The sequence below is a fragment of the Massilia mucilaginosa genome (assembly GCF_011682145.1).
Lineage (GTDB): Bacteria > Pseudomonadota > Gammaproteobacteria > Burkholderiales > Burkholderiaceae_D > Telluria_A > Telluria_A mucilaginosa.
The window spans coordinates 1-56,821 of sequence record NZ_WHJH01000023.1 but is presented as its reverse complement, the minus strand read 5'-3'; the positions used below and the strand labels follow the sequence as shown (position 1 = coordinate 56,821).

General features: G+C 63.8%; 56 protein-coding genes (1 of these 56 cut by a window edge). 28 read left to right on the top strand and 28 right to left on the bottom strand.

Going from position 1 to position 56,821, the window contains the following annotated elements; all coding sequences use genetic code 11:
• The 10 genes from F2P45_RS18690 to F2P45_RS18645 all read left to right on the top strand — a co-directional run.
• Positions 1-791 carry the 3' portion of a serine hydrolase domain-containing protein gene (locus tag F2P45_RS18690; protein ID WP_166878373.1) on the top strand. Its footprint begins 394 nt before the window's first position, so only the last 791 of its 1,185 coding nucleotides appear in the window; the start codon falls outside the window, past its left edge; it ends in the stop codon at positions 789-791.
• 149 nt (positions 792-940) lie between these two features.
• Positions 941-3,805: a DUF4132 domain-containing protein gene (locus F2P45_RS18685; RefSeq protein ID WP_166878370.1), complete on the top strand. Its 2,865-nt coding sequence runs from the start codon at positions 941-943 to the stop codon at positions 3,803-3,805.
• A 9-nt stretch (positions 3,806-3,814) separates the two neighbouring features.
• The gene (locus F2P45_RS18680) at positions 3,815-6,700 is read left to right on the top strand and encodes a DUF4132 domain-containing protein (protein WP_166878367.1); all 2,886 of its coding nucleotides are present in this window, start codon (positions 3,815-3,817) and stop codon (positions 6,698-6,700) included.
• Positions 6,701-6,703: 3 nt separating this feature from the next.
• Entirely contained in the window at positions 6,704-8,611 is a 1,908-nt protein-coding gene (locus F2P45_RS18675; RefSeq protein WP_166878365.1) for a DUF4132 domain-containing protein, read from the top strand.
• A gap of 42 nt (positions 8,612-8,653) precedes the next feature.
• Positions 8,654-9,754 (top strand): ATP-binding protein, encoded by a 1,101-nt coding sequence (locus F2P45_RS18670; protein WP_166878362.1) that lies wholly within the window; start codon positions 8,654-8,656, stop codon positions 9,752-9,754.
• Positions 9,744-12,047, top strand: coding sequence for a DUF5682 family protein (locus F2P45_RS18665; protein ID WP_166878359.1), 2,304 nt, complete (start codon positions 9,744-9,746; stop codon positions 12,045-12,047). Before F2P45_RS18670 ends, F2P45_RS18665 begins: the two co-directional genes overlap by 11 nt.
• The gene (locus tag F2P45_RS18660; RefSeq protein WP_166878356.1) at positions 12,044-13,174 is read left to right on the top strand and encodes a VWA domain-containing protein; all 1,131 of its coding nucleotides are present in this window, start codon (positions 12,044-12,046) and stop codon (positions 13,172-13,174) included. Before F2P45_RS18665 ends, F2P45_RS18660 begins: the two co-directional genes overlap by 4 nt.
• A complete protein-coding gene (locus F2P45_RS18655) occupies positions 13,171-14,790 on the top strand; it encodes a hypothetical protein (RefSeq protein ID WP_166878353.1) in 1,620 nt (539 codons plus the stop codon). The genes F2P45_RS18660 and F2P45_RS18655 overlap by 4 nt, the downstream gene beginning before the upstream one ends.
• A complete protein-coding gene (locus F2P45_RS18650; protein ID WP_187367191.1) occupies positions 14,787-15,113 on the top strand; it encodes a hypothetical protein in 327 nt (108 codons plus the stop codon). Before F2P45_RS18655 ends, F2P45_RS18650 begins: the two co-directional genes overlap by 4 nt.
• Positions 15,114-15,179: 66 nt before the next feature.
• Positions 15,180-17,963, top strand: coding sequence for a DUF4214 domain-containing protein (locus F2P45_RS18645; RefSeq protein ID WP_166878350.1), 2,784 nt, complete (start codon positions 15,180-15,182; stop codon positions 17,961-17,963).
• Positions 17,964-18,191: 228 nt separating this feature from the next.
• Here F2P45_RS18645 and F2P45_RS18640 read toward each other — a convergent pair whose 3' ends face one another.
• Complete coding sequence (locus F2P45_RS18640; protein ID WP_166878348.1) at positions 18,192-18,419, bottom strand: DUF6139 family protein; 228 nt, start codon at positions 18,417-18,419, stop codon at positions 18,192-18,194.
• A gap of 256 nt (positions 18,420-18,675) precedes the next feature.
• Between F2P45_RS18640 and F2P45_RS37015 the strand changes: the two genes are divergently transcribed.
• On the top strand, positions 18,676-20,709 hold the full coding sequence (locus F2P45_RS37015; protein ID WP_166878345.1) for a methyl-accepting chemotaxis protein: 2,034 nt from the start codon (positions 18,676-18,678) through the stop codon (positions 20,707-20,709).
• Positions 20,710-20,739: 30 nt separating this feature from the next.
• Here the strand turns inward: F2P45_RS37015 and F2P45_RS18630 are convergent, their stop codons facing one another.
• The 10 genes from F2P45_RS18630 to mltG form a co-directional block, all read right to left on the bottom strand.
• Positions 20,740-20,940: a hypothetical protein gene (locus tag F2P45_RS18630; protein WP_166878342.1), complete on the bottom strand. Its 201-nt coding sequence runs from the start codon at positions 20,938-20,940 to the stop codon at positions 20,740-20,742.
• A gap of 125 nt (positions 20,941-21,065) precedes the next feature.
• Positions 21,066-21,314 (bottom strand): hypothetical protein, encoded by a 249-nt coding sequence (locus F2P45_RS18625; RefSeq protein ID WP_166878339.1) that lies wholly within the window; start codon positions 21,312-21,314, stop codon positions 21,066-21,068.
• Positions 21,315-21,430: 116 nt separating this feature from the next.
• Positions 21,431-22,354 (bottom strand): class I SAM-dependent methyltransferase, encoded by a 924-nt coding sequence (locus F2P45_RS18620; RefSeq protein WP_166878338.1) that lies wholly within the window; start codon positions 22,352-22,354, stop codon positions 21,431-21,433.
• A gap of 169 nt (positions 22,355-22,523) precedes the next feature.
• Positions 22,524-23,183, bottom strand: coding sequence for an ankyrin repeat domain-containing protein (locus F2P45_RS18615; RefSeq protein ID WP_166878335.1), 660 nt, complete (start codon positions 23,181-23,183; stop codon positions 22,524-22,526).
• Between the two features lie 76 nt (positions 23,184-23,259).
• Positions 23,260-24,060 (bottom strand): TatD family hydrolase, encoded by an 801-nt coding sequence (locus tag F2P45_RS18610; RefSeq protein ID WP_166878333.1) that lies wholly within the window; start codon positions 24,058-24,060, stop codon positions 23,260-23,262.
• 16 nt (positions 24,061-24,076) lie between these two features.
• A complete protein-coding gene (locus tag F2P45_RS18605) occupies positions 24,077-24,595 on the bottom strand; it encodes a GNAT family N-acetyltransferase (protein ID WP_166878330.1) in 519 nt (172 codons plus the stop codon).
• 49 nt (positions 24,596-24,644) lie between these two features.
• Positions 24,645-25,022 carry a PilZ domain-containing protein gene (locus tag F2P45_RS18600; RefSeq protein ID WP_054262511.1) on the bottom strand — a complete coding sequence of 126 codons (378 nt, stop codon included), beginning with the start codon at positions 25,020-25,022 and terminating at the stop codon, positions 24,645-24,647.
• Between the two features lie 10 nt (positions 25,023-25,032).
• Positions 25,033-26,067, bottom strand: a complete 1,035-nt coding sequence (locus F2P45_RS18595; RefSeq protein WP_166878325.1) for a DNA polymerase III subunit delta' — start codon at positions 26,065-26,067, stop codon at positions 25,033-25,035.
• A gap of 15 nt (positions 26,068-26,082) precedes the next feature.
• Positions 26,083-26,733, bottom strand: a complete 651-nt coding sequence (gene tmk, locus F2P45_RS18590) for a dTMP kinase (RefSeq protein ID WP_166878322.1) — start codon at positions 26,731-26,733, stop codon at positions 26,083-26,085.
• A gap of 14 nt (positions 26,734-26,747) precedes the next feature.
• Complete coding sequence (gene mltG / locus F2P45_RS18585) at positions 26,748-27,782, bottom strand: endolytic transglycosylase MltG (protein WP_166878319.1); 1,035 nt, start codon at positions 27,780-27,782, stop codon at positions 26,748-26,750.
• A gap of 53 nt (positions 27,783-27,835) precedes the next feature.
• Here mltG and ygfZ point away from each other — a divergent pair, with 53 nt between their 5' ends.
• The 6 genes from ygfZ to F2P45_RS18555 all read left to right on the top strand — a co-directional run bounded on the left by ygfZ (position 27,836) and on the right by F2P45_RS18555 (position 31,365).
• Positions 27,836-28,885 (top strand): CAF17-like 4Fe-4S cluster assembly/insertion protein YgfZ, encoded by a 1,050-nt coding sequence (gene ygfZ / locus F2P45_RS18580; RefSeq protein WP_166878316.1) that lies wholly within the window; start codon positions 27,836-27,838, stop codon positions 28,883-28,885.
• A 6-nt stretch (positions 28,886-28,891) separates the two neighbouring features.
• Entirely contained in the window at positions 28,892-29,182 is a 291-nt protein-coding gene (locus tag F2P45_RS18575) for a DUF4936 family protein (RefSeq protein ID WP_166878313.1), read from the top strand.
• Positions 29,173-29,910, top strand: coding sequence for an NRDE family protein (locus tag F2P45_RS18570; protein WP_166878310.1), 738 nt, complete (start codon positions 29,173-29,175; stop codon positions 29,908-29,910). The genes F2P45_RS18575 and F2P45_RS18570 overlap by 10 nt, the downstream gene beginning before the upstream one ends.
• An 89-nt stretch (positions 29,911-29,999) precedes the next feature.
• The gene (locus F2P45_RS18565; protein ID WP_166878307.1) at positions 30,000-30,527 is read left to right on the top strand and encodes an Xre family toxin-antitoxin system antitoxin; all 528 of its coding nucleotides are present in this window, start codon (positions 30,000-30,002) and stop codon (positions 30,525-30,527) included.
• Complete coding sequence (locus F2P45_RS18560) at positions 30,524-30,979, top strand: RES family NAD+ phosphorylase (protein WP_166878304.1); 456 nt, start codon at positions 30,524-30,526, stop codon at positions 30,977-30,979. Before F2P45_RS18565 ends, F2P45_RS18560 begins: the two co-directional genes overlap by 4 nt.
• Positions 30,980-31,014: 35 nt before the next feature.
• Positions 31,015-31,365: a hypothetical protein gene (locus tag F2P45_RS18555; RefSeq protein WP_166878301.1), complete on the top strand. Its 351-nt coding sequence runs from the start codon at positions 31,015-31,017 to the stop codon at positions 31,363-31,365.
• Between the two features lie 341 nt (positions 31,366-31,706).
• Here the strand turns inward: F2P45_RS18555 and F2P45_RS18550 are convergent, their stop codons facing one another.
• From F2P45_RS18550 to F2P45_RS18525, 6 genes are read right to left on the bottom strand one after another with little or no spacing between them, the layout of a single operon-like run.
• Positions 31,707-32,609: an SDR family oxidoreductase gene (locus F2P45_RS18550; RefSeq protein ID WP_166878298.1), complete on the bottom strand. Its 903-nt coding sequence runs from the start codon at positions 32,607-32,609 to the stop codon at positions 31,707-31,709.
• A 1-nt stretch (position 32,610) separates the two neighbouring features.
• On the bottom strand, positions 32,611-33,612 hold the full coding sequence (locus F2P45_RS18545; protein ID WP_166878296.1) for an NADP-dependent oxidoreductase: 1,002 nt from the start codon (positions 33,610-33,612) through the stop codon (positions 32,611-32,613).
• Complete coding sequence (locus F2P45_RS18540) at positions 33,609-34,391, bottom strand: SDR family oxidoreductase (RefSeq protein ID WP_166878293.1); 783 nt, start codon at positions 34,389-34,391, stop codon at positions 33,609-33,611. The genes F2P45_RS18545 and F2P45_RS18540 overlap by 4 nt, the downstream gene beginning before the upstream one ends.
• 16 nt (positions 34,392-34,407) lie before the next feature.
• Entirely contained in the window at positions 34,408-34,710 is a 303-nt protein-coding gene (locus F2P45_RS18535) for a Dabb family protein (RefSeq protein WP_166878290.1), read from the bottom strand.
• A gap of 14 nt (positions 34,711-34,724) precedes the next feature.
• On the bottom strand, positions 34,725-36,581 hold the full coding sequence (locus tag F2P45_RS18530; protein ID WP_166878287.1) for an acyl-CoA dehydrogenase: 1,857 nt from the start codon (positions 36,579-36,581) through the stop codon (positions 34,725-34,727).
• A 53-nt stretch (positions 36,582-36,634) separates the two neighbouring features.
• A complete protein-coding gene (locus F2P45_RS18525; protein WP_166878284.1) occupies positions 36,635-37,813 on the bottom strand; it encodes an acetyl-CoA C-acyltransferase in 1,179 nt (392 codons plus the stop codon).
• Between the two features lie 135 nt (positions 37,814-37,948).
• Between F2P45_RS18525 and F2P45_RS18520 the strand changes: the two genes are divergently transcribed.
• From F2P45_RS18520 to F2P45_RS18500, 5 genes are all read left to right on the top strand, one after another.
• Positions 37,949-38,626, top strand: coding sequence for a DNA alkylation repair protein (locus tag F2P45_RS18520; RefSeq protein ID WP_166878281.1), 678 nt, complete (start codon positions 37,949-37,951; stop codon positions 38,624-38,626).
• 43 nt (positions 38,627-38,669) lie between these two features.
• Entirely contained in the window at positions 38,670-39,836 is a 1,167-nt protein-coding gene (locus F2P45_RS18515; protein ID WP_166878278.1) for an MFS transporter, read from the top strand.
• 64 nt (positions 39,837-39,900) lie between these two features.
• Positions 39,901-40,320 (top strand): hypothetical protein, encoded by a 420-nt coding sequence (locus F2P45_RS35465; RefSeq protein ID WP_187367190.1) that lies wholly within the window; start codon positions 39,901-39,903, stop codon positions 40,318-40,320.
• Between the two features lie 72 nt (positions 40,321-40,392).
• On the top strand, positions 40,393-41,649 hold the full coding sequence (locus F2P45_RS18505; protein ID WP_166878275.1) for a glycoside hydrolase family 19 protein: 1,257 nt from the start codon (positions 40,393-40,395) through the stop codon (positions 41,647-41,649).
• Positions 41,650-42,072: 423 nt separating this feature from the next.
• Complete coding sequence (locus tag F2P45_RS18500) at positions 42,073-43,776, top strand: MFS transporter (RefSeq protein ID WP_166878272.1); 1,704 nt, start codon at positions 42,073-42,075, stop codon at positions 43,774-43,776.
• Between the two features lie 72 nt (positions 43,777-43,848).
• Here F2P45_RS18500 and F2P45_RS18495 read toward each other — a convergent pair whose 3' ends face one another.
• From F2P45_RS18495 to F2P45_RS18480, 4 genes are read right to left on the bottom strand one after another with little or no spacing between them, the layout of a single operon-like run.
• Positions 43,849-44,259: a hypothetical protein gene (locus F2P45_RS18495; protein ID WP_166878269.1), complete on the bottom strand. Its 411-nt coding sequence runs from the start codon at positions 44,257-44,259 to the stop codon at positions 43,849-43,851.
• A 16-nt stretch (positions 44,260-44,275) separates the two neighbouring features.
• Positions 44,276-44,809, bottom strand: a complete 534-nt coding sequence (locus F2P45_RS18490; protein ID WP_166878266.1) for a gamma carbonic anhydrase family protein — start codon at positions 44,807-44,809, stop codon at positions 44,276-44,278.
• Entirely contained in the window at positions 44,810-45,781 is a 972-nt protein-coding gene (locus F2P45_RS18485) for a threo-3-hydroxy-L-aspartate ammonia-lyase (protein WP_166878263.1), read from the bottom strand. It lies immediately after the preceding gene.
• The gene (locus tag F2P45_RS18480) at positions 45,778-46,422 is read right to left on the bottom strand and encodes a helix-turn-helix transcriptional regulator (RefSeq protein WP_166878259.1); all 645 of its coding nucleotides are present in this window, start codon (positions 46,420-46,422) and stop codon (positions 45,778-45,780) included. The genes F2P45_RS18485 and F2P45_RS18480 overlap by 4 nt, the downstream gene beginning before the upstream one ends.
• Positions 46,423-46,579: 157 nt before the next feature.
• Here F2P45_RS18480 and F2P45_RS18475 point away from each other — a divergent pair, with 157 nt between their 5' ends.
• Complete coding sequence (locus F2P45_RS18475; protein ID WP_166878256.1) at positions 46,580-46,954, top strand: DUF6463 family protein; 375 nt, start codon at positions 46,580-46,582, stop codon at positions 46,952-46,954.
• 34 nt (positions 46,955-46,988) lie between these two features.
• Here F2P45_RS18475 and F2P45_RS18470 read toward each other — a convergent pair whose 3' ends face one another.
• The 3 genes from F2P45_RS18470 to F2P45_RS18460 form a co-directional block, all read right to left on the bottom strand.
• Positions 46,989-47,531 carry a TetR/AcrR family transcriptional regulator gene (locus F2P45_RS18470; RefSeq protein WP_166878253.1) on the bottom strand — a complete coding sequence of 181 codons (543 nt, stop codon included), beginning with the start codon at positions 47,529-47,531 and terminating at the stop codon, positions 46,989-46,991.
• 162 nt (positions 47,532-47,693) lie between these two features.
• Positions 47,694-49,061 (bottom strand): serine hydrolase domain-containing protein, encoded by a 1,368-nt coding sequence (locus F2P45_RS18465; RefSeq protein ID WP_166878250.1) that lies wholly within the window; start codon positions 49,059-49,061, stop codon positions 47,694-47,696.
• Between the two features lie 41 nt (positions 49,062-49,102).
• Positions 49,103-49,393 (bottom strand): hypothetical protein, encoded by a 291-nt coding sequence (locus tag F2P45_RS18460; protein ID WP_166878247.1) that lies wholly within the window; start codon positions 49,391-49,393, stop codon positions 49,103-49,105.
• A gap of 86 nt (positions 49,394-49,479) precedes the next feature.
• Between F2P45_RS18460 and F2P45_RS18455 the strand changes: the two genes are divergently transcribed.
• A complete protein-coding gene (locus F2P45_RS18455) occupies positions 49,480-49,986 on the top strand; it encodes a GNAT family N-acetyltransferase (protein ID WP_166878245.1) in 507 nt (168 codons plus the stop codon).
• On the opposite strand, the gene F2P45_RS18450 is transcribed toward F2P45_RS18455, so the two are convergent.
• Positions 49,958-50,851, bottom strand: a complete 894-nt coding sequence (locus F2P45_RS18450) for a LysR family transcriptional regulator (RefSeq protein ID WP_166878243.1) — start codon at positions 50,849-50,851, stop codon at positions 49,958-49,960. The genes F2P45_RS18455 and F2P45_RS18450 overlap by 29 nt on opposite strands.
• 176 nt (positions 50,852-51,027) lie before the next feature.
• On the opposite strand from F2P45_RS18450, the gene F2P45_RS18445 reads away from it, so the two are divergent.
• Entirely contained in the window at positions 51,028-51,462 is a 435-nt protein-coding gene (locus F2P45_RS18445) for a PACE efflux transporter (RefSeq protein WP_370663275.1), read from the top strand.
• 45 nt (positions 51,463-51,507) lie between these two features.
• Here F2P45_RS18445 and F2P45_RS18440 read toward each other — a convergent pair whose 3' ends face one another.
• Positions 51,508-52,038, bottom strand: coding sequence for a GNAT family N-acetyltransferase (locus F2P45_RS18440; RefSeq protein WP_166878241.1), 531 nt, complete (start codon positions 52,036-52,038; stop codon positions 51,508-51,510).
• Positions 52,039-52,042: 4 nt separating this feature from the next.
• Entirely contained in the window at positions 52,043-52,723 is a 681-nt protein-coding gene (locus F2P45_RS18435; protein ID WP_229505155.1) for a helix-turn-helix domain-containing protein, read from the bottom strand.
• Positions 52,724-53,102: 379 nt separating this feature from the next.
• Between F2P45_RS18435 and F2P45_RS18430 the strand changes: the two genes are divergently transcribed.
• The 3 genes from F2P45_RS18430 to F2P45_RS18420 all read left to right on the top strand — a co-directional run bounded on the left by F2P45_RS18430 (position 53,103) and on the right by F2P45_RS18420 (position 55,827).
• Positions 53,103-54,692, top strand: a complete 1,590-nt coding sequence (locus tag F2P45_RS18430; protein WP_166878239.1) for a hypothetical protein — start codon at positions 53,103-53,105, stop codon at positions 54,690-54,692.
• A 29-nt stretch (positions 54,693-54,721) separates the two neighbouring features.
• Positions 54,722-55,186 (top strand): hypothetical protein, encoded by a 465-nt coding sequence (locus F2P45_RS18425; protein WP_166878237.1) that lies wholly within the window; start codon positions 54,722-54,724, stop codon positions 55,184-55,186.
• Between the two features lie 101 nt (positions 55,187-55,287).
• Positions 55,288-55,827 carry an FxDxF family PEP-CTERM protein gene (locus F2P45_RS18420; protein WP_187367189.1) on the top strand — a complete coding sequence of 180 codons (540 nt, stop codon included), beginning with the start codon at positions 55,288-55,290 and terminating at the stop codon, positions 55,825-55,827.
• A 145-nt stretch (positions 55,828-55,972) separates the two neighbouring features.
• Here F2P45_RS18420 and F2P45_RS18415 read toward each other — a convergent pair.
• Positions 55,973-56,821 (bottom strand): hypothetical protein (locus tag F2P45_RS18415; RefSeq protein ID WP_223164781.1); only part of this gene is annotated, 849 nt, incomplete at its 5' end.

The window sequence follows — 56,821 nt, the reverse complement described above, 5'->3', positions numbered from 1 at the left end:
CCTCGCTGATGATGGGGGTGGCGATTGACCAGCGCGTGGTCGGCGCCGTGAGCGATACGCTGGGCAGCTACCTTGCCCCCCTGTATCCTAACGCGCCGGCGTTCCGGCTCGGCCCCAAGCTCGACGACCTGCTCACCATGCGCAGCGGGCTCGACTGCAATGACTGGAGCGCCAGTTCGCCCGGCCACGAAGACAAGATGTACCAGCAGACCGACTGGCTGCGTTTCTACACCGGCATCCAGGCGAACGCCGCGCCCGGCAGCGTGACGCGCTACTGCACCGGCAATCCGGTCGCGCTGGGCCGCGTGATCGCCGTGGCCAGCAAGAAGCCGATTCCGGCGTTCGCCGACGAATTCCTGTTCGGCCCGCTGAACATCAAGAGCGCCAGGTGGGCCTCGTTCGACAACGGCGCCCAGACCGACACCGGCGGCCATATCCAGCTGCGCCCGCGCGACATGGCCAGGCTCGGCCAACTGGTCTTGCAAAAGGGACAGTGGAATGGCAAGCAGCTGGTATCGGCGGCGTGGATCGCCGAATCGACGCGCCAGCACACGCAGTTTGCCAGCCTGCCGCAACGCAATGGTTACGGCTACTTGTGGTGGCGCAGTGTAGAGACAGTCAAAGGTACATCCTATGACGTCATCTACGCCGACGGCAACGGCGGCCAGTTCATCATGATCGTCCCGGCACTCGAGATCGTCGCCGTGTTCACCGGCGAGAATTACAACCTGAGCAAGGCCGCATTTCCCTTCGACGTGCTCGACCGCACCATCCTGGCCGCGGTCAAATAGGCCGCCAGCCAGTCCAGGCGCAGCCCGACGCCCGCTCGGGTACGCGCCTGGCAGAACTTCAAATGTGTAATCACAGCAAGTTTCTCAACTGCTACAATTCCATTTTTCATGTCCTGGGCGGCGCCCCGCCCACTGAACCGAAAGCTTCCATGACCGATACGCCACTCTCCGCAACCCCGCTCGCCGAGATCGACGGCAGCTATGCCAACCGCGACGTCCTGGCCGGCGAAATCAGCCTGCGCCTGAAGAATGGGCGCGAACAGGAAGTCGTCGATTTCTTGAGGGAATGCGACGAATCGGTCTTGAATCAGCTGGGGTATGCAAGCGGCGATCTTGCGTGGGAAACCGATGCGGCGATTTGGCTGGCGCTGGCGCGGGTGACCGTGCCGCGCGGCGTTCTGCTGCGCGAAGCATGGGAGGCTGGCAGGCAGCGCAACGAAGCCTTTTCGCGCGAATTGTGCGAGCTGGCCGAGCAGTACCTGGCCGGCACCGGCGCCCGCAAGGATGCCCTCATTTTCGTCATGCGCAATATTATCGACCGCCTGGCGTATCCCGGCATCCCGCGCAAGCGCGTGTTCAATCTGCTGGAATGGAACCTGGCCCTGAGCCGTGCCGCGGGCTGGACCGATGGCCAGGGCTACAACAGCGTCCACCACCTGGTCCGGACCCTGGACGACACGGCGGACCTGATCGCCCTGTCCGCCACGGCTGAGCGCTACTTCGAGACGGCGCTGCAGGTCTTCAAGGACCGCGCGCCAGCGGGCGACCTGCGCACGCGCTGGTTGCCGTGGCACGATTTCTTCCAGCAATACCCGGAGTACATCGACCGCCATCACAGCGCACTCGGCGATCCGGCGCTGATCCTGCGGCGCTGGGACGCCGCCCCGCCCACACTGCGCGAAGACATGCTCGCCAGCCTGCTGCAGATGATGCGCTGGTATGACGGCGCCGACCAGGCGTGTGTCGCCGAGACCATCGATCAACTGGTGCGCACCGATGAAGCCTTCATCGGCATCGCGCTGCGCGAGCGGCCCTACAACTTCAACCTGGCCACCGCCACCCTGATCTGGCAACGCCAATACCCCGGCCTGGTGGCTATTCTCATGCCATTGATGACGGGGTCCCGCGATTCGGTGGGGCAATACCGCGAGCTGGTGCTGGAGATGCTCTCCAGCAGGCCCGATCTGATGCAAAGCGCGGTAGCGGCCAACCTGGACCAGCTGATCCCGCTGCTGGGCGCGGAGCTGCTGCGCACTGTGCTGCCGGACGTGGGCACCCTGATCGGCAAAAGTACCTCGAAATCGCTGCGCGAAGCCATCGCCGAGGCGGCCAAAACGCTGGCCATCGCCGATATCGTCCAAGCCGGCTGGCTGAACGTACGCAACAAAAACCTGCGCCTGGCCTGCAAGGACCTGCTCATTGCCCATCCGGACCAGGCCAGCGCCAGCCCCCTGCTGGCGGCCATGCTCGCCGCCGGCCAGCTCGACGCGGCAACGGCAAGTTCGGTGGAGGCGCACCTGGCCCGGGGCACGCCGTCCGCCGAGCCCCAGACGGGCGAGGCCGCACTGGCGCGCCTGGAAACGCAGGCGACCGGCATCAAGCGCTGGTCGGCCGCCATCAAGCCGCTCGACAATCCGGAACTGCTGGCGATGTTCCAGCCGCTGTCCGAACACGCGGCGCGCGCCGCGCTGCACCTGGCCGCGACCGGCGACGACGGCTTGCCGCCGCTGGCCGGGGCCCTGCTGGCGCAACTGCCGGCCGAAGCGCGCGCGCGCCTGGCGCTGCATCTGGTGCAAGTGTGGATTGGCAGCGAGGGCAATCCCAAGCTGCGCTTTGTACTGCAACTGGCCGTCGAAGGCGCGGACGACCGCATCGTCGACCTGCTCAGCGAGACGGTGTTCAGCTGGGCCAAGACGCGCAAGCAGCGCGCCGTGATCGCCGTGGAGCAACTGGCGGGCATCGATTCGCTGTATGCGCTGGCGCGGGTGCTGGAAATTTCGGAGTCGAAAAAGGTCAGGGGCATGATCCCCGAGGCGGCGCTCGATGCGCTCAAAGCGGCAGCCGCGCGGCGCAAGCTGGCCCTGGCCGAACTGCTCGACGAGCTGACCCCGGACTTCGGCCTCGGCCAGGGCATCTCGCTCACGGTCGGCGACGCCAGTTACCGCATCGTCCTCCAGGGCGACCTGTGCCTGCGCCTGGTCGACGCCAAGGGCAAGGTGTCGAAAACCCTGCCAGCGAACAAGGATGACGCCACGCGCGAGGCCTGGGACATGGCGAGCAGCCAGTTCAAGACGATCAGCGCCAGCCTGAAAGCGGTGGCTAAACTGCAAGCGCCGCGCATGCTGGCCGCCCTGGTCACCGCCAAGACCTGGAGCGCGGCGCGTTGGACCCAGCTGTTTCTCGATCACGCGGTGCTCAAGATCATGGGCCGCAGCCTGATCTGGCAAATCCAGGGCGAGCATGCGCGCAGTTTTCGCATCGCCGAGGACTTTTCGCTGCTGCAAGCCAACGACGAGGTGCTCGCCTTGCCGCCCGATGCACAGCTCAGCCTGTGGCATCCGGCCAGCGCGCGCGCTGGTGAAGCGGAGGCCTGGCGCAGCAATTTTGCCGACTACGAGATCGTGGCCCTGATCGACCAGATCGGCGCGCCGGCTGCCCTGCCGCCCGAGGCATCGATGAGCGCCGAGCACGTGCTGGCGCCGGCCGGCCTGAGCGTGGTGCAGGAACAGCTGGCGGCGACCCTGACCCGCTGCGGCTACCGCAAGGGGCCGGTGAACGACGGGCCGTCGATCGACTGGCACGAATGGCATCTGCCGGCGGCGCAGCTGGCGGTGCATCTGGAAAACGGTTACTGCTCGCCGATGATGGAACTCGGCAAGCCGATCGAGGTCCGCGGGATCCGGATATGGAACACCGGCACCGGCGCGGCCGTGCCGCCGGCCAGCCTGCCCGCGCCCCTGCTGGCCACCTTGTGGTCGCATTTACAATTACTTGACGCCAAGCGCAACCAATAGACCAGGATCATGAACGAACAAGAACAGACCGTGAACGATACCCTCCTTTCCACAAAACCATTGAACGAGATTGGCATCAAAGCCCACGGCGAAGATGCGCTGGCCAGGGAGCTCGGCGAGCGCTTCGAGAACGGCCGCGAGCAGGAAGTGATCGCCTTCATCCAGCAATGCGACCGCTACGTCCTGAAACAGCTGGTACACGTCGAGCGGGAACACGCCGTCTGGCGCCGTAGCAGCCAGTTGTGGCTGCGGTTTTTCCGCCTGACCGCGCCGCGCCATATCCAGTTTCCCGAACCGTACCCGGATGCGCGGCAGCGCGACGCCGCGTTCTCGCATGAATTGCGCGCGATTTGCACCACGCTGATCGCCGCCGCCGCGGCAGGTAGCGGGGCCGGCAGCCTCGAAGAAGCCGCAACATTCGTGCTCGATAACATCATCGAACTGCTGCCGTACGACGGCATGCCGCGCGATGAAGCGCTCAGCCTGCTCGCATGGAACCAGGAACTGCGCGCGCTGAACGGCACAGCGCAGGAGGACTTCGACCGCAATCGGACCCGCCTGATGCGATGCCTGAGCGATCCTGCGGACCTGCTCGCCTACGCATCCCAGCACGAGCGCTACTTCGATGACGCGATCGTGCTGCACAGGCATCGCAGCGACGCCCTGCCACGACGCGAACGCTGGCTCGCCTGGCACGATTTCTTTCATCTACACCCGGAGCGTTTCGACAAGCACCAGCAAGACATCGGCGATCCCGCGCTGATCGTGTGGCGCTGGCCGCAGGCCACGCCGGAACTCCGGCGGGCGATGGCGGAAACACTACTGGGTACGTTGTACCGCAGCGACAAAGGCGATCAGGCGGTTTTCCTCAAGGCGATCGATCAGCTCATGGCTGACAACCAAGCGCTGTTTGCCACCTTGATGGTCGAGAGAAGCTATCTGTTTTCGGGCAAGATCGCCACCCTGATCTGGCAAAAACAACATCCGGGCTTGCTGCCGGCGCTGCTGCCGACGATATTGGAAAGTTACCACTCGCTGGACGGCTATCGCGACACCCTGCGTCCGATGCTGTCAGGCCAGCCGGAGCTGGCGCTGACCATCCCGGGCGCCAGCATGGAAAAAATCATCCCGCTGCTGACCACGGACATCGTGCGCACCCTGCTGCCGGTGCTGGGCACGGTCATCGCCAAGAGCACCTCGAAAGCGCTCGGCGCGGCCATGGTCAAGGCAGCGAAAAAGCTCGCCATCGATGATATTGCCGGGTCCGGCTGGCTGGCGGTCCGCAACAAGAACCTGCGCAAAGTGTGCAAGGACATCCTGCAAGCGCACCCCGACAAGGCCGGCGCCGCACCGCTGCTGGCCAGCCTGGAGGCGGCCGAGGCCGGCGCGGCGGCGGTCGTTGCCGCGCGGGCGCCAGCGCCAGCCGGCCCGTTTACGAGCGAACTGGAGCGGATCGAATTCGAGGCGTCCGTCATCAAGCGCCTGTCGGTCGCCATCGCCCAGGTCGACAATCCCGAGACCCTGGCCCTGTTCCAGCCGCTGTCCAACCACGCGGCACGCACCGCCCTGCACCTGGCCGCGACCAGTAGCGACGCCCTGCCGCCGCTGGCCACGGACTTGCTGGCGCAACTGTCGCCCGAGAACCGGGCGCGCCTGTCCCAGCGCCTGGCCGAAACCTGGATCGGCAACGATGGCGAGCCGAAAATGCGCTGGATGCTGCGCCTGGCGGCAAGCGGCGCGGACGACCGCATCGTCGACCTGCTCAGCGCGACGGTATTCGCCTGGGGCAAAACCAGGAAACAGCGCGCGGTGGTGGCAGTGGAGCAACTTGAGCTGATCGATTCACCCTACGCGCTGGCCCGCGTGCTGGAGATTTCCGAATCGCGCAAAGTGAAGGGCATGGTGGTCGACGCCGCCGCCTATGCCTTGCGCGCGGCCGCCGCGCGGCGCAAGCTGAGCCTGGGCGACCTGCTCGACGAGCTGACCCCGGATTTCGGGCTCGGCCAGGGCATCACCTTGACGGTCGGTGCGCAAAGCTACCAGGTGGTGTTGCAGGGCGACCTGAGCCTGCGCCTGGTCGACGCCAAAGGCAAGGCCTCGAAATCGCTGCCTGCGAACAAGGAAGACAGCCTGAAAGAGGCATGGGAAGCGGCGGCCAGCCAGTTCAAGATCCTGTCCGCCAGCCTGAAAGCGGTCGCCAAGCTCCAGGCGCCGCGCATGCTGGCCGCGTTCGTGACCGCCAGGAGTTGGACTGCGTCGCGCTGGACCCAGCTGTTTCTCGATCATCCGTTGCTCAAAATCATGGGCCGCAGCCTGATCTGGCAAACCGACGGGGCTTCCGGCGTCAGTTTCCGTATCGCCGAAGACTTTTCCTTGCTGCAAGCGAACGACGAGGTAGTCACCTTGCCGCCCGATGCGCACGTCACCCTGTGGCATCCCGCCACCGCGCGCGCGGGAGAAATCGCGGCATGGCGCAGCAACTTTGCCGATTACGAACTCACGCCCCTGATCGACCAGACCGGCGCGCCGGCCGAACTGCCTCCCGCCGCGTCGATGACGGCCGAACGCCTGCTGGCGCCCGCCGCCCTGAAGGTGTTCCAGGAACATTACGCTGCGATTGCCAGCAAGTGCGGCTACCGCCAGGGGCCGGTGGGCGATGGGCCGTCCATCGACTGGCATGAATGGCCGCTGCCTGCGGCCCAGCTGGAAGTGCGGCTCGAAAACGGTTTCTGTTCGCCGTTCATGGATCTCGGCACCCCGATCGAGGTGCATGGCATCGCGGTGCGCGCCCTCGGCGGCGGCTACAAGCTGGTCGCACCCGCCAGCCTGCCGAAGGCGCTGCTGGCCACCTTGTGGTCGCACCTGCAACTGCTTGAGGCGAAACGGGTCGCCTGACCGATGGAAGACACTCATCGCTTCCTCGTTCCGCTGGCGGAGATGGATGTCGACCTGACGCTGGACGGCGTCTGGGTGATCGAGCGCGAGATTGCCGCCCGCCTGCGCGCGGGGCGCGGGCACGAGGTCATGGATTACATGGCCCACTGCGATATCGCGTTGCGCAAGGCCCTGGGCGCTACCGTGCTGGACGCGATCGACGCGGCAGCGTGCGACGATTTCCTTATGGCTGCGGACCAGCTGATCACGTCCGACCCAGCCCTGTTCGCCACGCTGCTGCGCGAACAAGGCGCGCTGTTCGGCCCGTCCCTTGCCAGCCTGATATGGGAAAAGCAATACCCAGCCTTGCTCCCCCTGTTGTTTCCCTTGATGACGCAGAGCCGCCGCGCGATCAGTGCCTATGAAGGCATCTTGCACGCGATCCTGTCGCGCCAGCCGACGCTCCTGCTCACAGCCGAGCCAGGCAAGCTGGACCTGCTGATTCCGCTGTTGCCAACGGACCTGCTGCGTGCGATCTTGCCGGAACTGGGAGCCATGATCGCCAAAACCAGCTCGAAAGCGGTGCGTGACGCAGTGGTCGCCGCGTCCGCCCACCTCGACCTTGACGAGATGTGCGCGGCGGGCTGGTTCACGGTGCGCAACAAGAACCTGCGCCTGGCGTGCCGCGACCTGTTGCTGGCCCACCCGAACCAGGCGGCCGCCGCGCCGCTGCTGGCCGGCATGCTGGCTGCGGGCGAGCTCGATCCGGCCTCCGCCAGTGCGCTGGCAGCCGTACTGGCTCCGATTGACGCTGGCGCCGCGCCGTCGCTGGCGCAGCTGGAAGCGCAGGCGGCCGGCATCACACGCTGGTCGGCCGCCATCAAGCCGCTCGACCATGCGGAGGTACTGGCGCTGTTCCAGCCTTTGTCCGGGCACGCGGCGCGCGCCGCGCTGCACTTGGCGGCCACCGGCGACGAAGCGCTGCCGCCGCTCGCCGCGGCCCTGCTGGCCCAGCTTTCGGCCGACCGGCGCGCTCGCCTGGCCCTGCACGCGGTGCAGACCTGGATCGCCGGCGAGGGCGAACCCAAACTGCGCTCGATGCTGCGGCTGCTGGCGAATGGCGCCGACGAGCGGATTGCCGAGCCGCTTGGTGCGGCCGTGTTTGCCTGGGGCAAAAAGAGCAAATATCCGCGCGCGGTGGTCGCCCTCGCGCAGCTGAGCGCGCTCGATACGCCGTACGCCCTGTTGCGCGTGATGGAAGCGGCCGAATCGATCAAGCTCAAAGGCCCGGTGATCCACGCGGCCGTCAAGGCGCTGGATGCGGCGGCGCAGCGGCGCAACTGCGCCATGGGCGAGCTGATCGACGACCTGACGCCGGATTTCGGCCTCGCCGAGGATTTTTCACTGATCGATGCCGATGACAAGCCGTTCCCCCTGGCGCCGGAGGCCCGGATCGCCCTCTGGCATCCGGCGGGCGCAGCGGCTGGCGAGGCCGAAGCATGGCGCTCCCATCTGGCCGACTACCTGCTCACGCCCCTGATCGACCAGACCGGCGCCCCGGCCGCCCTGCCCCCGGCGGCGCAGCTGACTGGCGACTGCCTGCTGGCGCCCCCGGGCCTGAGCATGACGCAACCCGATCTGGCCGCGATCCTGGGCAAGGCCGGCTACAGCGAGGGACAACGTTCCGGGACGCACGCCGCATGGATCGACTGGCACGCATGGCCCCTGCCGACCGCCCGCTTGGAAGTGCGCATACTACATAGTGCAGGTCCGGCGTCCCCTCACTTCGGCATGCCGGTCGGAATCGCGGCGGCCGAGCTGCGCGACGCCGCCGACGGCTACGCCCTGGTGCCGAGCGCGCATTGGCCCAAGTCGCTGCTGGCCACGGTCTGGTCGCATCTTTTGTTGCTGGATGCAAAGCGTCCGGCCTGATACGCTGTTACCTTTTTCAGAACCCAACCAGGAAGCGCACGCATGAACAACACCACCGCCGCCCAGCGCCTGCCGGCCGAAATGCGCTTTGCCGCCGAACTGGACGCGCTGGCGCAGGCCGACAGCGGTCCGCGTCCGGCCGGCTGGCGCCTGTCGCCGCGCGCGGCGCGCACCTTCATCCTCGGCAGCGCTACGGCGCAAGCCGGCGGCGTGAGCATCGCCCGCAAAATTCACGGCAACGATGCGCTGGTCGAACGCGCCATCGTCACCCTGGCCGGCCAGCGCGGGCTGATGCTGGCCGGCGAACCCGGCACCGCCAAGTCGCTGCTGTCGGAACTGCTGGCCGCCGCCATTTCGGGCGACACCACCATCTCGGTGCAGGGCGGCGCGGGCGTGGTCGAAGAACAGATCCGCTACGGCTGGAACTACGCGCTGCTGCTGCGCGACGGCCCCGGCAAGGCCTCGCTGGTGCCCGGGCCGCTGCACCGTGCGATGGCGCTCGGCCAACTGCTGCGTTTCGAAGAAATCACCCGCTGCGCCACCGAAGTGCAGGATTGCCTGGTGCCGGTGCTGTCCGAACGGCTGCTGCACATCCCGGAACTGAAAGAACAACAGCCCTACCTGCTGGCGCAGCCGGGTTTCAATGTGATCGCCACGGCCAACCTGCGCGACCGTGGCGTGAACGAGATGTCGGCCGCGCTCAAGCGCCGCTTCAACTTCGAGACCATGCAGCCGCTCGACAGCATCGCCACCCAGGTGACGCTGATCGGCGACGAAGTGCGGCGCGAACTGCTGGCGGCGAACATCGGCGTGGCGGTGCCGCCCGACGTATTGACGCTGCTGGCGACCGCCTTCCACGAACTGCGCGCCGGGGCGGTCGACGGCATCGCCATCGAACGCCCGGGCACGGTGCTCTCGACCGCGCAGGCGATCAGCGTGGTGTGCGACGCCGCCTCGCAGTGCTGGTATTTTGGCGAAACCACCCTGCGCCCGGCGCATGTGGCGCGCTACCTGCTCGGCACCGTGATCCAGGACGACCAGGAAGACCGGCGCCGTTTCAGCGAATACCTGCGCATCGTCGCCAAAAAACGCAGCCTGCGGGCCGACTGGATGGACTTCGTGGCGGGCGCGCGTGAACAGTGATGCGCAGCGCCTGTCGCCACGAGCCGGGCTGATGTTCGCCCCGGTGCGCCATCACAGCCCGCGCTGCGCCCATCACCTGCGCGAGCTGGTGGCCGGCTTTGCGCCGCAGCGCATCCTGATCGAAGGGCCGGACGAACTGAACGCCCTCATGCCGCTGCTGCAGCACAAGCAAACCCGCGCACCGGTGGCGGCGTATCTGCACGCGGTGGCCGGCGAGGAGGCGCTGCGCTGCCGCGCCTACGTGCCGCTGACGGCATTTTCGCCCGAATGGGTGGCCCTGCGCGAAGCGGCCCGCCTGCACATTGCCGCCAGCTTCATCGACCTGCCATTCGCCACCCGCGTAACTGACACCGGCAACAGCGCCTATTTTGCGCGCGCACCCGAGCCGACCCTGGCCGACGAGCCGCGCCCCGACCTGATCGCGGCCCTGGTCGCGCCGAGCGGCTGCCAGGATTTCGACGCCTGGTGGGAGCGCCATTTCGAGTCGGGCCTGGACGCACCAAGTGCGCACGCCTACTTTGCGTCGCTGCTGGTTTTCGGCGAGTTGCTGCGCGCCGGCAGCGGCATGGACCCGGACAACGCAGCGCGCGAGGCCCACATGGCCGCCAGGATCAGTGAAGCGCTGGCGCTCGGCGAGCGCTGCCTGGTCGTCTGCGGTGCCTACCACGTGGCCGGCATCAGCGCCATGCTCGACGCCCCGGCGCAAGGCGTCGTCCCGGCGGCGCAGGAAGTCGGCGTCCATCTGATCGCGTATCCGCTGGAGCGCTTCGAACGCTCGCAGCGCTACAGCGCCGGCATGCCCGCGCCGGGTTACTACCAGCGCGTGTGGCAAGCCTGGCAAGCGGGCGACCTGGCGCCGTACCGGCAGCCGTTCGCGGCGCTGGCGCTCGAACTGGCCGCGAATCTGCGCGAGAGCGGCATCCCGGTCACCCTGCCGGACGCGATCGAAACCGTCGCCATGGCGCACCGGCTGGCGGCGCTGCGCGGCTGCCATGCCGGCCTGGCCGAACTGCGCGAATCGCTGCGCAGCACCATGCTCAAGGATGACAGCGACGAGGCCGGCTTCGCCGCCACCCTGGCCAGCCTGCTGGCGCGCGGCCCGGACGGGGCGCTGCCGCCGGACATGCCGCTCGCGCCGCTGCTGGCCGACGCCATCGCCGCCTGCCTGCGCCACCGCATGCCCAGCCGCTTCGGCGAGAGCAAGAAGAAGGACCTGGACATCTACCGCAACGAAAGGCACCGGGCGGCATCGCAAGTGCTGCACCAGCTGCGCTTTCTGGGCGTGCCGTACGGCGAACGCGTGGCCGGCCCCGATTTTGTGAACGCCACCGATCTTGGGCGGGTGCGAGAAATCTGGTCCCTGCGCTGGATCACCGAAACGGCCACCAGCCTGACCGAAAACAGCCGCTATGGCGCCAGCCTGGCCGACGCCGCCGTCAACAAGCTGCTCGAACAACTGGCGCAGCCTGCCGGCTCGCCGGCCGACCTGGTGCTGCAAGTGCTGGCGATGGGGCTCGACAAAGTGGCCGACAAGGTCCTCGACGGGGTCGAACGCTGGCTGGGCGACAGTTACGACCCGCTGGCACTGGCCCAGGGCACGGCCAAACTGGCGCTGGCCTTCGAGGCGCGCCTGGCGCTCGGCGGGGTCGGCATGGCGCGCCTGCTGCCGCTGCTCGAACGCGGCTTCAGCCAGACCTGCATCCGCCTGCCGTGGCTGGGCATGACTGATGCGGCGCGCTCCCAAGCCATGCTGGCCGCGCTCGACGATCTGCACGGCATGATCCGGCGCCAGGCGCAATGGGCCGATCCGGCCCTGTTCTACGACGCCTGCGCCAGCCTGCACGACGGCGACGTGGCGCCCCAGGTGCGCGGCGGCGCGGCCGCCATCCTGACCGTGTCGGGCAGCTGGACGCCGGGCCGGACCAGCGCGGCGCTGGCCGCCACCTTCGCACTGGCGCACCTGGCGCCGCAAGCGATTTCCGACTACATGCAGGGTTTCCTGCGCATCGCGCGCAGCTGGATGCTGGCCAGCCCGCAGCACCTGGACCAGTTGAGCGCCGTGCTCGCGGCCTGGAGCGAAGACGATTTTTTGAGTGCGCTGCCGTCGATGCGGCTGGCGTTTTCGCAGCTGTCGCGGCGCGAGACCGACGAACTGGCGCGCGTGCTGGCCGGCCCGTCGCAGGCATTGGACCTGGGCGGCCGGCGCGTGCCCGACATGGACACGCTGCACCACAGCCGCCTGTGCCTGGAACAGGTGGCCGGCATCATGCAACGCTGGGGAGTCGGACCATGAGCGAACGCGCACTCGATGCGGACACCTTGCGCCGCTGGCGCCTGGTGCTGGGCGCGGCGGCCGAAGACGGCCTGCGCGGCCAGGCGCTGGGCGCCACCGACGACCAGCGCGACCAGGCGCTCGGCTTCCTGTACGACCGCGAACAGGACGGGCATCCACGCGAGCGCAGCGGCGGCAGCGGCCGCGCCGATCCGGCGGCGGTGCGCTGGCTGGGCAAGGTGCGCACGCTGTTCCCGCAAACGGCGGCCGAGGTGCTGCAACGCGACGCGCTCGAACGCTACCAGCTGCACGGCCTGTTGACCGACCCCGCCGTGCTCGACACGGTGGCGCCCAGCATGGACCTGGTGCGCATCCTGCTCGGCCTGCGCCACATGCTGCCGCCGCCGGTGCTGGCCAAGGCGCAGGAGATTGTCGCCAAAGTGGTGGCCGAACTGGAAGCGCGGCTGGCGCCGCGCGCGCTGAGCGCCTTTGCGCCGCGCCGCCAGCGCCATGCGCGTGGAGGAAGAGCGCGCCTGTCGGACCTCGACTGGCCGCACACCATGCGCCACAACCTGCGCCACTACCAGAGCGACACCGGTGAGCTGATCCTGGAACGCCTGTTTTTCAAGCGCCGCCACGAACAGCGCCTGCCGTGGCATTTGTGGGTCGTGGTCGACCAGAGCGGATCAATGTCGGAATCGGTGATCCATAGCGCCGTCATGGCCAGCATTTTCGCGCGGTTGCGGGCGGTGCGCACGCGCATGCTGCTGTTCGCCGACGATGTCACCGATGCCAGCAGCCAGTTGCACGCGCCCGAAAAACTGCTGATGTCGGTGCAGATCGGCGGCGGCACCAACATCGGCGCTGCCCTGGCGTGCGCGCGCGGGCAGATCGACACGCCCCGGCGCAGCGTGGTGGTGCTGATCAGCGACCTGTATGAAGGCGGCACGCGCGCGCCCCTGCTGCGCGAAACGGCGGCGCTCACCCGCAGCGGCGTGACCGTGCTGGTGCTGGCGGCGCTCGACCGCCAGGCGGAACCCGACTACGACCGCGAAACGGCGCGCCAGATGGTTGCCTGCGGCGCCGAGGCGGCGGCCATGACGCCGGACGCGCTGATCGACTGGCTGGCCACGAGGATGCAATCTTGACGACCGCCTTGTTCGACTGGATCCGCAGTCTCGACGAAGACAGCGTGGCCGCCTGGGCCAACAAGGGCCTGGTGCGGCGCGGCCTGAAAGTGCTGGCCGACGGCGCCGACGCGCAGTGGCGCACCGGCGCGGGCGAGGCCACGGCGCGCATCGAAGGCTTTACCCAGCATATCGGCCGGGTGGGATTCGAGCATGCGCGCTGCGACTGCCCGGCGCAGGTGACCTGCCACCATCTGTGCGCGTTTTTGCTCGGCCTGGGCCGGCACCTGCCCGATGGCGCGGCGCAGCCCACGCCCGCGCAGGCCGACTGGCTGCTGGCCGGGAGCGGCAAACTGGCCTCGCTGCTCGGTGTGGCGGCGCTGCGCAAGGCCTTGCAGTGGCTGGCCAACGACATCGAAGCCGACCTGCAAAACGAGGCCGGGTCGATCAGCGGCACGCTGGAGCTGGCCGAGGCCGTCGTGGTGCGCCTGCCGGCGGTGGGCGGACTGGCGGCCGCCCTGTGCAGCTGCCGCAAGCCGGCTTGCGTGCACCGCGCGCTGGTGGTGCTGCAAGCCAGGCGCGCGGCCGGCCAGCCGATTCCGCCGCTGCCGCCGGTGGCGCTCGACCTTGATGCCGCCGACAAGCTGGCGCATTTGCGCGGCTGGATGGAATCGCTGGTGGTGCAGGGATGGTCGGGCAGCGGCCAGGCCTTCCTCGACCAGGGCGAGGCGCTGGCGGTGGAGCTGAAACAGGCGCAGATGCCGCGCGTGTGCACCGCCCTGCAGCAGCTGGTGGCCTTGCTGCGGGCAGACAGCGGCGGCGCGCAGGATGCGCTGGCCGCCCTGTGGATGCTGCTGCGCGGTTTGCAGGCGTCGCCGCCGCCGCGCCCGTTGCGCGAGCTGACCGGCGTGCACCGGCGCGGCTATGGCGCGGTGGGCGAACTCGAACTGCATTGCGCCGGCGTCGAACGCTGGGATACGGCGGGCGGCCATCACGGTTTTTCGCTGCACTTCTGGGCACCGGCGCGCCAGGGCTATCTGGTCTGGTCGGAAGTGCGCCAGCAGGCGCTCGCGCCCGAATGGGACCCGGACCAGGCGCTGGCGCAGGCGGACCTGGGCGGCCTGGCAGTCAAATCCATGCTCGGCTCGCCCTGCATGCTGGCGTCGGGCTGGGTCAGCGGCAATGGCAGGTTGTCGGGCCGGGATGGCACGCGCATGCACGCGCTGGCCGGCGCATTGCGCCTGCCCATTCTCGACGACCTGACGCCCATGATCGCGCGCATGGCGGCCGACCTGCACGACGATCCGTGGCGCATTGCCGCACCGGCCGCCTGCTGCATCGCCATTGCGGAGCAGGCGCCGCTGCACGGCGATCGCAACAGCGGCGCCTGGTCGATGCAGGTGGGCGACGCGGCCGGCAACCGTCTGCGCTTGCAGGGCAGCTTCGGCGGCACGGTCTACCAGGAACTGAACAAGGCGCGGCGCGCCGGATGGCGGATGGCCGCGCTGTTCGGCTATCTGTGGATCGAAGGCGGCGAGCTGTTGATGCGTCCAATCAGCGTCCGCTGGAACGACGATGCGCAATGGCGCGACCTGAGCGTGCCATGGCTGCGCGCCGACAAGGAGAAACCGCGATGACATTGCCGGACTGGCTCGACGAAGGCTGCGCCTGGCTGGCGCAAGTGCAGAAAATCGGCTTGAGCATGAGCGGGCGCGAGCTGCTCGACCGCGGACGCGCCTGGCAGCAACAGGGCGAGCTGCTCGGCTGGCAACAGACCGGCCGCCTGTTCCAGACCGTGGCGCGGGAAGCCGCGCCGATGAGCGAGCGCGCCAGCGCCCTGCTGGACCTGGCCGTCTGGCTGACGACCGCACGCCGCGTCCTGCAGGCGCAGGCCCTGGCCGAGGCAATGCATGCTCACACCAAAAATGGCGACCCTGATGGTAGTATTGTGGCAATATAGAGATATTTGCAAGAACAGTTGTCTCGACGCTGCTCCTGCTTCCGATGAATTCTACAAGGAATAACCATGGCTGCGGCAAGTGCATATACCAAAGTAGCGCAAGAACTGTACGTTTCCTATTTCGGCCGTCCGGCCGATACCAACGGGTTCATGTCGATGACGGCCGCGCTGGCCGCCGCCGCCGCGCCGACCGACACCGCCGGGCTCGACGCCGCGTACGCGTCGAACGCCGTGGTGCGCTCGCTGATCGACAGTTTCAGCAGCAGCGCGGAATCGCGCGAGCTGTACGGCACCGCCGCACCGGGCTTCGACACGGTCCGCTTCGTCAGCCAGATCTACAACAATCTGTTCGGCCGCACCCCGGACGCGGGTGGCCTTGCGTTCTGGTCCAAGGCGATCGATTCCGGTTCGCTGACCCAGGCCGCTGCCGCGCACTCGATCCTGACCGGCGCCCTGACCGCCAACAACGCCGATGCCACGCTGATCACCAAAAAGACCGCGTTCGCCAACATGTTCACCGCCGCGATGGATACACCCACCGAAATCGCCCTCTATCAGGGCGACATGGCGGCCCAATTCGGGCGCGATCTGCTCGCGCGCGTGACCGCGACCAGCGATCCCTTGAGCTATCAGACGACCATCGACGCCACCCTGGCGCAGCTTGGTTCGGCGTTCAAGCTGAGCGTGGGGAGCGATAAGCTGGACGGCACCGCCGCGGCGAATCTGTTCCTGGCCGACATCGATGGCAACAGCAACACATTTCAGACAGGCGACACCCTGGCCGGGGGCGATGGCGTCGACGCCTTGCGCACGGTGCTGCTCCCGACAGCGCTCGGCCAGGCCCCTGCGCCCACCACCAGCAGCGTCGAGCATATCCGCGTGCATGCCGCCGGCCCCACCGACGGATCCGCTCTGGTCGTACTCGACGGCGTTCGCATGAGCGGGGTGACGCGCTGGGAAAACGATTACAGCCGTGGCGACCTGACTATCCGCAATGTCAATATCCGCAACGACCAACTGCCGGAAGAAGTGACCGTCGCCATGGTCGGCAGCGCCTCCGGAGATGCCGACTTTTCCGTGTATTTCCACGCTGACGCCATGCGCGCGAGCATTCCCACGACCGGGTCGGCGACCGTGCGCCTGCAACTGATGGACACGAGCGCCAGCGTGGCCGGCGCCGCGCCACTCAAGGACAACCCGTACGATGGCTTTCGCTTCCTCTTGAACAAGGTGCCGGTGCAAATCCGTTCGGCCGCCATCGACCAGGCCCAGACCTATGAGGCTTTGTTGAGCGCCATCCGCGCCGAGATGGCCGCCACGCCGGCGCTGGAAAAACTGGTGGTCAGCCTGGGCGATCCTTTCAAGGTGTACGACACCGCCACCGGGCAGTCGGTGAACGGACGCGAGATTGTGATCGCCAATACCGGTCCGGGCAGCATTGGCGTCGCCCCCGGCGCCGGCTGGCTGCAGCCGGGCGCGGGCCTGGAAGGTACGCGCGTGCCGGGGCCGTCATCGGGCGCCATGCCGCTCATCAGCGCCACGATCGAGCTCGATAACGCCGGCCGCGGCGGCACTGGCGGCGACCTGATCGTGGGGGGCACGCCCAACTTGTCCTTGCGCATACGCTCGGGCTTCGAAGCCTTCAATATCAATGTCGAACGCACCAGTTTGCTCCAGACCATCGATTCGACCGACAGCCTGCTGCAATCGGTGACCTTCGCCAACGGCGCGATCAAGGGCGACCTGGCCGTGCGCGGCGCCCCGGGCGGCTCGCCATTGAGCGACGCCTACGGCTTGCATGATGTGCGCCAGGTCGACGCCAGCGCAATGAGCGGCAAGGTCGACCTGACGGCCGTGATCACCCCCTACTCCGCGACGAAATATCTTGCAAAGCCGGGCACCCAAACTGGCTCGGTCGACCAGCCCATCGACTTTCAGTATGCCGGCGGCAGCAACAATGACAGCGTGACCCTCGATATCTGGCATGGCGCAACCAGCAGCCGCGGCATTCGCCTGGCCGGGCAGGAAGATTTCCGCTTCGATATCAGCGGCGGGGCTGGCGACGACCTCCTGCAGGTGCGCGTGCTGCCTGCGGCCTCGGCCGACACGGCCTGGCTGATCGACCAGGACCGCAATCACAACATCAAGCTCAGTGGCGGCGATGGCAACGATACGATCATCAAGCCCGGCGCGGGCGATGCCGTCATCGACGGCGGCGCAGGCGACGACAAGCTGTACCTGATCGACGCCGCAGTCGCCGGGGGCGGCTTGCAGCAGGCCAGCGACAACCTGATCACAGGGGGCGCGGGCAACGACACGATCATGCTCAGCTTCGCGGTGAATGCGACGGCGGCGCTGACCAGCAACGATACGATGATCTTCGGGCGGCAATTCGGCACCGACAAGATTTTCAACTTCGAGGCAAGCGGTGCGGGCATCGATCACGTCGATGTCAGCGCCCTGGGTGGGCTTTTCCTGAGTAATTCGCTGATCCTGGACAAGTCGATTACCCTGGCCGCGGCCAGCAATGCAAACAACAGCGCTGCCGCGATCGGCGCACTGTTCAATGCCGATAATGCCACCGCGCAGACCCATGTGTATGGCGTGGTCAACGCGACCGGCAATGCGGCGGCCATCTATGCCATTGTCGACGCGGCCGGGGCTGGCAATGCCGTGGCGACCCTGGAAGGGACAATCGACCTGTCGAGCAACCTGATGTACCAACTGACCGCCGCCAACTTCGTCAACGCCGCGAGCGCCGGTTACAACCAGGCCGAGGGGGCGTCGAGCGCGGTGGCGGCAACGCTGGTGGGCGTCGCACCGGATGCCGACGTGCCGGGAATGAGCTAGCAGTCTGTCGGACTTGAGATCGTCGGCTGCAAAAATACCTGGGACGGTCCATATTTCGCCGCTTTCTCGGCCAATAGCTCGCTATTGGCACTGCGAAATCGTCAAAATCTGGCCTCGCCCAGCTATTTTCTCGCTTCGACTCCCCAAGTCCGACAGGCTGCTAGACGTGCCGAAGCTGGCAGGCGGCGTCCTTGACAGCGCTTGCCAGCGGGGAAATATCAGACCTGCTTAGTTCATCAGCGCAGTCACTGCATAGCCTTTTTCGGCGATCTGCTCGTTGAGATGTTCAATGGCGTAGTCGGGCAGGCGGTCGTCCTCGTCGGCGATTTCGAACGCCCTTGCCTCCACTTCCCAGTCGGTATTCGTCGCTTCATTGGGAATATTGCGATCCTGTGGAACTGCCAGGTACGAGTACTTGCCGTCGTGTTCGGCCCTGCGGTAGATATCCAAGCGCATGATGGTTTCCTATAAAGATGAAAAGACGCACCCCCGCTCCCCGTGGAAGCCGGTGTGCGTGCCTGACTGTAACCGCGCGTCCCCTCCCCGTCTGTTAAGTATTCAACATCGGGTGTCTTTTTTGTGCCAATGTATTTATCGTTCCGGTAGTTACATTGAGTGCATATTGAGATTGATCAAGCTATGATGAATTCATTGATTGCGTAGAGCAACATTGCTTGACACAGTCTTGATCCGCCCTTATGAAGGAGTTGTCATGGCTGCGCAATCGTTCCTCGGAAAACTCAAGGTGTGGCACACCTATCTGATCCTGAGCGTCATCGGGATCATGGTGGCCGGCATCCCGACCTATTTATATTTCAAGGAAGCGGCCAAGGGCTTGACGGCCTATTCGTCCGAGCAGGCAGGCATGCCCGGCGTGGCCAGCATGCTGCGCGTGATCCAGCTGACGCAGCAGCATCGCGGGCTGTCGGCGCTGGTACTGGGCGGCACCAAGGAGGCCGAAGACAAGCGCGCGGCCAAGCAGCACGAGGCCGAGGCCGCCTTTGCTGTGGTCGACAGCCTGATCGCGCGCATCAGCGACCCCGCCATCGGCATGCGCTGGTCGGAGCCGCGGCGCGAATGGGACGCCGTGCGCGCGGGCGTCGCCGGCAAGACCATGACGGTGGCGCAAAGCTATGCCGCCCACACCGCCCTGCTGGCCAAGGCGCTGAAAGTGAACGAATTGATCGGCGACTACTACGGCCTGAGCCTCGATCCGGACAAGGATTCGTATCAGTTGATCCAGGCCATGTATTATCAGTTGCCCTACCTGACGGAAGAACTGGGCCAGTTGCGCGCCAAGGGCGCCGGCCTGCTCGGAAAGAAAGAAGCCAGCCAGGAAGAACGGCAGATCATTTCATCGATGATCGGCAAGATCAATGACCGCGTGCTGCAAACCACGAATGCCTTCGGCAAGGCCGCCGCCTATAACCCGTCGATCGGCACCAGCCTGGCGCCGCTGATGAACGACGCGGTCGCCATGTCGTCCACGGTCACCGGGCTGGCCACCGAGCAGATTCTCAAGCCCGAGACGCTCGCCTACAGCCCCAGCGAGTACGTGGCCGCCGCGACGCGCGCGATCGATGCCCAGTTCGCCCTCAACAACGCGGCCAAGGCCGATCTCGACGCCATGTTCGTCGCCAAGATCGGCAACTTCCATACCGAACGCTGGACCATGCTCGGCGTCATGCTGGTGTTGCTGGGCGGCGCCGGCTGGTTCACCGTGCTCGTCACGCGCGCCGTCACGGGGCCGCTGAATAACGCCGTCGCGGTGGCGCAAAGCGTCGCCAGCGGCAATCTGGTCAACGAGTTCGATGTCGGCGCCGACAATGAAGTCGGACAAATGCTGCGCGCCCTCAAGGACATGAACGACAGCCTGCGCGGCATCGTCGGCGATGTGCGGGTCAGCATCGAGAACATCAGCGCGGCGACCCGCGATATTGCGTCGGGCAACAATGACGTGTCGTCGCGGCTCGAATCGCAGGCCTCGAACCTGGAAGAGACCGCCTCGTCCATGGAAGAACTCACCTCCACGGTCCGGCAGAACGCCGACAATGCCCATCAGGCCAACGAGCTGGTGCTGGGCGCCTCGCAGGCCGCGACCAAGGGCGCGGCGGTGGTATCGCAAGTGGTGCGCACGATGGGCGACATCAACGAGGGCTCGCGCAAGATTGTCGACATCATCTCCGTGATCGACGGCATCGCGTTCCAGACGAATATCCTGGCGCTCAATGCCGCCGTGGAAGCGGCGCGCGCCGGCGAGCAGGGCCGTGGATTCGCCGTCGTCGCCAGCGAAGTACGCAACCTGGCGCAGCGCTCCGCCTCGGCCGCCAAGGAAATCAAGGTGCTGATCAACCACAGCGTGGACCGGGTGGAAGCGGGCAACCAGCTCGCCAGCGACGCCGGCAGTGCCATGAGCGAGATCCTTAGCAGCGTGACGCGGATCACCAGCATCATGGCGGAGATCGCCGTCGCCTCGGCCGAGCAAGGGGCCGGGATCGAGCAGATCAACCATGCGGTCACCCAGATGGATGACATGACACAACAAAACGCCGCCCTGGTCGAGCAAACCGCCGCCGCGTCGAGCAGTTTGCAGGAGCAGGCGGCCACCCTGGTGCAGGCGATGAGTATTTTTACGCTTGGAAATGAAGCGGCCAAGGCCGCACAGCGGACGGGTGCGCAGGCGCGGGTTGCGGCGGCGCCGCGCCGTCTCGCCGGCGCCCGGCATCAGCACTTGAAACACGCATAACTTGGCGCGGGACGGGCGCGGCGCAGGGTCTTAGCGCCCGGGGCCGCCGCGCAGCACGCGGGCTGGCAGCATGACGATCGAACGCAGCAGTTCGAACACCGCTTCCACGCCGATGCCCAGCAGGCGGAACGGCAGCAGCACGAGCCACACCAGCGGATACAGCACGAGTGCAAGCAAGGCCAGCGGCCAGCAAAGGACCAGCACCACCAGCCACAACAGGAAACTCAACATCGTTTTCTCCTCACGGAAAAAGTTCAGGTGGGTTCACTGTAAGGCCATGGCGAATGCGCGGCAATGCGCGTGCGACCGAACGCACCATGGCGCGGGTGAAGCGCATCCAGGGCGGATTAGCGGAATTACTGGCCGACGCAGATGATCTTGGTGGCGTATTCGTGGGCGTTGGACTTCTTGTTCGTGGCCCAGTCGATCACTTCCTGGGCTTGCCCGACGGTCATGATGGTGGCTTTGTCCTTGTTCTTGATGAAGGACACGCCTTCGAACTTGCCTTCCTTGCTGCGCATGACTTTGGCGAACACGGGCGGTTTCAGCGCGTCGTCGCTGAGTTTGTTTTGCTGGACGAGGTAACGCTGGTCGATATTTTCCATATGCACTCAAAAAAACGGTCAAGCCCGCATTTTACGGGCTCGTCCGCCGCGCGGCAAATCCATCGGCGGCGATGGCGGGCCGGCGCAGGCCGCCCCCGTCCACGCGCCAGCGTTCATCAAGCGTAGACGCGCACCCGTTCGACGGCTTCCGGCGCCACGGCGTGCAGCACATCGACCCGGATCGCCGCCTCCAGCGACGGAATCGAGCCACCGGCGCGGTAATGAAAACTCACCTGCAGCACGTCGCCGGCCTTGCACTGGACACCTTGTTGCAGCGGCAAGGTCATGTAATGGTTGAGCCAGTCGATGGTGGCGTTCTCTTCGCTCACGACCGCCAGCACGTTCTTGGTGATGAAGCGCATCGCGTTAACGACACCATTCTTTTCGACCAAAAACTTGCCTTCCCACGCGATGCGGGTGTCCAGCGGCTGGCTGAAGTCGAGAATGCCGTACACCGATGGCGGCGCCAGCTCGACCGTGCCGGGATGAATCACCGTGGTTTCCTGGAACTGCACGATGGGCGCGTAAAACCCCTCGAAATCGTATTCCTGCTGCAAGGGCTGGACCGCCATGATCACCGCTTCCGGCAAGAAGCGCGGCAGCGGGCCGCCGAAGCGCGCCAGGTAGCGCCGCTTGAACGATTCGATCACTTCCACCTGTTTTTCGCGCAGCATGCCGACGTGAATCATTTCGCAGATGACGATGTCGACCGGTTCCGGCGGCAGGTATTCGAAGGCGTCGGCATGCACCACCTCGACCTTGTGACCGTTCGGGTTCATCGACATCATCTTGCGCGCTTCCTTGACCATGTCGGGATTGAATTCGACGCAGTAGACTTTTTCGGCCTTGGCGGCGGCGAACCAGGACAGCACGCCGGTACCGCCACCGAGCTCAAGCACCTTGGCGCCAGGGAAAACGGCGTAATGGATCGCCGACTTGAAACCGTGCATCCGGTTTTGGTCCATCAACATATTGTGGTGATAGTGGACAGGAATGAACTGCCCCAGATAGCAGCTTTCGATTTCGCGTTCGTTCAGCATAGTTTTCCCTTTGGATTGGCGGCCAGGCCGTCACGGCCCGGATGCCCCGCCGTTGCTTGGCTTTGATTAGTACGACGTAATCATTATCAACAACATGGACGCAATTCGATGCCGCGAGATAACTCGCTTTTCCGTGCCAGTTCGGCGCTTGCGCGCGCCGACCTGGCAATCAGAGGCCGCCCCGGTGCCCGGAAAGATGGGCGACGATGGCGTCGGCGATGCGCGGCTTGTCGGCGCGCTCGGCGATCTGGGCGGCGGTGAGGCTTTCGTTGTTCTTGAGGGTGGCGTCGGCGCCCTCCCGCATCAGCACTCTGGCGGCCGCCTCGTGGCCTTCGCGCGCGGCGATCATCAGCGGGGTGAGCTTGCTGGGTGTTTCGGCATCGATATAGGCGTGGTGTTCGAGCAGGATGCGGACGATCTCGTCGTCGCCGCTGGCGGCCGCGTAGTGCAGTGGAGTCCAGCCGGGATAGGTGACGATGGCGCCCTTGGCCAGCAGAGCCAGCACGGCGGGCTTGTTGCGCCTGAAGGCGGCCATCATCAGGGCGCGGTTGCCGTTCGGCGCGGCCAGCTCCAAGTCGATGCCGGGCTGGCTGAGCAACACATTGACGACGTCATTGGCGCCCTCGCGCAGGGCCAGGATCAGCACGCTCTGGCCGGTGACCGGGTCGACCGTGTCGGGGCTGCCGCCGTTCTTGAGCAGTTTGCGGACCATGGACGCGTTGTCCATCTGGGCGGCGACCACGAAATCGCGCACCGGCTCGGCTGCCGCACTCGCACCGGCGCCTGCAAGCGCGGCGGCCAGAAGCAAACGACTGATCAGTTCGAACATGAAGTCAGCTCCGTAAGCTGTTGAAATTATTGAGAAATAGCCGGCTTCAGAGAAACCGGATTAACTGCGCCCGCATTCAAGATTCCACTTCAACTTTGTCGCGTACCACGTTGAAAAGATTGAAGAAATTGTCGGTCGTCCGCTGCGCCACCGTGGCCAGCGGCACGTCCTTGAGCGCGGCCAGGTATTCGGCCACATGGCACACAAAACCCGGTTCGTTCATCTTGCCCCGGTGCGGCACCGGCGCCAGGTAGGGCGAGTCGGTCTCGATCAAGATCCGGTCGAGCGGCACGGCTTTGGCAACGGCCTGCAATTCCTTCGCGCTTTTGAAGGTGACGATGCCCGAGAACGAGATGTAGAAACCCATCGCGATCGCGGCCTCGGCCACTTCCAGCGATTCAGTAAAGCAATGCATCACCCCGGCCACGCCCCCCTTGTCGGTCCCCGCGCCCTCTTCCCGCATGATGCGGATGGTGTCCACGCTGGCGGCGCGGGTGTGGATAATCAATGGCTTGCGCGTGATTCTGGAAGCACGGATGTGCACCCGGAAGCGCTCGCGCTGCCACTCCAGGTCGCCCTGCAAGCGGAAATAGTCGAGACCGGTTTCGCCGATGGCGACGATTTTCGGATGCTTCGACAGTTCGACCAGCTGGTCGACGGAAGGTTCCGGCGTGTCCTCGTAATCGGGATGCACGCCGACCGAGGCGTAGATGTGCGGATATTCCTTGGCCAGGGCCAGCACCTGCGGAAAGTCCGGCAGGTCGACCGACACGCACAGGGCGTGGGTGACCTTGTTGTCGGCCATGGTGGCGAGGATCTCGGGCATGCGCGCGGCAAGCTCGGGGAAATTGATATGGCAGTGGGAGTCGATATACATCCCGCCATTGTAAAGCTTAGGCGATACGCTTGCCCAGAATGATCAGGTCGCGCTCGATGCCGTCCAGGTTGGCCACCCTCGGCAGATTGGCCCAGGTATCGAAGCCGAACTTCTTGAACAAGGCCAGGCTCGGCTGGTTATGGCCAAAAATGAAACCCAGCAAGGTGTGCACGGCGATGTGCGGCGCGTAGGCGATGGCCTGCTCCAGGCAATAGCGCCCGATGCCCTTGCCGCGCCAGTCTTCGGCGATATAGATCGACAGCTCGGCGGTGCCCGAGTAAGCCGGACGGCCGTAGAAATTGGAATACGACATCCAGCCGATCACGGCCGGGCTGGCGCTGGCGTCGTCGGCCGCATGCAGCACCCACAGCGGGCGCCGCTCGGGGTCATGGTCGTCGAACCACTGCTGGCGCGACGCCACCGACACCGGCTCGGTATCGGCCGTCACTTCGCGCGAGGCGATGGTCGAATTGTAAATGTCGACGATGACAGGCAGGTCGTCGGGACGGGCAACACGGTGAACGAAAGACGGCATACAGCGAGCGGTGACAGTCAGGTTAAAGGGCGGTAAGGCTAACAGCGTACTACAGCGTGTGCGTGGCCCGCGAGGAGCGCAGGGCCGCGCCCAGGATCTCTTCGATGCGCAACTTGGCGCGCTGGCCGGTTTCGTCGTCGGGGAAATGCACGCCGATGCCTTGCGCCTTGTTATTGTTGGCGCCAGCCGGCGTGATCCAGGCGACCTTGCCTGCGATCGGGTATTTATTGGTATCGTCCATCAACGCCAGAATCAGGTAAATCTCATCGCCGATCTTGTACGGCTTCACGGTGGGCACGAACATGCCGCCGTTGCGCAGGAAAGGCATATACGCGGCATACAGCGCCGCCTTTTCCTTGATGGCAAGCGACAGGACCGAAGGACGCGTGATTTGCGGAGCGCTTGGGTCAGTTGGGTTGCCAGACATTAAAATCCTTTCAGGTACAGCATGTAGTGTAATCAAGCAACAGGTCTTCGACAAACAATTTCGGCGACAGCGGATGGTCCGCGATCGCGCGCCGGTCGTTTGCGTTTTTCATCGCGCGCAGCAGGTTGGCCGTGTGCACTTTGCCAGCAAGCACGGCGAGTTCCTTCTGGTAACGTGGATAATACCGGATACTACCCGCTAGTTTGTAGGAAAACAGATCGTAAAGCCAGCGCTGCATCCAAGAAACCAACGTCGCCAGGGGTGCTTTGCTCAATTTTTCGGCAGTCCGCAGTGCGCCGTCGACGCTGGGATGCGCCAGGCATTGCAATAATGCTTCCAAATCTTCGCGGTTACCCGTTTCGGATTGCGCCAGCGCGGCCAGCGGCGCGCCGCCCTGCTCGCGCAGCCAGCTGTCGGCATCAAGCAGGCCCTGTTCTTTCAGCCAGGCCAGCGCGGCGCCCTGGTCGGGCATCGGGAGGGCAAACTTGCGGCAGCGCGACAGGATGGTCGGCAGCAGCCGGTCCAGGCTGTTCGACGACAGCAGGAACACCGTGCCCGGCGGCGGCTCTTCCAGGGTCTTGAGCAGGGCGTTCGAGGCCGGCATGTTGAGCGCCTCGGCCGGATACACGACCACCACCCGCAGCCCCTGGCGGTGGGTGGAAATATTCATGAAGTCGGCCAGTGCGCGGATCTGCTCGATCTTGATCTCTTTCGACGGCGCCTTGGTCGATTTCGATTTCTTGCCGCCGTCAAGCTCGGCGCCCTCCTCGCCCTCGGGCGGCTCGTCTTCCAGCGCTTCGGGCCGCACGCGGCGGTAGTCGGGATGGTTTTGCTGCGAAAACCAGCCGCAGGAGCCGCAGGTGCCGCAGGCGTGGCCGTCGGGACGCACGTTCTCGCACAGCAAGGACTGGGCAAAGGCTTCGATGAAGTCGGCTTTGCCGGTGCCGGCGGCGCCGTGGAACAGGATCGCGTGCGGCAGGCGCTCGCGCATCAGCTGCAACTGCTGCCATGCGCTCGCCTGCCAGGGATAAATTGAATTGCTCATTGCGACATTCTTGGTTTAATCAATCACTTGCAGCAGCTGGTCGAGAATGCCGCCGAGCGTGGCCTGGATCTCGGCAATCGATTTGCTGGAATCGATGACAACGATCCGTTCCGGAAACTGCGCGGCGCGGCGCAGGTATTCGTTGCGGCAGGCGGCGAAGAAATCGGTCTTTTCCTGCTCGAACTTGTCGAGGGTACGGCTGGCGTCGAGGCGCGCGCGGGCCACGTCGAGCGGCACGTCGAACAGCAAGGTCAGGTCCGGTTGCAGATGCGGGTGCACCCATTGCTCCAGCGCCTCCATCTTGGCCCGGTCCAGGCCGCGTCCGCCGCCCTGATAGGCAAAGCTGGCGTCGGTAAAGCGGTCGGAAATGACCCAGTCGCCCCGTTGCAGGCCCGGTTCGATGACCTGGGCGATGTGCTCGCGGCGGCTGGCGAACATCAGCAGCGCCTCGGTTTCGAGGTGCATTTTCTCGTGCAGGAGCAATTCGCGCAATTTTTCGCCGAGTGCTGTGCCGCCCGGTTCGCGCGAGGACACAACGCGCTTGCCCTGCGCTTCCAGGGCCGCGGCCACCCTTGCGGCGACAAACGCGATGTGGGTGGACTTGCCGGCGCCGTCGATGCCTTCAAAGCTGATGAACTTGCCTCTTGAGGCGGTACTGTCGGTCATGGAACGCAAAACGCCTATCGTTGATATTGATTCACTGCCCGGTTGTGGTCGGACAAATTGCTGGAAAACTGGCTGGTGCCATCCTTGCGCGCCACAAAATACAGGGCGTCGGTCTTGGCCGGCCCCATGGCGGCCGCCAGCGATTGCACGCCAGGCAAGGCAATCGGGGTCGGCGGCAGGCCGGTGCGCGTGTAGGTATTGTACGGCGTGTCGGTTTCGAGGTCGCGTTTGCGGATGTTGCCGGCGTATTTGTCGCCCATGCCGTAGATCACGGTCGGGTCGGTCTGCAGCATCATGCCCAGGCGCAGGCGGTTCACGAACACGCCGGCGATCATGGCGCGCTCGGACTTCTGGCCGGTTTCCTTTTCGACAATCGAGGCCATGACCAGCGCCTGGTAGGGGTTTTCGTACGGCAGGCTGGGGTCGCGCTTTTCCCAGGCGGCGCCGAGGCGGCTCATCATCAGCGCATGCGCCTGCTTGTAGATGTGCATGTCGCTCGACCCCTTGGCGAACAGATAGGTGTCCGGGAAGAACAAGCCTTCGGCCGCCTTGTAGTCGGTCGTGATTCTGGCCAGCAGCTCGGTATCGGACAGGTCGACGGTATCGTGCTTGAGGCCCTTGTTGGCGGCGACCGCCTGGCGCATCTGCTTGAAGGTCCAGCCTTCGATGATGGTCAGCGATTCCTGGGCGAACTCGCCGCGCACCAATTGGTCGAGCAGGCGGCGCGGCGAGGTGTTCGGCTTGAGCTCGTAGCTGCCGGCCTTGATCTTCGATGCCGTCTGGGTGGCGCGCGCCAGCAGCGAGAGCATGTACGGATTGACCGGCACGCCGGCGTCGGCGATTTCCTGGGCGGCTGTGACCACACTGCTGCCGGGATGGATCGTAAACGCGATCGGCTCGCCGGACGTGGTGATCGGCTCCTTGGCCCAGGTGAAGAAGTACATCGCCGCTGCGGTGCACAGCAGGAGGATCAATATGAGTAATTTTTTGAACAAGGCCGAACTCGATTCTGTAGTTTTACGCCGTGTCCGGCGCGATTTTCGCGACATCTCTATAATGAGCCCGTAATGATAAAGCTTAAATCGGGAAATATTTGGAATTTATGAACAACTGGAATGAATATCTCTCGTCGCAGGGCGCGCAACTTGCCGCCGACGGCTCCGGCCACGTGCCGGATTTGGGCCACGCGCTGACCACCGCCGAGCTGGCGGCGGGCTTTGTCGCGGCCATTACCGACCAGGGCCTGATCGCGGTGAGCGGCGACGAGGCAGCCACTTTCCTGCACAATCAGCTGACCAACGACGTTGAACATCTCGGCCTGGCGGACGTGCGCCTGGCCGGCTACTGTACGCCCAAGGGGCGCTTGCAGGCAACGTTCCTGATGTGGCGCACCAGCGACTCGGTGTTCCTCCAGCTGGCGCGCGACATCCAGCCAGCCCTGCAAAAGCGCCTGTCCATGTTCGTGCTGCGCGCCAAAGCCAAGCTCAGCGATGCTGGGGGCGGACTGGTGCTGCTGGGCATTGGCGGCGCCGCTGCCGAGGCCGCCCTGCTGCCCTTGTTCGGTGCGCTGCCGGCCAAGCCCTGGTCGCGCATCGATCATGCGCTCGGCACCCTGATCCGGGTGGCCGACGTGTTCGGCGCGGCGCGCTACCAGTGGCTGGCCACGCCCGAAGCCGCCCAGGCGGCCTGGCCGGCCTTGTCGCGCACCTTGCGCCCGGCCGGCAGCGATGCATGGCGCCTTTCCGAGATTCATGCCGGCGTGCCGCAGGTGAGCTTGCGTACGCAGGAGCAATTCGTGCCGCAGATGGTCAATTTCGAGTTGCTCGGCGGCGTCAATTTCAAGAAAGGCTGCTATCCGGGCCAGGAAATCGTTGCCCGTAGCCAGTATCTTGGCAAGCTCAAGCGCCGTACCGCGCTGGCGACGATCAACGCCCCGGCCCAGGCCGGTAACGAAGTGTTCGCCGCGGACGATCCCGACCAGCCTTGCGGCATGATCGTCAACAGCGCACCGAACGGCGCCGGTGGCGTCGATGCGCTGGTGGAAATGAAACTGGCGGCCATCGAGCAAGGGAACGTCCACCTTGGTTCGGCCAGCGGCATGCCCCTGCGCATCTTGCCGATGCCCTACGCGCTCGACGCCCTCGACCTCTAGACGGCCATGGTCGATCTGTATATTTACTACAAGGTGCGCGACGAGCACGCGGGGCAGCTTGCTCCGCGCGTGCGGGCGATGCAAGCCGGGCTGGCCGTGCAAGCGGGCGTGGCGGGCACGGTCAAGCGCCGGCCCGGCTCCGCCGACGGACGCCAGACCTGGATGGAAATCTATCTCGCTATCCCCGACGGGTTCGACGCCGCGCTGGCAGCGGCGGTTCGGCAAGCCGGACTGGATCAGTTCACCGATGGCCCGCGCCATACCGAAGTTTTCATGGATATAAGCACATGTGCCTGATTGTTTTTGCATGGCAGGTCGTTCCCGGCGTGCCCCTGATCGCCGCCGCCAACCGCGACGAATTCTACGACCTCCCGACCGCCCCGGCGGGCGTGTGGCCCGAGCATCCGAACATCTACGCCGGGCGCGACCTCAAGTTCGGCGGCAGCTGGATGGGCATCACGCAAGACGGCGCCAACGGGCCGCGCTTTGCGGCGCTGACCAATATCCGCGCGCCGCAAGAGCGGCGTACCGACGCACCGTCACGCGGGGCGCTGGTTGTCGATTTTCTGGCCGGCACGATGACGGCGGCGCAATACATCGCGCAGATTGCCGACGGCAGCGAGGCGTACAACGGCTTCAACCTGGTGCTGGGCGACCGGAACGGCATGTACTGGTTCTCGAACCGCGGCGGCGGCGATGCGCGCAATGGGCAGGCGCTCGAGCCGGGCATTTATGGCATTTCCAACAGCTTGCTCGATGCGCCGTGGCCGAAGGTGGTGCGCACCAAGGCGCAGTTCGCCAGTTTGCTGTGCCAGGGCGCACCGGAAGATGCGTACTTTGAAATGCTGGCCGACACCACGCGCGCGGCCGACATGCGCTTGCCGGATACGGGCATCGCGCTCGACCTGGAACGCGGGCTGTCGGCGGTGTGCATCGAGATTCCGGGGTACGGCACACGCACGTCTACCGTGGTCAAGCTGTATGACGATGCGCCGGCGGAACTGCACGAGCGGATGCTGGCGTGAGATCCCTGCCGGCACGCAATCAGCCGCCCAGCCACCTTGCGAGTCGGCGTTGATCGGTCTAAGCTGGACTCCTGAATGGAGAGAGCCCGATGAGCATCAGAGGATCAGGCAAGCGCCCAAGCGGCGAGAAAGTTGCTAACCCGCCGGTCGCGCTGGATTTGGAAATCGATAGCGGCGCCGCTGGCGGCAAGATGGGCCGATTGCAGCAAAACGGATTCGCCAAGCTGGTTTCCGACCTGGTGCAGGGGCAATGCCGGGGCGTCGACGCGATCCGACGTGGTTTTCCATCGACGCTCCTAAAAGACACTGCATTGTATTTTGAAGTCCCAATTGGACACATTCGTTCGCTGGCCGGTCTGAATGAATCAACCGCACATGCGCTAACAAGGCGCGGCGCGAATATGGATCCCGCATCCTCGGAACGGATCTGGCGTTTGGCGCACGTGGTAGCAATGGCACAGGATGTGTTTGAAGACGATGAGGCGGCCAAAACATGGTTGCGAAGCATCAACCGCGCTTTTGGAGATGTGGCGCCGATGGATTATCTCGATACCGAGCCAGGTGCGATGGCGGTACGTCAGGTGCTCAACGCCATCGCCACTGGCAGGGCCGCGTGAGATTCTGGCGAATTAGCCATCGAAAATACGCCCTCGACAGACTTCGTGCCGGAGCGGCTCTGTTTGGAGGCCGGTGGAATGTGATCGGCATGCCAGCGCTATATTGCGCCACCGCGGTTGCTCTCTGCGTCATTGAGAAATTCGTTCACGTTGAGCGCACGCCGCTTCCGCCATTGGCGCTGGTAGCGGTGGACGTTCCAGACCATCATACTCTATACGAACCTGGCATCGCAGCCCTGCCAGCGCGCTGGGATGATTTGCTGACCTCTGCCACAGCACAGCTATTTGGCGGAACGTGGCTGGCGTCACGCACCAACTTGGCAATGAAAGTGCCGTCGGCCATCGTCAAAGAAGAATTCAACGTCATCATCAATCCACTCCACCCGGATTACCGCGATGTTCAGCTATCGATCATCCGTCCATTCACGTTCGACAGCCGGATGTTCAAATAGACGCCGTACACTATCAAGCCTCCCCGGCACAGCTGATGTCTTCAAGTCGCAGCAACGCCATGTCGCCGCACATGATTTTGCCTTTGTCGCCCATATCCTTCTATCAAAGGTTTATCGAAGGCGAATTCGGCCTCGCAAAAACCTATTGGATGTTTGGCGTATTGGTCAATATATGCGTCAACATCATGCTGCGACAGATTGAATCTGACATAGTTGCCTACGCTGTGGGGTCGCTCTTCGTCGCCTATCTTTGTGCGCTGCTGGTCGCCCTGTGGCACGCAGGGAAGAAATACCAGGGCCCAAAATTTTGGGCTTTTCTCGCTTGCGTTATAGTTTTCATGGGCATTATCAAGACTGGTGGAGCAATGCTTGCCACAACTCATTAAGGTCACGTCGAACAAGAGTTGGGATTGAACCCGTTCGGCAGCGCGCTGTCACTGCGATGCGGCTGATCGGCATAGATACCCTTTCGCATGCCATGCAGATGGGCGATGCGCTCATCGCCGCGACGGCGTCAAAGCACGGCTTGACGGTTCTTACCGCCAACGTCAAACACTGTGGCGCCGTCGCTGGTTTGCCAGCAGAGACATTTTCTCCTTAGCGGCAACCATCAGCAGCGGCACTCATCGATGGTCTTGGTGCCGCGTGCGTCCACACATTTCTCCAGCTTGCAACAGGGCCAGCCAGTGTATCTCACAGGCCCTGTTCCATACCAAGCCGTTGGCTTTTACCCCTTCATCTTCGCCCGCAACATATCGCGGATATGCGGCGCCGCCTTGTACGGGTTGCCCGGATTGACGCCCTTGACGATCTCGTCCATTCGCTCGCCGACATTGCCGAGCGCACCCGGATGCGAGTAGATGTAAAACTGCCCGTCGCGGATGGCGTCGAAGGTAATCTGCGCCACGTCGCCGGCCGACACCTTGCCCGACTCAACGGCCTTGACGGTCATGGCCTGCGCCGCCTTCTGGCTGGCGGTCGGCCCGCCGGTCATTTTCACGTCCTCGGGCCGGTTGCGGTGCGACTGGCTGATGCCGGTCGGTACAAAGTACGGGCACAGCACGGACGCGCCGATCGGCGCTTCCACCAGCTGCAAGTCCTGGTACAAGGTTTCCGACAAGGACACCACCGCATGCTTGGAAACGTTGTACACGCCCATCGTCGGCGCATTCAGCAAGCCCGCCATCGAGGCCGTGTTGACGATATGTCCCTCGTACTGCGGATCGTCCTTCGCGCATTCGAGCATCAATTTGGTGAAGATGCGCACGCCGTGAATCACGCCCCACAGGTTCACACCCAGCACCCACTCCCAGTCGGCTTCCGAATTCTCCCAGATCAAGCCACCGGAACCCACGCCCGCGTTGTTGAACACCAAATGCACCGCGCCGTAGCGCGCCATGGCGGCGTCCGCCAGCGCCTGGACTTGCTCGCCCTTGCGCACGTCGCAGATCATGGCCAGCACCTGGGCGCCCTCGCCTTCGAGCTCGGCTTTGGTGGCGTCGAGCGCATCCTGCTGCACGTCGGCCAACACCAGCTTCATGCCCAGGCCGGCGGCACGTTTCGCGAATTCGCGGCCGAGACCGCTAGCGCCGCCGGTGATCACGGCGACTTTGTCTTGGAAGTTTTTCATGTCAGATGAGCTTTACCAGTTGTTTGCCGAAGTTGCGGCCCTTGAGCAGGCCGATGAAGGCTTCAGGAGCCGATGCGAGGTCGGGCGCCACCGTTTCGCGGTATTTGAGCTTGCCGCTTGCCACCAGTGCGCCGAGTTCGCCCAGGCCCTGCGGCCACAGCTCCATGTGCTCGCTGACGATGAAGCCGCGAATCGTCAGGCGGCTGGTCAGCATGAAGCGCATGTTGCGGATCGACACATCCTCGCCGTTGTAGCCGGCGATCATGCCGCACAGTGCCACCCGGCCGAACGCATTCATGCGCGGCAATGCAGCGTCGAAGCCGGCCCCGCCCACGTTCTCGAATATGGCGTCGATGCCGTCCGGCGTGGCGGCCGCCAGGTCGTCGACCAGATTGCCAGCCTTGTAGTCGATGCAGGCGTCGAAGCCCAGTTCGTCGACAACGTAAGCGCATTTTTCCGGCCCGCCGGCGATCCCGACCGCGCGGCAGCCTTTCAACTTGGCCAGCTGGCCCACCGCGCTGCCGACCGCGCCGCTGGCGGCCGATACCAGGATGGTCTCGCCTTCCTTCGGCATCATGATCTGGTTCAGGCCGTACCAGGCGGTCATGCCCGGCATGCCGGCCACACCGAGGTAGGCGGACAGCGGGATATGCGTGGTGTCGACCTTGCGCAACAGCGCACCGTCGGACACGCCCATTTCGGCCCAGCCGAGCATGCCGACCACCATGTCGCCGGCGGCAAATTTGGGGTGCTTCGAGGCCACCACTTCGCCGGCGGTGCCGCCGATCATGGTGTCGTCGATCGCTTGCGAGGCCGCGTAGCTCTTCGCTTCACTCATGCGCCCGCGCATGTACGGGTCGAGCGAGAGATAATGGTTGCGCACCAGAACCTGGCCATCGGCCAGGTCCGGCACTTGCGCGCTGTCGACGCGGAAGTTTTCTGGCTGGACTTCACCGCGCGGACGCGACGCCAGGACCACGCGCTGGTAGGTGGCGGCCGTCATACCGCGGATACTCCGCCGTCCACCGCCAGGGTCTGGCCGGTGATGTGCTTGCCCGCATCGGACGCGAACAGCAAGGTTGCCCCTTTCAGATCTTCATCGTCGCCGATGCGGCCGAGCGGCGCATCCTTGGCCAGCGCTTCGGCACCGAAGCTTTCCAGCACGCCCTTGGTCATCTTGGACGGAAAAAATCCCGGGGCGATGGCGTTGACGGTGATGCCGTACGCGCCCCACTCGCCCGCCAGGGTGCGGGTAAAGTTGATCACCGCGCCCTTGGAGGTGTTGTAGGCGATGGTTTTCATGGTCCCCGGCGCGTTGCCCGCCAGGCCGGCGATGGACGCGATATTGACGATGCGGCCGTACTTGCGCGGAATCATCGATGCCTTGCCGACCGCCTGGCTCACCAGGAAGATGCTGCGGATGTTCAGGTTCATGACCTTGTCCCAGGCCTCGACCGGATAGTCCTCGGCCGCCGCGCCCCAGCTGGCGCCGGCGTTGTTGATCAAGATGTCGATGTGGCCGAGGCGCTTCATCGCTTCGTCGACCAGCGGCTGGATATGCGCTTCCTGCGCCAGGTCGGCGGCGATCGCGCTGGCGTCGATGCCGCGCTCTTTCAGGTGGGCGACAGCTTCGTCCAGGTCAGCCTGCTTGCGCGAGGAAATGACGATTTTGGCGCCCTGCTCGCCCAGCGCTTCGGCCATTTGCAGGCCCAGCCCGCGCGAGCCGCCGGTAATCAGTGCCGTCTTGCCGGCGAGAGAGAATAGTTCTTGCGTAGTGCGCATCGGGAATCCTTGTTCTTCAGATGTTGTAGTCCATGCATTGGCGTTCGTCGCGAATGGCGCCAAAGAATGGTTTGAGTGCGTGGTGGGTCGGATGCTCGCCGTAAGCCTTCAACGCTTCCTTGTCGGCGAACTCCGAGTACAGCACCACGTCGTAGCTTGCTTCCAGGCCCGGCTGGGCCAGCGCGACGTCGAAGGCGAACATGCCCGGCACGATATTCTTGCAGGCGTCGAGCTGCTCTTTCATCTTGCGCGCGTTGGTGGCGCGGTCGGCGCCTTCGGCAAATGCTTTCAGCTTCCACATGACGATGTGTTTGATCATTGTTGAATCGGTCCTCAGAACCACGCATCCTGCATGTCGAGCGTGGTGGTGTCGATGCTGGCCAGCAGGTCCAGCTGCTGCTGGACCTTGGGCAGTTCCCAGTTGAAGAAATAGCGGTTCGCTTGCAGCTTGCCATGGTAAAAGTTGCTGTCATCCACAGACGGCGACGCCGCCAGCGCATGGGTGGCCACCAGCGCCTGTTCCAGCCAGATCCAGGCGAGCACGGTGTGCCCGACCGCTTCCAGGTACAGGCTGGCGTTGGCGAGCGTCTTGTTCATGTCGCCCGCCGCGTACAGCGTTTTGGTGACGCTGGCGACGCGCTGCCATTCTTCTTCGAGCAAGTCAGCGTTGGCGTGCAGGTCGACCGGCACGTCGGCCGCGCGCACCTTGGCAATCGTCGCGGCAATTTCGCCGCCGATGGCCTTGAACAGCGCGCCATCCTGGATCGAGGCCTTGCGTCCGAGCAGGTCGAGCCCGTGGATGCCGTGCGTGCCCTCGTGGATGGCATTGAGGCGGTTGTCGCGGTAGAACTGTTCGACGTTGTACTCACGCGTGTAGCCGTAGCCGCCATGCACCTGGATCGCCAGGCTGTTCGCTTCCACGCACCATTGCGACGGCCACGACTTGGTGATCGGCGTGAGGAAGTCGAGCAGGCGCCCGGCGTGGGCGCGTGCTTCCGGGTCGGGCGCGGTGCGCTGCTCGTCGACCAGGCGGGCCGAATACAGCACCAGCGCCATGGCGCCTTCGGCGTAAGCTTTCTGGGCCAGCAGCATGCGCCGCACATCGGTGTGCTCGATGATGGGCAGTTGCGGCTTGACCGGGTCTTTTTCGGCCGGATGGCGCCCTTGCGGCCGGCTGCGCGCGTAGTCGAGCGCATGCAGGTAGCCGGTCACGCCCAGCACGGCGGCGCCGAGCCCGACGCCGATGCGCGCTTCGTTCATCATGTGGAACATATTGGCCAGGCCCTGGTGCGGCTGGCCGACCAGGTAGCCCACCGCGCCAGCCTTGCCGAGCGGCTTGAAGCGGCCTTCGCCGAAGTTGAGCAGGCAGTTGGTGGTGCCGCGGTTGCCCATCTTGTGGTTCAGGCCGGCCAGTACGACGTCGTTGCGCTCGCCCGGCTCGCCATCGTCGCCCACCAGGAACTTGGGCACGATGAACAGGGAGATGCCCTTGACGCCGGGAATCAGGCGGCCGTCAGGCCCGGGAATCTTGGCCAGAACGAGATGAACGATATTGCCTGCGAGGTCATGTTCGCCGGCGGAAATCCACATCTTGTTGCCGGCAAGGCGGTACTGGCGCTCGCCGTCGGGGCCCTCGACCGGGTCCGGCTCGGCGCGGGTGCTGATGTCGGACAGGCTGGAGCCGGCTTGCGGCTCCGACAGGCACATGGTGCCGAAGAATTTGCCGGCGTACAAAGGCCGCACGAAACGCTCGATCTGCTGCGGCGTGGCGGTTTTCAGCAAGGTGTTGGCGTTGCCTATGGTCAGGAAAATGTAGGCCGAGGTGGCCACATTGGCCGCCGTGAAATAGGCGCTGACGCATTTTTCGAGCACGCATGGCAGTTGCATGCCGTCGAACTCGTAGTCTTGCCCCGCTGCCATCAGGCCGGCGGCGGAAAAGGCGTCGAGCGCGGTTTTTACTTCGGGAATGATCGTCACGCTGGTGCCGTCGAAATGCGGCTCGTGCTGATCGTTCTTTTTGTTATGCGGCGCGAACAGGTCGGTGGCGATCTGTTCGGCGGTATCGATGGCCGCGTTGAAGGTTTCGCGGCTGTGGTCGGCAAAGCGCGGACGCGCGGTGAGCGCCTCCACGTCCAGCCATTCATACAGCAGGAAGTCGAGGTCGCGGCGCGACAGTATCTTGGATTGCATTAGCGTCCCGAGTTGGATGCGGGGCTGCGCCGGAGCGCGCGCCCCGGCGTGGATCAGACGACTTCGAACAGGCCGGCAGCGCCCTGGCCGCCACCGATGCACATGGTGGCGACGACGTATTTGACGCCACGGCGTTTGCCTTCGATGAGGGCGTGCCCGACCAGGCGGGCGCCGGAGACGCCGTACGGGTGGCCGACGGCAATCGCGCCGCCGTTGACGTTCAGGCGGTCCATCGGGATGCCGAGGCGGTCGGCGCAATACAGTACCTGGACCGCGAACGCTTCGTTCAGTTCCCACAGGCCGATGTCGGCAACCGAGAGGCCGGCCTTTTTCAGCAGCTTGGGAATCGCAAACACCGGGCCGATCCCCATCTCGTCCGGCTCGCAACCGGCCACGGCGAAGCCGCGGAAGATGCCGAGCGGCTGCAGTCCGCGCGATTGCGCCACGTTGCTGCTCATCAGGATGGCAACCGACGCGCCATCCGAAAACTGGCTGGCGTTACCGGCCGAAATGACGCCGCCCGGTACCGCGCTGCGGATCTTGGAGACGGCTTCGAGCGTGGTGTCGGCACGGATGCCTTCGTCCGCGCTGATGGTCACTTCGCGCGTGACCAGCATGCCCGAGGCTTTGTCGGCCACGCCCATGGTGGTGGTCATCGGCACGATTTCGGCGTTGAACAGGCCGGCCGCCTGGGCATTGGCGGCGCGCTGCTGGCTCTGCACGCCGTATTCATCCTGGCGGTCGCGGCCGATGTTGTAGCGCTTGGCGACGGTTTCGGCCGTTTGCAGCATGGGCCAGTAGATCTCCGGCTTGTGTTCCTTGAGCCATGGATCGGCCAGCATGTGCTGGTTCATTTCCTGCTGCACGCAAGAAATCGACTCGACCCCGCCGGCGGCGTAGATATCGCCCTCGCCGGCAATGATGCGCTGCGCCGCGAGCGCAATGGTTTGCAGGCCCGACGAGCAGAAACGGTTGACCGTCATGCCGGCCGTGGACACCGGGCAGCCGCCGCGCAAGGCGATCTGGCGCGCGATGTTGGCGCCCGTGGCGCCTTCGGGATTGGCACAGCCGATGATGACATCTTCGACCTCGCCCGGCTCGATACCGGCGCGGGCAATGGCGGCCTGCAGCACATGGCCGCCGAGAGTGGCGCCGTGCGTCATGTTGAACGCACCTTTCCACGATTTGGCCAGGCCGGTGCGGGCGGTCGATACGATGACGGCATCTATCATTTGTGTCTCCTGAGTTGGATTAGTATGCGCAATGCGCTGTGTTGATCGCTACGAGAATAGCACATTTTAGTACGGTCGTTCGCAAAATTATTCATTGCAATCGTGCCCCTTGCCGAGACCAGGAAAAAGCTGACCATGAGCATTGCAGAACAAGTGAAAACGGCCCTCGCCCCGTTGGCCGATGCGGCCCGGGCGGCGCGCATGAGCGCCTACATGCGCGAGCAGTTCGCGTTCCACGGCATTCACACGCCGGCCCGGCGCGCGGCGCTCAAGCCGCTCGTGCGCAGCCTCAAGGGCGCGGACGCCGGGGTGCTGCTCGATGCCGCCGCCGAACTGTGGCGGGCGCCGCAGCGCGAGTGCCAGTACGCCGCCATCGACCTGCTCGCCACGCACGTCAAGCAACTCGATGGCGCGCACATCGGCGCGCTGCTCGCGCTGGCGCGCCAGGCGGCGTGGTGGGATACGGTCGATGCGCTGGCGGTGGTCGTCGGCACGGTGGTACGCGCGGACCGCCCGCTGCGCCAGCCGCGCATGGACGAGGCCGTACGCCACGCGGACTTGTGGACGCGCCGCGTGGCCATGCTGCATCAACTTGGCTGGCGCGCCGATACCGACCTGGCGCGCCTGTTCGGCTACGCCGGGCAGCTGGCGCATGAGGAGGACTTTTTCATCCGCAAGGCCATCGGCTGGGGCTTGCGCGACTATGCCCATCACGATCCCGAGGCGGTGCGCGCTTTTCTTCTGGCCCGGGGCGCCACCTTGTCCGCCCTGACCCGGCGCGAGGCGGGCAAGCATCTGAATATGCCGGGATGAAATGATGATAATCTTGCCTTTCTGAAAATTCTTTCCGTAAGCCATGAGCCAACAACGCCGTCTCGCCATGCCACTTGCCGCGCTGACAGCCGTCGGCATGCTGGCATCGGACCTGTACCTTCCCGCGCTACCAAGCATGCAGGCGCAGCTCAATGCCACGATGAGCGCCGGGCAAGGCACGATGGCGATTTTCATGCTGGCGCTGGCCTTCTCGCAGTTCGCATGGGGCGTTCTGGCCGACCGTTACGGCGACTTGCGCGCGATCATGGCCGGCACCATCCTGCTGGGCGCCGGCAGCGTGCTGTGCGGGCTGGCGCCGGATATGCCGGGCTTGCTGATCGGACGCCTGATCCAGGGCCTGGGCGCCGGCGCGGCGACCGTGGCGGTGCCTGCGTTGATCCGGCGCCGCTTTTCCGAAGCTGACAGCGTGGCGGCGATGGCGCTGGTGGCCACCGTCGAGTCGACCGTGCCGGCCATCGGGCCGGTGCTGGGCGCGGCCATCGTGCTGCACCTGGACTGGCGCGTCTCGTTTTACCTGATTGCGGCCGTTGCCGTGGGCTTGCTGCCGCTGGTGTCGCGCATTGTCGGGCCCGGCGCTTGCGGCGCGCAGGCCGCCATGGCGCCGGGCCCGGCCGGAACCTGGATCAATTCGGGTTTCGTGCGGCATGCGCTCAGCTACGCGGCCATGTTCGGGGCGCTGCTGATGGTCGTGGCCAGCGCGCCGCATCTGGTCACGGCCTGGATCGGCACCGGCGTGGGCGGATTTGCGCTGCTGCAGCTGTGCGGGGTTGGCGCCTTCATGGTGGCGGCCACGGGCGGGGCGAAACTGGTCGGGCGCTACGGCGTCGGGCGCGCCATGCTGATCGGGGCGGGCCTGCAATTGCTGGCGGCGGCCATGATGCTGGCGCAGGCGTTTGCCGACCTGCGTTCGCTGGCGGCACTGATCGCCGCGTGGGCCGTGTTTTGCGGCGGGCTGGGCCTGCGCGGGCCGTCGCTGATGTCGCGCGCGCTGTCGCTGGCCGCGGGCAATCCCGGCAAGGGGGCTGGCGTGGTCATGACGGCGGCGTTCGGGATGACCGCGCTGGCCACGATGGCGGTCGCGCCGTTTTTGACGGGCGGCTTGCTGCCGGTGGCGCTCGGCGTGACGATCCTTGTTCTGTCGAGCATTCTGTTGCTGATCGGTGGCACAGGCAGCCCGCAAACCGGATGAAACGCCAATCAAGGCAGGGCGAGCCGGACCGGGCAAGAGGAAGGCGGCGTGCTTCCGGCCCGTCGTGCGCGAACAGGATGATCTGCTTCCTGTACTACCCCAGCCGGGCGGCCAAGCACGTCGACACGGCGCTTGGCCGGCAGCGCCCGCCCGGTTCGAATCGAAGCTCGCGCAGGAGCGGCTGGACTTCCTGTTCGGGGCGGCGGCTGAAACCGCTACGCTTGAGGGAACGCTCAAGGGACTACTTGGCGATAACGAAGCGGGCGCCAATGTTCCGGTCATTGACCTGAGCGGCGTGCCCTTCGACGTGCTAAGCATGACGGTCTCTCTCATTTCCTCAGTGGCCCATTTTGGTATTAATTTCCTCCAGTTTGGCATGCATATATCCGGTTATTGGTGTTATATTGGTATACCGATCTTGCACATAAAACATCGGAATTGCCGGGTAAACCGATTCCGCCATCACCGCGCGGGCACGGAGTGACGCGCGGCACACGGATCGACCAGGTTTATCTCCGGCACGCAAGTGCCCCGACAATTTGATATGGAGCCTCAATTGAACAGAACAATCATCAACAGCATGATCATCAGCGTACTGGGCGGGTCGCTGGCCGCGTGCGGCGGCGGCGGCGGCGGCGGCAGCGATACGTCCACCGGCACCCAGTCATCCCAAAGCAAGATGTTGGCGGCAACGAGCGTCTGTTACGCAGCGTGGAACAGCGCCACCATCTATGATGGCGGCAAATCGGCCAGCTACGGGGGGATCAACTACACGGCCGCCTACTGGACGCAGGGCGACAATCCATCGACCAGCAGCGGGGCCGCTGGAAGTGGCAAGCCATGGACGGTAAGTGGCTCGTGCGGCACCACGCCGACTCCTACGCCGACACCGACACCGACGCCGACGCCGACACCTACCCCGACACCTACCCCGACGCCGACACCCACCCCGACACCGACCTGTTCATCCCAGAACTGGAGCGCAGGAGTGAACTACAGCTTGGGCACCGTGGTGCAGTACCCGGCCAACGGCAATTTCTACAAGGTCGTCAATAGCGGCACCAACGGCTCCGACGGTACTGATCCGACCATCAGTACCTGGTATTGGCAGCAAACTACTTGTGGCACGACGCCAACTCCGACGCCGACTCCCGACCCGGCAGGTAGTTTTGCCGGCCTGTCGAAAGCGCAGTTCGAAGCATGGTTCCCCAGCCGCAGTTCGTTCTACCAATACGCCGACTTCGTCGCTGCAGCAGCTTACTATCCAAGCTTTGCCAAGTCGGGCAACGCTACCCTGAACAAGCAGGAAGTGGCCGCCTTCTTCGCCAACCTGCAGCACGAGTCGGACAACCTGAGGGCAGTCAGGGAATACAACACCGCCAACTGGCCCTTGTACTGCGACGTGAACTGGGTACGCGTCACCTGCAAGAGCACCAACGTGGCCGACCAGTACTTCGGTCGCGGCCCGATCCAGATCAGCTGGACCTCGAACTACCGCAGTCTGGGCAACGCCATGGGCCTGGGCGAGCAACTGGTGAACAATCCGGAACTGTTGGCCACCAATGCCACCATCGCCTGGAGAAGTGCGCTCTGGTACTGGATGACCCAACCGGGCCGCGCCGGCAGGTCGGCCCATGACTCGATGGTGGGCGGATACGGTTTCGGCCAGACCATCAATGCCATTAACGGCAATCGCGAATGCGCGGGCGGCACCGAGTACCAGGGGCCGGCACAGATGCAGACCCGGGTGAATTACTACACGACCTTCACCCAGAACTTGGGCGTACCCACCGGTCCTAGTCTGACTTGCTGATAGGCACGGGCTGAAGTTCAGGCCTGAAACAAAAAGGGCGGTATCGATATCCCGGTACCGCCTTTTTCATATCTAGGTGTTTAGATATGGCGGCTGGTGGAATCATGTAGGCGCCGCCGCATCCGACTCTTCCGTCCTGATCCGCGCCATCAAGCAGTTGCACCGCCAACGCACGCGTAAATTCCACCCAACATCAGCTATTTTGCATGCCGCCACGTTCTCCCGTCGCCTCCCGGTTCTATTTATAGCCACCAACACATAATTGTATTTACACAAAACACCTGCGTTTCCGATATCGAAAAAGTAAGTTTCATGTAAGTTTCAAGCAAGCATCGCGTAAGTTTGGGAGTCCACACTCAGATCCAGCTGGATAAATACGGCTATTCCGATGAAGCAATAACTATATTAAACACGGAGACACATATGGCAATTACACCTGGCAACGCGATCGACGGGCGCAAGGGGAATCCCGCCGACGCGGGGATGACCAAGGAAGAGCGCAAGGTCATCTTTGCTTCCTCCCTGGGCACGGTATTCGAATGGTATGACTTCTACCTGTACGGCGCACTCGCTCCTATCATTGCCAAACAATTTTTCGTCGGCGATCCCACCACCACCTTCATTTTCGCCCTGCTCGCCTTCGCCGCCGGCTTCATCGTGCGGCCGTTCGGCGCGCTGGTGTTCGGCCGCCTCGGCGACATGATCGGCCGCAAGTACACCTTCCTGGTGACCATCCTGCTGATGGGCGCGTCGACCTTTTTCGTCGGCCTGTTGCCGAGCTACGCCACCATTGGCATTGCCGCGCCAATCATTCTGGTCTCGCTGCGCATCCTGCAGGGCCTGGCGCTGGGCGGTGAATATGGCGGTGCGGCAACGTATGTCGCCGAACACGCGCCGCACGGCAAGCGCGGCTTTTTCACCTCGTGGATTCAAACCACCGCCACGATGGGCCTGTTCCTGTCGCTGCTGGTGATCCTGGGCACCCGTACCGCCCTCGGCGAACCGGAGTTCGCGGCATGGGGCTGGCGTATTCCGTTCCTGGTCTCGGTGCTGCTGCTCGGCATCTCGGTCTGGATCCGCCTGTCGATGAACGAATCGCCGGCATTCGCCAAGATGAAAGCCGAAGGCAAGACCTCCAAGGCACCGCTGTCGGAAGCCTTCCTCCAGCCAAAGAACGCCAAGATCGTCTTCCTGGCGCTGGTCGGCCTGACCATGGGCCAGGCCGTCGTCTGGTACACCGGCCAGTTCTACGCCCTGTTCTTCCTGACCCAGACGCTCAAGGTCGACGGTGCCGTCGCCAACATCCTGATCGCCATTTCGCTGCTGCTGGCCACGCCGTTCTTTATCGTGTTCGGTACGCTGTCGGACAAGATCGGCCGTAAATGGATCATCCTGGGCGGCTGCGCGATTGCCGCCGTCACCTACTTCCCGATCTTCAAGGGCATCACCCACTACGCCAACCCGGCGCTGGAAGCTGCGCTGCAAAGTTCGCCAGTGGTCGTCGTGGCCGATCCGGAATCGTGCCATTTCCAGTTCAACCTGACCGGCACCAAGAAGTTTCCATCGTCGTGCGACATTGCTTCCGGCATGCTGACCCAGTCGTCGGTCAGCTATACCAAGGAAGACGCGCCAGTGGGCGCGATTGCCAAGGTGCGCATCGGCGACAAGGAATACACGTCGTTCAACGCGGTCATGACCCCGGACGGCCTGAACTTCGACGCCGACAGCAAAGCCAAGGAAAAAGCGCTGAAAGCGGAAATCGGCGCTGCGATCAAGGCGGCCGGCTATCCTGACAAAGCCAACACCGACCAGATCAACAAGCCGATGGTCGTGCTGCTGCTGTTCATCCTGGTGCTGTACGTGACGGCCGTGTACGGCCCGATCGCAGCCATGCTGGTCGAGATGTTCCCGACCCGCATCCGCTACACCTCGATGTCGCTGCCTTACCATATCGGTAACGGCTGGTTCGGCGGCTTGCTGCCAACCACCGCGTTCGCACTCGTTGCGTACAAGGGCGATATTTACTACGGCCTGTGGTACCCGATTATCGTGGCGCTGATCACGGTGGTCATCGGTGGCCTGTTCGTCCGCGAAACCAAGGACAACGACATCTACGCCGCCGACTAAGCGGTTTGCATCGTTCCTGAAAAATGCCGCTCTTCGGAGCGGCATTTTTTTCGTCCGGGCCGGGCTGGCGCATCAGGGCGGCGGCGCGCCGGGATGGCCGTCGAACAAGGTCCACACGCCTTCGTGGTGCAGCATCCAGATGCGCTGCGAGGCGATGCCGATGACAAGCACGTCGCCATCGAACATCATCGCGGCGTTCTGATTCCTATAGCGCGCGGCGAAATCGCGCAAGTCGTCGCGATGCACCTCGAACGCACCGCGCTGGCCGGCGTACGAGGCATCGGTGACCACGTACAGTATTTCCGGCACAAAGGCGGCATTCTCGACCAGGCCGACGATCTCCCGGTCGTCCATGCCCTCCGGATCGGCCAGGCGCCGCCAGCGTTCCGGCGGCACAAGATGCTCGATCAAGTCCGTCAGCGATGAAAAGCGCCAGCCGAATGCCGTGTTGACGCTCGTTAGCAAGGCATCGAGCGTCATCATGGTGCGGACCAGGCGTTCACTCGCCGCTCAGATAATTGTTCTTCACGCGGACATAATGCTCGGCCGAGTATTTGAGGAAGGCCAGTTCGGCGTCGGTCAGGGCGCGCACCTTGCGCACCGGGCGGCCGACATACAAATAGCCGCTTTCCAGCACCTTCCCCGGCGGTACCAGGCTGCCCGCGCCGACCATCACGCGCGACGAAATGAGGGCATCGTCCATCACGATCGCGCCCATGCCGATCAGGCATTCATCTTCAATCGTGCAGCCGTGCAGAATGGCGTTATGCCCGATGGTGACGTAGTCGCCGATCAGCAGCGGCGAACCGAGCGGCTTGCCGGGATGCTTGTGCGAGACATGGCACATCACGAAATCCTGGATATTCGAGCAGCGCCCGACCACGATGTGATTGACGTCGCCGCGCACCACCGCATTGCACCAGATGGAGGAATCCTCGCCCAGGGTGACGTCGCCGATGACCTGCGCCGACGCGTGGATATAGGTTTGCCCGCCAATGCGCGGGTGCGCGCCGAGATAGGAAGTCAGTGCCATTCAAGCCCCCTTCTGGATCAGCATGGCCATGCGTTGCAAGTCGATATTGCCGCCCGAAACGATTACGCCGACCCGCTTGTTCTTGAAATCCATGCGCGGATTGAGCGCCACGGCCGCACCCAGGCAGCCGGACGGCTCCACGGTGATTTTCATGTGGCCGGCGAAAAACCTCATCGCCTCGACCAGTTCGGCGTCCGTCACCGTCAGGATATCGTCGACCCGCTCGCGGATCACCGCAAAGGTGTGCTGGCCCAGGTGCTGGGTCTGGGCGCCGTCGGCGATGGTGTCGGGCGTGGCGATGTGGACGATCTCGCCGCTGCGGAAACTGCGCTGGCCGTCGTTGCCCGCTTCGGGCTCCACGCCGAACACGCGGCAATCCGGGTTCATCGCCTTGGCGGCCGTGGCGCAGCCGGACAGCAGGCCGCCCCCGCCGAGCGGCACCAGCAGCACGTCGAGCGGGCCGGCGTCTTCGATCAGTTCCTTGGCGGCGGTGCCCTGCCCGGCCATCACGTGCACGTGGTCGTACGGCGGAATCAGGGTCAGGCCGCGCTGCAGCGCCAGCGCGTTGCCGATCGCTTCGCGGTCTTCGGAGTAGCGGTCGTAGGTGACGACCTCGGCGCCGTAAGCGCGCGTGGCCGCCACCTTGATGGCGGGCGCGTCGAGCGGCATGACGATCACCGCCTTGATGCCCAGCAATTTGGCCGCGAGCGCGATGCCCTGCGCGTGGTTGCCGGACGAATAGGTCACCACGCCGCGGGCGCGCTGCTCCGGCGAAAATTGGGCCAGCGCGTTGTAGGCACCGCGAATCTTGAAGGCGCCGGTGCGTTGCAGGTTTTCGCACTTGAAGAAAATCTGCGCGCCGCTCAGGGCGTTGGCGGTGGTCGAGGTCAGCACCGGGGTGCGGTGGACCGCGGCGGCGATGCGCTCGTGCGCCCGCGCCACGTCGTCGAAGGAAATGGGAAGCTGGATCATGACGATGGATCTTTCTGTCGAAGATAGGAATACACGGTGGGCCGGGCAACGCCGAGCATGGCCGCCACGACCGCCTGGGCGTTTTTCAGGTCCATCAGGCCGGCGTTCGCCAGCTGATGCACGGCGTCGCGCCGCTGGGCAGGCGTGAGCGTGTGCGGGGTCTTGTTGAGCCGGGCGGCGAAGCCGTCGAGCGCGGCGCGCAGTTGGTCCAGGCGCGGTGCGGCCAGCGACTCGCGGATGGGGGTTGCGTCCGACTCGGTCCGGGCCAGTTGCGCCAGGCTGGCCGAGAGGCTGGCAAGCATCGACACGTCCACGTTCAGGCACAGTGCCGCCACGTACTCGCCGGCGCTGTTGCGCAGACCGATCGACGTGCTTTTCGCGGGGCGCCCGTCCGGGAACTGGTTGGCGTAGTTCTGCAGGACGTCGGGAAAGTCGGGATTGGTGATGCGCGCCATGCCGATTTCGGTGGTCGGATCGCCCACTTCGCGCCCGGACAGGCTGTTCGAGATCGCGACGATGGACGAGGCCGGACGGGTCAGGTCGTGCAGCACGACTTCCACCATCGGCGCCAGGGTGCGTCCGAGCGCCTCGACAATTTTCTTGCCTTCGCGCAGGAGCAGTTCGTTTTCGGTGAGCGTCATGACTGACATTATGTCACCATCAGACAATATGTCAATCACCTCATTCAGTCATTCATGTATTGACCGCACCGGGCTGGACTGGCATGATTCGCACCATACCATAAGGTATGGTGACGTGCGGCATCCCGCCACGCGCACGATCTGACAGGAATGAACGATGAATGACGCATGGGGCCATATTGCAGCAGTCAGCTTGTTTGCGCTCGGCATACTGCACATCTTGTTCGGGGTGGCACGTTTCCGTCACCAGCTGGCCGCCATCGTCCGTGAAGGCGTGTTCGATCGATGCGGGGGCAACGACGAGCGCAGGCTGGCATGCTGGTTCATCGCCTTCGGCGCGCCGCTGTCCTTGTGCGGCCACCTTGCACTGCGCGCCTCCGAGGCCGCCGACCTGGCCACCCTCGGACTGATCGGACTGTATGGCTGCGTAACGGCCAGCGCCGGTGTGATCGCCTTTCCGCGCTCGCCGTTGTGGGGCTTGCTGGCGGTATCCATTCTGCTCATTGCCGTTGGCCAGGGGTGGCTGGCGTAGTGCTTCCCACCGAAAGCCGGCTGCCGAGCCTGAACTAGCGTTTGCCAGGCGGCGTCAGCAACTGCACCACGGTGCCGATTTCGGCCTCGCTCATTTCCGGCGCGCCAATCGCGGCGTGCCCGATGAAGGCGCAGTAATTCCAGCGTGCAATCACCGGCGCCTGATCCGCCGGCCAGCCGATATCGGTCAGCAGCGTGGCGACATACTCCACCCGCTTGCGGTCGACCCGCTCCTGCACTTCGCGCACCTGCTCGTTGGTCATGGACCAGGCGCGGATCGCCCGGCCCAGAGTGAACAGATGGGGCGGCCCGCCGGTGAACAGCTTGGCCAGCTTGCTGCCGACGTCCGCGTCCTGCTGGTCCACAATATCCATCACCTGCTGGGTATGCACCTGCTCCCACTCGTCCATGAGCGCGGACTGGTAGTCTTCCAGGTTCTTGAAGTGCCAGTAAAAACTGCCTTTGGTAACGCCCATCTTTTGCGCGATCGTCATGATGCGCAAGCCTTCCGGGCCATCGTCGGCAAGTGCCTGCAAGCCGGCGCTGAGCCAGCTCTGTCTGTTCTTTTTATCGTCCATGCCGTTATCATACCGAATGGTCCGGGCAACTCCAATGCTTGATGCAAAGCTATTCATACCTTGCAGCATGGAGAAAGGCGCGATTGGATGCATGGACAAGGCGGCTGGACGACCGTTTACCGTAGCCGATGCAAGGCTGCGGTCCTCACCTGCCAATCCAGTCTAATCGAGGCGCAGATTGAACGCGTCGATATCACCATCCTTGTCAAGTACCACATTGACCAGCACGGCGTAATCGACGTAATTGAACCGGTAGCGGTAACGCCGCTGCTCGCCGTCCATCTCGCGCGCCAGCAGATCGACTGACTGCACCGGCCCCCATTGGCGCGATTCGGAGGCAATGTTCTTCAAGAACGCCGGGGTGAAGCCTGCCCTGGCCTTGACGGTCACTGCGGGCATGTCGCCGGAGTGCAGCAGCCGCATGGCCGCGCGCACGCGTTCGGTCATGACCGGCTCGGTGTCGACGATCGCCGCAGCGACCTTGCGCTTGAGCGCCGGCTGGTAATGCGCGGCGATGATATCGACAAACTTGACCGGCCGCGCGGCTGCCGAATTGGCGAGCACGACCACCGTCAGCTTGTCGTCCACAAAACGCGCGAGATCCGCTTTGAAGCCCTGCCACGAACCGCCATGACGGATCACGCGGTGGCCGTTGCGCGAATCGACTTGCCAGCCATAACCGTATGGCGCGGTCTTGCCATCGTTCAGCGTCACAGGGGTCCAGCTCGCTTCGCGCACGCGCGCGTTGAGGATTTTGTTGTCGTACAGTGCCAGGTCCCACAGCGCCAGGTCGCGCGCGGTCAGGTACAGGCTGCCGTCGGCGGTGGTGTTCAGGCGCGGGGCCACCCATGCCTGGTTCTTCAGGACGCCATCGACGCGTTCGTAGCCCCGGGCGCGATGCGGGATGATGTCGCTTTCGCTGATGATGCGGGTGCCCATGCCCAGCGGTGCGAAAATCCGCTCGCGCAGCTGGTCGCCGTAAAACTTGCCGCCCGCCTTGTTGCAGATGAATCCCAGCAAGTGATAGCCCATATTGCTGTATGACCACTTTTCACCGGGCTCGGACAGGACCGGAATGGTCGCTTCGAGGGCGATCAGTTCCTCGTCGGTGTAATCCTTGCGCATGTCCAGTTTGGCGTACGGGTCGCCCAGGCCGGACGTGTGCGTCAGCAAGTGGCGGATGGTGATCTTTTCCCACGTCTTGGGCGTATTCGACAAATGGCGCGCGATCGGGTCGTCGAGCGAGAGTTTGCCGTCTTCTGCCAGCAGCATCACCAGTGCGGCGGTGAAGGTCTTGCCGACCGAGCCGGACTGGAACACGGTCTGCCGCGTCACCCGCACGCCGCTTTCGACATCGGCTTCGCCGTATCCCATTTCCTTGACGATCTTGCCGTTCTTGACCACGGCGATGCCGAGGCCGGGCACATGGCCGCGTTTCATCTCGGCGATGATGGCGTCGTCGAGCGGATCGGCATGCACGGCAGCGGCGCCAACCATGGCAGCGAACAGAAACACAAACGTAACGCGCATAAATGTCCTTTTAGAATTGTTTTCTCAAGGACATTCTACCGTCAGGTGGCGTACAAGCGCTCGGCAATCGCTTTCAGACCGTCATCGGGGATGAACTGGTCGGAAATGGTGAGGATGGCATACAGGTTGCGCTTGAGTTCAGCGGCCGACAGGTCGCCATCTTTGAGCGAGGTTTGCAGCAAGTGCAGCGCCATGTCGGCAAGCAGGATCCTCTGCTTATCCGCCCACGCGGAATCGCCGCGCGTCGCCGTGTGGCTGCGGTAGGCCGACTCGGTCAGGTCGTGCGCCTTGCGCCCTAACGCGACAATGTCCTTCTTGGCCGCTTCATCCATGCACTCAACCCTCTTCAAATTTTGATGATACATTGCAATTTGAGCAGGATAAGCTGCTTCAAACACTTTGCATGGATGATAACCGCATGAGCACGATTCAGATTCGCCAGGCCGTACTTGCCGACCTCGACGCATTGACAGTTCTATTCGATGGCTACCGCCAGTTCTACGAGCGCGACAGCGATCTGGCGGCCGCCAGGCAATTTCTGTCCGACCGTTTCGATCACGGCGAATCGGTCGTGTTCATTGCGCATGAGGGATCGGAGCCAGTCGGCTTTGCGCAGTTGTATCCGAGTTTTTCGAGTGTTTCTCTCGGGCGGATTTTCATCCTGAACGACTTGTTTGTCAGTGAGCGGGGGCGTCGCAAGGGCGTGGGATCCCGGCTCATTTCCGCTTCGGTCGATTTTGCCAAGACCGTCGGCGCCATCCGTCTTGCCCTGTCGACCGCGAGCACCAACGCGAACGCGCAAGCACTGTACGAGGCGAAAGGCTGGGAGCGCGATGACGACTTCTTTTATGTTTACACCATGCCGAAACAGGAGCACCAGGGCAGGCTTTCAGGCATCAACGGCCCGTCTCCCGGTATTGGCTGAATACCTGCCCCATGAAATCGACCACCGCTTTCACGCGCGCGCTGGTACGCAGGCCGCTGTGCATCGACAGCCAGATATCCTGATCCAGCTCGGGAATATGCGGAATCGCGGCGACCAGATCGTGCTGGTCGCTGGCGAGAAAGGTGGCAAGCACACCCAGGCCGGCGCCATGGGCCACGCCATCGAGAATCCCCAGCCCGTAACTGCATCGCATCCATGGCACCGGCCCGCCAGGAAGCGCACGCAGCCAGCGGTCGGACTGGAACTCCGAGCGCGGCTCGTCGAACCCCACGAACGGCACGCTCGCCCATTCCTGGTTTGCAAAGGCAGCCGCATGGCGCGTGGCGACATCCCGGGTGCAATACAGGCCGAAGGACAAGGTGCCCAGATGGCGCGTGACGAGGTCGAGCTGTTCGGGACGGTAAGGGCGAATCGCAAGGTCAGCTTCGCGCCGGGCCAGGCTGTAGGGCCGGTGCGAGGTGACGATTTCCACCTCGACGTTGGGATAAGCCTCATGAAATGGCGCGAACCGCGTCGTCAAGAAATACGATAGCCATTCGTCGGTGTTGATCCGTACCACGCCGGACGCGGCATGCGCGTTCTGGCGATCGCGCGTGCGCTCCACTTCCAGTGCGATCTCGCCCATTTGGTCGGCCAATGCGAAAACATCGGTCCCGAAGGCGGTTGGAATGCAACCGCCCTGAAAACGCTCGACGAGCTTTTGCCCCACCGCTTCTTCCAGGGCGTCAAGCCGGCGCGACAGCGTAGCCGGACTGAGCCCCGCCTTTCGGGCTGCTCCCCGCAAGGTCCCTTCCTGCGCGATCAATGACAACAGACGCAAGTCATCCCAGTTCAGGTGTTTCATATTTGAAGCATGATGACTCGATTTTACCTCTATGTGACCATTTATCGAGTATGCGATCATGTTTCCGAAACGTCAACCGGGTATCCGGACGATGTCGCGCCGCATCGTTGCAATGGGCACAACATCGTTCGTTCGCCTGGGCAGCATCCGCAACGACGAACAAACAAAGGATTTACGTGCGCACATTCCGCGATCGTGTCAGACACGCGCTTCTTTTCGAAGCCGTGGCCCTGGCCATCTTCATTCCTGGATCGGCACTCATCTTCGACCAGCCGATCGAGCACATGGGCGTGATCGGCATTGCCTCGGCGACCGTCGCCACGCTCTGGAATTTCGTCTTCAACATGGGATTCGACCGCGCCATGCTGCGCCTGCGCGGCAGCGTGCATAAAACGATGGCAATCCGGATCGCACACACCTTCCTGTTCGAAGCGGGCCTGGTCGCCATGCTGATCCCGATGATCGCCTGGTACCTGGAAATCGGCCTGTGGGCAGCGTTCTTGATGGATCTGGCGATCGTTACTTTCTATCTGGTCTACGGATTCCTGTTCAACATCGCCTACGACCGCCTGTTTCCCATCAGCGCCGTGGGGGCGCCGTGCGCGGCGTAGAAGTCGCAAGCTGGTCGAGCTGCGGGGCCGGCGTTGACAATGCTGTCAGACGCGCGCAATGCCGATCCGCTTCCAATACAACAAGGTTCCCGTCAGCCCCCCGTGAGGCTTGAGCGCGTAGTCGGGAATTTCTCCGCTTAGCGTGAAGCCGTGTTTCTCGTAGAGCCCGGCCGCGCCGCCATCGCTGGCGGTGTCGAGCACCAGCAGGGTCTTGCCGCGCTCTACAGCGGCGGCTTCGGCTGCAAGCAGCAGGGCCGCCGCGATGCCGCGTCCACGGCAGCGTGTCAAGGTCATCATCTTGGCGATCTCCGCGCGGTGCGGCTGGTTGGGCGGGCAGTCGAGCAGCAGGCTGACCGTCGCCACCAGGCGATCGTCGTCGAAAGCGCCCAACACGACGCGCTGGCCGCCGGCTGCGGCTTGCAGCGCGCTGGTCCAGAAAGCCCGGGCCTGGGTACTGTCAAGCGGATGCATGAAGCCGACCGAGCCGCCATCGGCGACGACCTCGACCAGCAGAGCCGCGAGTGTGTCGATCAGTGCGGGCGCGGGCAGCAATGGACGGATTTCAATAGTGGACATAGGTTCAGCTCCGGGAAAGAACGACAAGGTAGCGGCAAGCGTCGGTGCCCTCATTGGCAATCGTCACTTCGGACGGCGGCCCGAAGCCGAGGCAGTCGCCGGCTTCCAGCAGATGCTGCTCGCCGCCCTCGTTCACGCTCAATGGACCGGCCTGGACCCAGATCGCCTGGCGGATGTGCGCGTACGACGAGGCCGGCAGCACGACACGCTGGCCGGGCGGCATGTCGACCTGCACGATTTCAAGCGGGTGGTCGGGACGCGCGTAGACTTGCCTGCGCACATAGCCGCTGTCGGGGTCGCGCCACAAGGGTTGCTGCGCCGCGCGCATGACGCGGCTGGCATCGTCGTGGCCTTCGGCGCGCAGCAGCAGGCCGGCCAGGGTCAGGTCGAAGGCGCCGGCCAGCCGCACCAGGATCACCGCCGTGGGGCTGGTTTCCTCGCGCTCGATCTTGCTGATGGTGGCCTTGGCCACGCCGGACTTGCTTGCCAGCTCCGCCAGCGACCAGCCGCGCGCGTCGCGCTCAAGGCGGACCCGGCGGGCAATTGCAGTGCTCGTATCGTCTTCCAATGTATCCATTTGTCCATCATAGTGGACGATGTGCATAAACACAAGCAAGTTGAGGCATTCGGCCTTGCCGCCGGAGCTGACGCCAAGCAGCCAGTGGATGTCGTCCAGCAGGCGCATGGGCGGTATCGGTATGGCAGATGACAGCCATCATTCGCTGCTTGTTGTTTTTGGCCAACGTATAGCAAGAGGCGGCGTCAGCAGCTGACAAGTGTCAAAAAGATATTTAAACATTTATCAACACTGGGATATTGTAAAGGCAAATTTGCCGCACAGCGGTATGAGCCCCAAGCTTGCTGAGGCCCGTACCGCCCTCGGCAACGAAACGTGACCATGGCAACAGGGGTTGCCAAGGTTTTTTGGCGATTGACCAATAGGAGAGATCTTCATGCATGTTCGGGGCAGATTTGGATATGGCCTTCGCCAGCTTGAGACCAGCCGCCTGGCTCGGCTTGTTGGCGTCGGGGCACTCTGTTTGTTCGGCGTTTTAGGTTTGGCTGTGAACGAAGCCAAAGCCGACACCAAGGGCAAGGTGTTGTACGGAAAGCTGACATATGACCGGGTACCGTCGACGCTGGAGAACGGGCTTAACTACAGCGCGGTTGTGCAAAAGCCCATTCGCAACGTGCGGGTGGTGCTGGTTGAATACAGCAAAGAGAGCGGCACGAACAGGGAACTCGCGGCCACCACCTCAGGGGAAGACGGTAGCTACAGCTTCCCGGTTCCCGATCTGGTAACGCGGGTCAGGGTCCGGGCGTTCGCCGAGACGGCCAATCCGCCATTGCGGGTTCAGGACAACACCAGCGGCGACGCCTTGTACACGCTGGAGTCCGCGGCAATTACGACGACCGCGGCGGTCACCGTCAAGGACCTGAACGCAGGCAGCGGCTGGGGAGGGTCGTCCTACACGGGGGCGCGTGCGGCTGCACCGTTTGCCAGCCTCGACACGCTCTACACGACGGCACGCGCTTTCATGGCGGTGCGACCGCTGGTGAAATTTCCTTTGCTGCCAATTAACTGGAGCGTCAAAAATCGCCCGGAATCTGGCGATAAGACGTTGGGCCAGATCGACACTTCGCACTACAGCAGTGCCTCGGGCGGCATCTTCATCCTCGGCAAGGCGGATGTGGATACCGACGAATACGATGCCCATGTGATGGTGCATGAATGGGGTCATTACTTTGAAGACAAGCTGGCTCGCTCGGACAGCATCGGTGGAAGTCACAGCGCTGGCAACATCGTCGATCCACGGCTTGCCTTTGGCGAAGGGTGGGGAAATGCGCTGAGCGCGATGATCCTTTTTCCGGACGCGAAGTACAAGGATACCGGAGGAGTCGGCCAGGTCAGGACGACGCTCGTCATCGACATGGAAACCAACGACGCCAACGATCCGAAGCCGGGTTGGTTCTCCGAAGCTTCTGTGCAATCCGTGCTGTATGATCTCTTCGACCCGGCGAATGAGCCGTTTGACAACGTGGCGCTTGGACTGGGACCCATCTACGACATCATGACCGGGGGGCAGAAGAGTACCCCGGCTGTGACTTCCATTTTTTCGTTCACCAACGCCTTGAAAGCAGTCCCCGGCACCTCGGCCTCCACGATTGCGGCAATCGACAGCCTGACCTCAGAGTCGCTTATCGACCCCATTCAAGACGCGTTCGGGACCGGCGAGACCAACAACGGCGGCAATGCGGCGAATCTCCCGCTCTTCCGGCAGATGACGGTGGACGGCGCTAGCCAGACCCTGACGTTCCTGGCCGATGTGGACAACGTCAACAGGCTTGGAGCGAACCGCTACATCAGGTTCACCAGCCCTGCCGCAGGTCCGATCCAGGTCATCGGGAACTCGAGCAGCGACATCGGGCTCGCGCTGCTCGAAGACGGCAAGAAGATCGCCGGTGCCGACAATGAGTACACCGGAACCGAGCAGTTCTCGTTCGTTGCCAAGGCGAACAAGGTGTACGTCCTCACGGTCCAAGGCTTCGTTACCAAATCGAGCGGCCAATACACCGCCTCGGTGCGCATCGCAAGCGGTGATATCGCGGGCAAGGCCACGATTGTCAATCGAAAAACCAAAGCGGTCCGCTAAAGCGTTCCCGCCTCCCTAAGGATGCCATCATGCAAGTGAAAATTTCAACGCTGGCGGCGGCGCTCGCCGTCGGACTGATCACCTCATTCACGGCCGCGGCCGTCCAGGCCAAGCCACATGCGCCCGTAGAAATCGTCGGAACGGTGCAAACTCAACAAGCCACGCTGAAGATCGCCTTCGAGTCGGCTGCGCAGCAGGTCAATGTCCGGGTCCACGGCGTGGATGGCCTGACCGTAATTGGAACCAGGTCCCCCGTCATCGGCGGTACTTTCGCCGCCGGCCAGGTGATGACGCTGATTGTCAACTACACGCCAGGATCGGGCACGAGCAATCTGGCGGTGCAGGTCGATGGCGAGTTCGATGGCAAACGACGTTCGAAAATCTCGTCGTTCACCGTGCAAAACGGCCGGCCCACCGTATCCGGCACGGCGGCGAACATTTCAGTCGACGGGCGAGGCCGGCGGATTGCCATCCTGCCAGCGCAAACCAAATAGCAACGTGCCGGCAAGGCCCGCGCTCTTTACGAGCACCGCGGTCTTGCATGAGCTTTCGCCCTACCACCCAATGACTTAGCAATTATCAAAAAGGAATGACCATGTTTCTGAAATCGACACTGCTCGCCCTGGCCTTTTGTGCCTTTGCATCGACCGCCCAGGCTGATTCCATCCACACCATCACCGGCGACACGACTGGCGCCGCCATTTTTATTCGACCGGTCGAGGACCTGTCCGGCTTGTCGGCAAAGGGCACGGATGTCAGCTACAACCAATTCAGATTCACGGTTTCGGCGGCGGGCGTGTACTCGTTCCTGACGACGGCGGCTTTCGACTCGTTGGTGTTCCTTTACAGCCCGAGCTTCGATCCCAGCTCGTCGCTGACGAACGCCCTGATCGGTAACGACGATCTTTTTGGTACGACCACATCGGGCTTCGTGGCCAACCTGGACGCCAACACCACCTACGTGCTGGTGATTACCGGCTATGAAGGCTTCGAGTATGGCCAGCACAGCACGACCATTGGCGGGCCCGGCGCCGTCAGCGCCGTTCCCGAACCCGAGACCTATGCGCTGATGGCGCTTGGCCTGGGCGTCGTAGGCTTGGCATGCCGTCGCGCAAAGTCCCTGAAGACGGCCTGATTCGCCGGCCCCCCAACAAACAAGGCAGCACCGGATTACCGGGGCTGCCTTGTTATCGGAACAAACCAACTCAGCTGTTAAAGCCCTTGCCGTCGGAAACAAGTTTGGGGGGCATTCTATTGCGCGTTCATAGACGATTGTTTTCCTATAACCAGTTCTGGAATGATTGCATCCACCTGGCATGTTCCAATGGATTAAACGGCACGGCAGGCTGGTCAGGATGGAAGTGCCGATTAAGATCAAAGACGACATCCCCACTCAGTAGCACTGCGGGCAACTTGTAGTCATAAAAATTGTACACGAGAGTCTTCTTTTCTATCCGAATATTTTCGGAAATAATCCGCATAAGATGCTGATACTGAGGATTTGAATTTGTTCGCCCGCCCAGCAATTTATGCAACCCTTGCTTTGCTTCCCTTGCCTCGACCGCGAAGTTTTTCAGTCCCGCTCCTTCCTCGAGTTCATTTCTTAATGCAAGCAGATTTCCGTCTCTATGCTTTGCCTTGCGAAGAAGCGATGTCAGCATAAAGAACAACAAGGGTCGAGAACCGGACTTTATGAGGCCAATTACGCGCTCCCTCAAGCCTGCGTCGAGAGTGGCCAGAGTTTCCGGAGGGGGAGCGATAGATGCAAGTGTGCATGGTGCGGCGTCGAGACATATCTCGCATATCAATGAACTTATGCGCGAGGCGATGACCAGATCAACCTGGCTAGTTTCGTTTGCACATCGGTGAAAACAGACCGAATAAGTACAAAAATTCTCATCATATATAAATTCCAGAATTTCGCTCGTCACGCCGTCCAAAAGCTTCTGCTTAGCGTCCGCCCCCGGTATTGTCGATTGCGCGTACGTATAGCAAAAAAATAGGTAACTGTTCAGCCTGAGTGACGATGAAATATACATGTTGTAAACGCCGGACGCTTCGTTCATCATAGCGGCATGGCAAACAAGCTCCCGCGTCCCGACCTTTCCAAGCTTTCCGAGTCCGACAAG

Coding starts and splice junctions, on each gene's coding strand:
- F2P45_RS18575 (WP_166878313.1), top strand. CDS start 28,892: ATGGTCGATCTGTATATTTACTACAAGGTGCGCGACGAGCACGCGGGG.
- F2P45_RS18535 (WP_166878290.1), bottom strand. CDS start 34,710: ATGATCAAACACATCGTCATGTGGAAGCTGAAAGCATTTGCCGAAGGC.
- F2P45_RS18595 (WP_166878325.1), bottom strand. CDS start 26,067: ATGAGCAATTCAATTTATCCCTGGCAGGCGAGCGCATGGCAGCAGTTG.
- F2P45_RS18530 (WP_166878287.1), bottom strand. CDS start 36,581: ATGCAATCCAAGATACTGTCGCGCCGCGACCTCGACTTCCTGCTGTAT.
- F2P45_RS37015 (WP_166878345.1), top strand. CDS start 18,676: ATGGCTGCGCAATCGTTCCTCGGAAAACTCAAGGTGTGGCACACCTAT.
- F2P45_RS18675 (WP_166878365.1), top strand. CDS start 6,704: ATGGAAGACACTCATCGCTTCCTCGTTCCGCTGGCGGAGATGGATGTC.
- F2P45_RS18495 (WP_166878269.1), bottom strand. CDS start 44,259: ATGATGACGCTCGATGCCTTGCTAACGAGCGTCAACACGGCATTCGGC.
- F2P45_RS18625 (WP_166878339.1), bottom strand. CDS start 21,314: ATGGAAAATATCGACCAGCGTTACCTCGTCCAGCAAAACAAACTCAGC.
- F2P45_RS18550 (WP_166878298.1), bottom strand. CDS start 32,609: ATGAAAAACTTCCAAGACAAAGTCGCCGTGATCACCGGCGGCGCTAGC.
- F2P45_RS18455 (WP_166878245.1), top strand. CDS start 49,480: ATGAGCACGATTCAGATTCGCCAGGCCGTACTTGCCGACCTCGACGCA.
- F2P45_RS18640 (WP_166878348.1), bottom strand. CDS start 18,419: ATGCGCTTGGATATCTACCGCAGGGCCGAACACGACGGCAAGTACTCG.
- F2P45_RS18630 (WP_166878342.1), bottom strand. CDS start 20,940: ATGTTGAGTTTCCTGTTGTGGCTGGTGGTGCTGGTCCTTTGCTGGCCG.
- F2P45_RS18490 (WP_166878266.1), bottom strand. CDS start 44,809: ATGGCACTGACTTCCTATCTCGGCGCGCACCCGCGCATTGGCGGGCAA.
- F2P45_RS18470 (WP_166878253.1), bottom strand. CDS start 47,531: ATGGACGATAAAAAGAACAGACAGAGCTGGCTCAGCGCCGGCTTGCAG.
- F2P45_RS18660 (WP_166878356.1), top strand. CDS start 12,044: ATGAGCGAACGCGCACTCGATGCGGACACCTTGCGCCGCTGGCGCCTG.
- F2P45_RS18420 (WP_187367189.1), top strand. CDS start 55,288: ATGTTTCTGAAATCGACACTGCTCGCCCTGGCCTTTTGTGCCTTTGCA.
- F2P45_RS18615 (WP_166878335.1), bottom strand. CDS start 23,183: ATGTTCGAACTGATCAGTCGTTTGCTTCTGGCCGCCGCGCTTGCAGGC.
- F2P45_RS18645 (WP_166878350.1), top strand. CDS start 15,180: ATGGCTGCGGCAAGTGCATATACCAAAGTAGCGCAAGAACTGTACGTT.
- F2P45_RS18565 (WP_166878307.1), top strand. CDS start 30,000: ATGAGCATCAGAGGATCAGGCAAGCGCCCAAGCGGCGAGAAAGTTGCT.
- F2P45_RS18650 (WP_187367191.1), top strand. CDS start 14,787: ATGACATTGCCGGACTGGCTCGACGAAGGCTGCGCCTGGCTGGCGCAA.
- F2P45_RS18610 (WP_166878333.1), bottom strand. CDS start 24,060: ATGTATATCGACTCCCACTGCCATATCAATTTCCCCGAGCTTGCCGCG.
- F2P45_RS18545 (WP_166878296.1), bottom strand. CDS start 33,612: ATGACGGCCGCCACCTACCAGCGCGTGGTCCTGGCGTCGCGTCCGCGC.
- F2P45_RS18520 (WP_166878281.1), top strand. CDS start 37,949: ATGAGCATTGCAGAACAAGTGAAAACGGCCCTCGCCCCGTTGGCCGAT.
- F2P45_RS18450 (WP_166878243.1), bottom strand. CDS start 50,851: ATGAAACACCTGAACTGGGATGACTTGCGTCTGTTGTCATTGATCGCG.
- F2P45_RS18555 (WP_166878301.1), top strand. CDS start 31,015: ATGTCTTCAAGTCGCAGCAACGCCATGTCGCCGCACATGATTTTGCCT.
- tmk (WP_166878322.1), bottom strand. CDS start 26,733: ATGACCGACAGTACCGCCTCAAGAGGCAAGTTCATCAGCTTTGAAGGC.
- F2P45_RS18485 (WP_166878263.1), bottom strand. CDS start 45,781: ATGATCCAGCTTCCCATTTCCTTCGACGACGTGGCGCGGGCGCACGAG.
- F2P45_RS18465 (WP_166878250.1), bottom strand. CDS start 49,061: ATGCGCGTTACGTTTGTGTTTCTGTTCGCTGCCATGGTTGGCGCCGCT.
- mltG (WP_166878319.1), bottom strand. CDS start 27,782: ATGTCGCGAAAATCGCGCCGGACACGGCGTAAAACTACAGAATCGAGT.
- F2P45_RS18570 (WP_166878310.1), top strand. CDS start 29,173: ATGTGCCTGATTGTTTTTGCATGGCAGGTCGTTCCCGGCGTGCCCCTG.
- F2P45_RS18685 (WP_166878370.1), top strand. CDS start 941: ATGACCGATACGCCACTCTCCGCAACCCCGCTCGCCGAGATCGACGGC.
- F2P45_RS18460 (WP_166878247.1), bottom strand. CDS start 49,393: ATGGATGAAGCGGCCAAGAAGGACATTGTCGCGTTAGGGCGCAAGGCG.
- F2P45_RS18620 (WP_166878338.1), bottom strand. CDS start 22,354: ATGCTGAACGAACGCGAAATCGAAAGCTGCTATCTGGGGCAGTTCATT.
- F2P45_RS18540 (WP_166878293.1), bottom strand. CDS start 34,391: ATGCGCACTACGCAAGAACTATTCTCTCTCGCCGGCAAGACGGCACTG.
- ygfZ (WP_166878316.1), top strand. CDS start 27,836: ATGAACAACTGGAATGAATATCTCTCGTCGCAGGGCGCGCAACTTGCC.
- F2P45_RS18440 (WP_166878241.1), bottom strand. CDS start 52,038: ATGTCCACTATTGAAATCCGTCCATTGCTGCCCGCGCCCGCACTGATC.
- F2P45_RS18600 (WP_054262511.1), bottom strand. CDS start 25,022: ATGTCTGGCAACCCAACTGACCCAAGCGCTCCGCAAATCACGCGTCCT.
- F2P45_RS18425 (WP_166878237.1), top strand. CDS start 54,722: ATGCAAGTGAAAATTTCAACGCTGGCGGCGGCGCTCGCCGTCGGACTG.
- F2P45_RS18670 (WP_166878362.1), top strand. CDS start 8,654: ATGAACAACACCACCGCCGCCCAGCGCCTGCCGGCCGAAATGCGCTTT.
- F2P45_RS18435 (WP_229505155.1), bottom strand. CDS start 52,723: ATGCGCCTGCTGGACGACATCCACTGGCTGCTTGGCGTCAGCTCCGGC.
- F2P45_RS18680 (WP_166878367.1), top strand. CDS start 3,815: ATGAACGAACAAGAACAGACCGTGAACGATACCCTCCTTTCCACAAAA.
- F2P45_RS18605 (WP_166878330.1), bottom strand. CDS start 24,595: ATGCCGTCTTTCGTTCACCGTGTTGCCCGTCCCGACGACCTGCCTGTC.
- F2P45_RS18475 (WP_166878256.1), top strand. CDS start 46,580: ATGAATGACGCATGGGGCCATATTGCAGCAGTCAGCTTGTTTGCGCTC.
- F2P45_RS18500 (WP_166878272.1), top strand. CDS start 42,073: ATGGCAATTACACCTGGCAACGCGATCGACGGGCGCAAGGGGAATCCC.
- F2P45_RS18515 (WP_166878278.1), top strand. CDS start 38,670: ATGAGCCAACAACGCCGTCTCGCCATGCCACTTGCCGCGCTGACAGCC.
- F2P45_RS18525 (WP_166878284.1), bottom strand. CDS start 37,813: ATGATAGATGCCGTCATCGTATCGACCGCCCGCACCGGCCTGGCCAAA.
- F2P45_RS18480 (WP_166878259.1), bottom strand. CDS start 46,422: ATGACGCTCACCGAAAACGAACTGCTCCTGCGCGAAGGCAAGAAAATT.